Raw genomic sequence first — 57,396 nt, 5'->3', positions numbered from 1 at the left:
ATAAAGACAAGCTATCCCTACGGAAGAGGTTGTTCAAGGCTGCTCTGAATATAGACTATCTCAAAAAGCTGCTAAAGATTTGATGCGGTTGCCCTGAGTGAATTGAACAATTTGACTGCTATTCTATTAATTAGTTGTAACTTTGTAGCTCGGCAGAGATGCAAACTAAGTTAAAAAATTACTCTCTAATAGGTTTTTGTAAATGAGCAATTTCGTAGGGAATCTTATCCCAAACACGTTCTTCGTAACCAAGGGTAGCGGAGAATCTGACCTAGAGCTCCATGCTGGCTCTTACCACATGGCTCTCTTCGATGCTGGAATCTCTGATTTCAACATCATGGTGTATTCATCGGTGCTACCTGCTACGGCTCGTCTAGCAACGATGGACGAAATCGACCTACCACCATTCGGTTCGGAGCTGAAGACAATCCTAGCGGTTTCTCACGGTCAGCAGGACGAATTCGTATCGGCTGGTGTGGTATACGCTTGGATGTATGCCGACGAAAACTTCGATAAGAAGGTAGGCGGACTAGTCTGTGAGGTGAGCGGTCGCTACCGCATTGAGGAGCTAGAGGCACGTCTGATCCGTGTGATCAATGACCTGCATGCTAAGACTTATTCGCAGTACTACCTCGGTGAGTTGAACTTCGTAACCGAAGGGATCACGATCGAGAAGCGCTATGGTACAGCACTAGCAGGGCTGTGCTTCGTAGACTTCAAGCTCCCACAAGTAGAGGCTGCTTTGGAAGGTCACTAAAGACTCCATCGGGGTGTAGCCCCATGTGATCTAGACAATAAATTAGGCGGCAAGTGAGAGTTCTCACTTGCCGCCTAATTTATTGGTCCATCTTGCTTGCTCAGTAGACCTGCACCCCGTCTAAAGCTTAAAAGTTAGTCGATGATGTGGCGAAGGGCCATACTCGGCAATGGCTGCTCGGTGTTCCTTGGTCGGGTAACCCTTATGTTTATCCCAGCCATACTCAGGGAATAGCCTCGCAAGCCTGAGCATCTCTTGGTCACGATGTGTCTTAGCGAGGATAGAAGCTGCCGCAATGCTTGCGATCTTGCCGTCGCCCTTGACAATGCAGTGGTGCTCGATACTCTCGTAAGGCGTGAAGCGGTTGCCATCAATCAGCAGACGATCGGGACGAATAGAGAGAGCCGCTACCGCTCGGTGCATCGCCAGATGCGATGCTCTGAGGATATTGATCTCATCAATTTCCTCTGCCGTACAGACCCCTACTGCCCAAGCCAAGGCCTCTCGCTCGATGATCGGACGGAGCAAATCACGCTTACGCTCGGTGAGTTGCTTGGAGTCGTGCAGGAATGGATGCTGGAAGTCTGAAGGCAAAATTACGGCTGCGGCATACACAGGACCAGCCAAACAGCCTCGGCCTGCTTCGTCACAGCCACATTCTATCAGGTCATCTTGGATATATCTAGCGAGAAGCATCGTCTACTGTAGGGTTGGATCGAAATGCTCGGCGAGCTACGATGTAGATCGGGTGATAGGTCAGCGGCACCCCTCCCTCGGACTGTCCGTACTGCTCGGTATAGATACGCTCAAAGGTACGCAGTCGCTCAGCCGTCCAGACAGACGAGTGGGCAGAGGTCGCCGTAACGCCCGTACGTTTGAGATGCAGAAGCACCTCCCTCGGGGTAGAGAAAGAGAGGGGATAAACTTCGTCCATGAGCTGTAGATCCGTATAGTCCCTAAACCAGTCGGAGATCTCGGTAAGTGAATGATAATGTAGCCCCTGCCCCGTAAGTGTTTTGATCTCGATCAGATTTTCTGGGCCGAAAGTACTTAGCAGCAATATCCCACCGGGGCGGAGTCGATTGTGTAGTGATCTGACGAAGGCTTCACCATCATGAAACCATTGTATCGCTGAGGCAGAGATAATCAGATCGTAGTCCGTACCCAAATCAATCTGCTCGGCATCTCCCATAATCAGCTCAGGCGTCGAGGCATAGCGTGGACGAAAATCGCCATACTCCAGCATACACGAGCCAAGATCGTTGAGTGTCCAGTGTTTTACTTCGCAGAGGTTATCGACATATTTGCTCAGCCCAGCCGTACCACAGCCTACCTCAAGCACACGATCGAAGGATTTCTGCCCGGCAGCCTCTAACAGCTTGCCAAGCCTCTGGTAGATATGTTTCTGCGCTACGGCATAGCGATCGTAAGACGCTGCCGATGCGCTAAAGCGTTTGCCGACGATTGCTTTATCAATCAGTGGTGTCGCCTTGGTGTCTACGCCCATAGCTCCTCCCACGTTGTGGCTCCCCCTAGCAAATAGTGTGCTGCGTTTGTATCCATTCTGCTCTCCACGCCTTGTCCGCGCCAGTAAGCCAGCTGATTGTCAGCAGGGATAATGCGATCTTCCTGCCCAATGAGGGCAAGTGACCATCGCAGTGCATCGGCCTTGGGGAGGGAACGCTCGGCCGAAACTTCGTGCCGATAGACCGCCTCGAGCTCTGCTTTGATTTCATCGGTCGAGCGTTTGGCCAGAGCCTCGAAAAGATGGCGGTAGGTCTTACCTCCGCACATACGGCGATTGAAGCGCACTCGGTTGGCTTCGCTCAGACCATTCATTGTCCCCTCGAAGACGGCCTGCGGAATACCCCAAGCGTCATCGACGGGATAGCCCGTACCGCAAATGGCTACGGCACGCTCTAGTGGCAGAGCCTCTGCAAGACTTAGCGCAAAGCGATCAGCAGCCCACACCCCCATGGACCAAGCTACGAGGCTAATGGCCTTATAGGCCGAGAGGTCGAAATCGAGATCCAGCGAACGGTAGTCCCAGACGATGAGCAAATCGTAGTCCTCGGGACGAATGAGGTGCTCCACAGCCTCGGGCGTCATTGCCCAGCCATTGAAGTAGAGAATAAGCCTATCGGCAGGAGTAGGAGAGGAATATAATTGATATTGCATAGGGGCTTATTGGTGTTGTGTAGCCACAAGTTCGGCCACCAGTGGGGCGAAGTCGCGCTCGAAGTCTGCAAGGTCTATTTCCGCAGTGAGGGATAGCCTTAGACGACAGCTCCTCTCGGGGACAGTAGGCGGACGAACAGCCAAGGCATAGTAGCCCAGAGCCTGCAAACGCTCGGCGAGCTGGACGGTCTGCTGCGCCCCACCAATAACGATCGGAATGATGTGGGTCTGGCTCGGTGTCTGTAGGCCCCACTCGCCCAATCGCTGGCGTAGATGTTCGCTTGAGGCCTTCAGCCTCTGGCGCTCGACCGTATATCTAGGTAAAGCCTCGAAGGCAAGACGATCGTAAGCTATGGTTAGAGGCGGTAGAGCAGTGGAGAAAATCAGAGAGCGACAGCGATTGACGAGGTAACGCTTGACTACGTCCGAGCAAATCAGATAACCACCCATACCGGCAAGAGCCTTACCGAAGGTGCCAAGTAGCAAGTCAATTTGCTGAATTGTCCCTGTCGCCTCGGCCAGCCCTAGACCAGTATCGCCAAAGACACCGATAGCATGCGCCTCGTCTACGTAGAGCATCACACTGGGATAGCGCTCTTTGAGGGCAACTAAGCCTTTTAGGTCGGCACAATCGCCGTCCATACTGTACACACTCTCCACCATCACGATGATGCGCTCGGCCTCGGTGTATTTATTGAGCAGACGCTCTAGATGAGCCAAATCATTGTGTCGAAATCTCTCGAAGCGGCAACTCGAGAGCCTAATGCCGTCGATCATACTGGCATGGACGAGGCGATCGGCTAGGATAATGGTTGAGCTATCGGCTAGGGCTGGGACGATCCCCACATTCATGTGGTAGCCACTGCCGAAAACGAGGGCAGCCTCACGGGCAAATCGCTCTGCAAGCAAATCCTCTAACCTCTGGTACTCCTCGTAGTTGCCCGTCATCAGGCGAGAGGAGGTACTACCAGCTCCGCCGAGGCGATGTAGCTCCGCCTCGACTTCTTGGGCTAAGTCACCCCGTGTAGCGATGCCGAGGTAGTCATTGCTCGAGAGGTTGAGCATCCTCCGTCCGTCCATATATATATAGGTACCCTCTGCTCGGGTTACCTTGAGCGAACGAAGCATATCACTCTGGGCTAACCTCTCCAGCTCTGCTTGATATTTACGATCCATGCTCTTGGTTCTTTTGCCGGCAAAGGTACGAAGAAACCCTCGCTCTAGGGCTTGCCTGCGCTCCGCTCTTGCAGTGCCTCGGCTACTCTACCCCACAGAGCTGGAGCACCGAGGCATTCGCGCACATCTCGATGCTCGGCGATAGCCTGCCTGATAAAGGAGGAAGAGATATCCATCTGAGGAGCATCGGCGCAGTAATGCACCTCAGCTCCCTTGCTCCAGAGTGGGAGCTCCACCACCTCGTGCCCCGGCCTTGGGTAGACATAGAGGGCTGTACTATGCAGCAGGCGCTCGTACTGATGCCACGAAGGTAGAATAAGCAGATTGTCCGCACCGATAAGCATAGAGAAGTCTGTCCTCGGGTACAGCATCCGAAGGGCACGCAGAGAGCGAATCGTATAGCGGGGCTGAGGCAAATCGACCTCTAGAGAGCACAGCCTAAGCCCCTCTTCCGCTCGGATTGAAGCCTCGACCAAATCACGGCGCAGGGCATAGGGAAGTTGATCGGCTTGACTCTTGAGCGGATTGAGTGGACTAAGCACTAGCCACACCTCATCGAAGCCGAGCTCCCCTTGGGCATAGCGAGCCAAAGACAGATGCCCTCGATGAATAGGATTGAACGAACCAAAATACAGGCAGACACGCCTGCTCGCACTGGTCATAGCACGCCTAAGGTTGCTGCCCCTCGTCCAGCCCAAGCGTCCGCTGAGCTAGCTCGATCTCCGAGGGGATACCGGTGTGCTTACCTGCCACATCGCTTAGCTTGACGCAAGGATGCCAGCGGTCACGCTCAGTCATCTTACACTGCCAGAGCTTCATCACGATATTCATCGGCTTGATACCATTGCCCACGTCGTTGGAGAAATTCGTACCGATACCGAAGGTCGCACCGATCTTACCTCGGCAGTAGTCGGCTATCTCGATAGCTCGCTCGGTATTGAGGCCGTCCGAGAAAATGATGTACTTGATCTTGGGATCTACACGTAGCTCACGGTAGCGGGCGATCACCTTATCCGTAAACTCGAAAGCATCGCCGCTGTCGTGTCTAAGGCTCGTGAAGAGCATCGCATGCTTCTTGCTGAAGTTCTTCATAAACACATCGGTGGTATAGGTATCGGTCAGCACAGCTCCGAGATCACCGTCGTAGACATTGATCCAGTCCTCCATAGCCATATAGTTAGCCATCTTGTAGCCAAACATCGCTCCATGGAACTGAATCCACTCGTGTGGGTGAGTCCCCGAAACCTTGAGGCCCAGTTTGTGGGCAATGTGCACATTGCTCGTGCCGTAGAAGTTGTCGCCCGAGTGCTGTTTGAGTAGCTCCGTCATTCGATCCTCGACCTCGAAGCTGAAGCGGCGGCGCATGCCAAACATCGAGTAGGTAATGTTGTGCTCGGTCAGCTTCTTGGCCTTGGCAATGATCGCCTGCTCGGCGTAATCCATATCGGGCTCTGCCCCCATACAGCGGTAGTAGAGCTCACTGACTAGTGCTAGAATAGGTGTTTCCCAGAGGGTAATGCGATAGAGCAAGCCCTCGGCGACGATACTCAGATATCCCTCGGCATCTTGGCTGACCTGAACCTCCTCGGGACGAAAGCGAAAGCCGCTGAGAAAATCGATGTATGTAGGTGGCAGGTAAGGTAGCTCACGGTGCAAGAATAGCTCCTCGTCTGCACTGAGGCGAAGCTCGGCCATAGCATCTAGCTCGGCTCTAAGCCGCTCGGCAAACCCCTCGGGGTAACGTGTGCGTGCTCGGTCTATGAAGCGAAACTGCCCGTATGCACGAGGATAGAGTTTGCTATAAGCATAGCTCGTGGTGAACTTATATAGGTCTGTGTCCAAGACCGAACGAATAATAGCCATAGTCAGATAGTTTTGAAGTGAATGATGAGCCAGCTAGATATGATCGTCCCAGAGTATGGTAGGCTGCTCGGCATGGCCCTGATACCACTCGTGGAGCGCCTCTAGCCCACGAGCGGCAGTGCGTGTATTGCGCACTACGAGCCCGAGCGTATAGCCTTTGCTCTGCTGTAGCTCGACGGCTAGATGCGAGGCATCTAGCGCAGGCGTCTTGACGAGTAGACAAGCCTCTGCCGAGCTCTGCTCTAGCAGTGTAACCAGCTCCGAGGCGTTGTAGACCTTGGCGACAAGTACTCTATCTCCTGCGAGCATATATGTCTGCTCGAGATGCTGAGCGACAGTGTCGGTATAGGCATCGGCTGTGAGGCTAGTAAGCAAGACGACTCTGCGAGCCTTGCCCTCTTGGTGGCGATTGAGGTTGAGGCGCACAAAGTTCCACCTCAGGAATGGAGCTTTGGCACTTGGTAGCGGAATCAAACGATCCGCCCCTTGCCAATCCTCGGGGAGAGAACCACGCCCCAGCACTGGGCGACGCAGTAGCAGCTCCAGTAGCGTAGCCAAGATAGGAATAAGTATGAATAGCACCACGAGCCCAAAAGTGATATAGGCCTGTGGAGATACACTCTGCTTGGGTGAGCGTATGAATGTGTCGTCTAGGATCTCGAGCATCGACTCCTCCTCTAGGATCAGAGCATTGGTCTGAGCCTCTTGGATCAGCCGATCTATCTGGGTCAGTAGCTCTGCACGGCCAGACGCATTCTTGAGCCCGAGGGATGTCGCCACTTCGTCTAGAGGGAGACGCTTCTCCCCTAGCAGTCCTTGTCTAGCCTTAGCAAGACGTGCCATATAAGTATCGAGCTCCTTACGGTAGGTCGCAAGTGCATAGCGCTCATACTCTAGCCCGATCTCACGGAAGAAGTCACGAGCGAACTCGTGCGTACAGTCTGCCATCAAGAAGAGCTCAATGAGGTTGCTACCCATATAGCGTCTGAGCTTGCTATCATATTTTTCCTGTGCATCAATATCGCTCATGCGCTTGAGCGTTAGCTCCGTGTACTCCCCGATGGGGCGCACGAGCTTAACCTCGACAGGGCCTACTGGCGTCTGGACAACCTCGCCGTAAGGCACCGAGATTGGTTTTGCTTGCTTAATGACCTTGGTCTTGTACTTGCCCTTAATGTCTGAGATCACGACTCTATCCTTGTGCACAGCGACCTCCATCTGCCATGAGTCGAAGCCATCGAGCTCCTTGCTCAAGAAGCGCAGATCAATAGGGCAATCTGGATAGATATCCTTACCCTCGTGCCAGTAGACGACGGTATAGTTCAGGCGACTGCCCGCATTGACGACAATCTGTGTAGACTCGAAATACTTGACTGCAATATCACGGTCATAGGGATTGACCATAGCCCACTGCGGGCGATAGCTCTGCTGCGGATCCGTCTCTAGCGCCTTGCTCACACGATAGCCTTGCCCCGGGTCGCTATACTTGATGCGGTAGGTGGTGAAGTACTCTCGTGTAGGCATAGGTGTGGTGGGTCGCCACACAAGTTTGATGGCTACGACGATGAGCAGACTAGCCAAGATATAGATAGGGCGCTTGAGCAGCAAGCGCACGAAACTCGTCAGGAGTGAGCTGGTAAAACCACTAGAGGTCGGAGGATTGGGTGAGTTGATCATCTAATGTAGGTGTTTGATCTTGCTGTTGGTTATCTTGGCTCTGCTTGAGCTCGTCAATCAGTTTGTTGGCATCTTCGGCAGTAAACTTCTGTAGGTTCGTCACCATACAATCCATTTGGATAAACTGCCCATACTCGTTGCATTGTTTCACATAGCCTCTGATTAGGGGCATGATATCGCTGTTGTAGGGGAGTAGGACGACGAATATATAGAAACACTCGCCCCATATCTCCTCCTCTAGGCTACCGCCCTCCTCACTACAGCAGCGGCGTAGCTCCTCTGTCATCAGCTCTTGCTGATAGGGTAGCCAAGGGGCAAAGTCCCGACTAAGGACAATCCCATTGATGCGAATAAGCGTCCCGGAGCCTCCTAGCCCACTGGTCATAGCGACCTGACGCTCGCCTAGCAAATCTCCTACGATGCTGATACGCAGCTGTAACTCGGCCAGCAGTGCCCACTCTCGTTTGGAGCCTGTGAGCTCTGGCAGGACTAGCTCGATCGCACGCAGAGCAGCGATACTCTCGGTGCAGGCGAGGCTGGCAAATACACGGCGCAGAAGCACTTCGCTCGGGGTGTCCATCATCAGTAGCTCGTCCATGCGTCTGATAAGCTCGTCTTCGTCGAGGTGGAGCTTGCCCTGCTCTACCCGATCTCTGAGCCGATGTACATAGCGAAAGAAGCTAGCCTGCTTGGGCATAGCCACAGGCTCTCGCAGCTGATGAATCTGCTCGGGCCGAATGAGCTCCTGTAGTTTATCGAAATCTTCCAAGGTGTAACATATATTTTAAGCCACTACGGCAAAGATAAACATACTAAACTATATCACATACCTCTAGCAAACTTAGTTTATGCGGTAGGACTCGCCTACTTCACCTCCTTCGTCAGAGCTGACTTAATCTATGAACAGAACGCACATTTACAAAATTTATCTACTCCATTGCACTCTCGGTGCTCTATGCATACGCCCCCGACCAACCCACAGGCCCAAATACAAACCTCGTATTTGCCCCCTAGAGAGCCCCACACGGCACTCGACCTCGTTTTGGCTCTCGAACCCAGCCAAACGAAAACAACGGCTTAAAACAAGAAAAACACAAAACATTATTGATCAGACATATAGACCCACGCATAAAGCGGTTTTATAAACTTATCTCACACTTTTGGGATTTTCTTCCCATCAATCTTTGAGGATTGGTGGACACATCGTAGCGAATTGATCCTACAACTACCCCAAATCTTCCCACTGACTCCATCTCTCCACCCGAACAAGCTTTAAGAACCACCGTCCCATTCCAATAAAAACCTCAACAAGACCTTAACATTTCTTAACCAAAAAGTAGAGAAATAGACTAGCAAAGCCTTGGGATCTGCGACACAGCACGCAGCGTTCATACAGAGCTGAGCCAGATTAACACAGGACTAGAGCCTAGGAACTACTGACAGAGGTCGGATTATATGCCCTCAATGAGCGAGCTATGATACCCCGGAGCATTGAGGGCTCTACATTAATAACTATCTTTGTGGCTTACAAAACAAATGACATTAGACGAACTATATGCAAGATAAGATTAAGCAACTGCTCGAGGAAATCGAGGCACTTGCTGCCGAGAGCCTAGAGCAGGTAGAGGAGCTTCGCATCAAGTATATCAGCAAAAAGGGACTTGTATCTCAACTATTTGAGGACTTCCGAAGTGTCCCCAACGAAGAGAAGCGCCTCGTAGGTCAGCTACTCAATCAGCTCAAGGAAACGGCACAAAATCGTATCAATAGCCTACGAGATGCACTCCAAAACAAGGGAGCAGAGGCCAAGGAAATCGACTGGAGCCGCACGGCCTACCCTACACCTCTAGGGACACGTCACCCTCTGACGCTCGTACAAGAGGAGATCTGCTCTATCTTCGCTCGTCTAGGGTTCTCTATCGCCGAGGGGCCAGAGATCGAGGACGACTGGCACGTATTCTCCTCGCTCAACTTCGCCGACGATCACCCTGCCCGAGATATGCAGGACACCTTCTTCGTGCAGAACGTACCCGGCAGCCTACTGCGTACTCATACCTCATCGGTACAGAGCCGAGTGATGAGCACCCAGCAGCCACCACTGCGCATCATTTGTCCCGGACGTGTGTATCGCAACGAGGCCATCAGCTACCGTGCACACTGCTTCTTCCATCAGATGGAGGCACTCTACATCGACCAAGATGTATCTTTCGCCGACCTCAAGCAGGTACTGCTCTACTTCGCCCAAGAGATGTTCGGTCCCGAAACCAAAATCCGCCTACGCCCCTCCTACTTCCCCTTCACCGAGCCTTCGGCAGAGATGGACATCAGCTGCAATATCTGTGGCGGCGAGGGCTGTGCCTTCTGTAAGCATACTGGTTGGGTAGAGATCCTCGGGTGCGGTATGGTAGACCCCAATGTACTGGAGAGCTGTGGCATCGACAGCAAACGCTACTCTGGCTATGCTCTAGGTATGGGCATCGAGCGCATCACGAACCTCAAGTATCGTGTCAAGGACCTGCGTCTCTTCTCGGAGAATGACCAGCGCTTCCTCGACCAGTTTAAGGGAGCGCACTAGACCCAAGGTGGTATGACGAGGAAGGAGCGATTTGCAGGCATCATCGGCTGGTTTGAGCAGAACGTGCCAGTGGCAGAAACCGAGCTCAACTACACGACGCCCTTTGAGCTCCTTGTGGCCGTAGTCCTATCAGCTCAGTGCACAGACAAGCGGGTGAATATGGTGACGCCTCGTCTCTTCATGGAGTACCCGACGGCATCAGCCATGGCACGAGCTAGCGAAGAAGAAATCTTCGACCTAATCCGTAGCATCAGCTACCCCAACAGTAAGTCCAAGCACCTCGTGGGGCTGGCACAGATGCTGATCGCCGACTTTGGCGGAGAGGTCCCTCAGGGGCGTGAGGAGCTGATGAAGCTCCCGGGTGTTGGGCGCAAGACAGCGAACGTGATTAGCTCTGTCATCTTCGACGAACCGACGATGGCGGTAGACACGCACGTCTTCAGAGTATCGGAGCGCATCGGACTGACCACACGCTCCAAGACTCCGCTCCAAACCGAGCAGGTACTCATACAGCACATTCCCGAGGCCATTATCCCCAAGGCGCACCACTGGCTGATCTTGCACGGGCGATACATCTGCCTAGCTCGGCGCCCTAAGTGCGAGGCTTGCGGACTAACGCCTTGGTGCCGCTACTGGAGTACTAAGCAAAAAGCAGAGGCTAAGGCCAAGGAGAAGGCCACGAAGTAATGATTAACAAGAAGCACATCACGACGACAATATGACAGAGAGAACTTTCAACCTCAATAATAGCGTTGCCCCCGTAACCCTACGCCTGATCATCATCAATACGCTCATTTGGCTGGCTCAGATGGTGGCGGAGCATCGCTTCGGGATCGACTTGGCTCAACTGCTAGGGCTACACTATTTCCCCGCCGAGGACTTCAGCATCACCCAAGCGCTGACCTATATGTTCCTACACAGCACGGACGGGATCAATCATCTATTCTTCAATATGTTCTCGCTATGGATGTTTGGTAGTGTAATTGAGCGATTTTGGGGGGCAAAGCGCTATCTATTCTTCTACCTGACCTGCGGACTAACCGCAGGGCTAGCACAAGAGCTGGTCTGGCACTACGAACTCAGGAGCCTAATTCCTCTGGCCAATGAAATGATCAACCTAGGCGATGGCATCGTCCGTTACGGTCGGGAGATACTCAATCTACCCGTGACGGTGGGTGCTTCGGGAGCTGTTTTCGGGCTTCTGCTAGCTTTCGGTATGCTGTTCCCCAATAGTGTCATCTTTTTATTCTTCCTACCTATACCAATTAAGGCTAAGTACTTCGTTATTATCTACGGTCTGATAGAGCTATTCCTCGGCATCAACCCTTCGTGGGGTAGCAATGTCGCCCATTTCGCTCACTTGGGTGGTATGCTCGGCGGTTTTATACTGATCAGACTTTGGAGAAAGAAGGGAGATATTGATGGCCCGTACAACTAATAGACTACTCGATACCAAGACTTGGGGACTGCTTGAGTGGAGCATAGCCTGCAATGTGGGCATCTCTCTGCTCGTTTGGATTAGCGGCTCTATCCTCGCTCTAGTAGGCTTGCCTGCTGGTTGGCTGGGGCGTTTGCTCAAGTTCGTTCCCGACACCTATTGGCTCGTGAGGCGCCCTTGGTCCGTGCTAACCTATTCGCTGGTGCACAGTGGGCTGCTACATCTGGCCATCAATATGGCGATCTTGTGGTTCTTCGGGCGCAGATTTATCGAGGTCTTCGGGGTAAGGCGCTTTGTGCCACTCTACCTCATGGCTGCCCTCTCGGGCTCACTGCTCTATCTAGGTGGCTATTCGCTCCTACAAGCATTGGGCATTTTCGTCCTTCCGCTCGGCCTTGTCGGTTCGTCTGCGGCTATTATAGCACTGATTTTTGCCTTGGCTTTCTATACTCCTTGGCTCAAGCTCCAGACTCCACTCGGGCGCATTGGGTACGCTCAGATGGCAGGTGGTATCCTTCTGCTGCAGCTACTACTCATGTTGGATAACCTAGGCGGACAGCTCGCCCACATAGGCGGAGCGGCTGTTGGCTTTGTTTTCGGCTATTGCCTACGCAAGCAAGGGCGAGATATCACGGAGCCAATCTCCAAACTTATTGATCGTCTAGCTGTTTTGCTAAGACAGAAGAGGCCTAATAGGACAAAAAAAACAAGAGAAAAGACAGACCTCCCTGTCAATCAGATCCTAGACAAGCTCCGCCAGTCGGGCTATGGTAGTCTGAGTGCAGACGAGAAACGGCAACTCTTCTCGGCCTCCGATAGGGACAAGAAGCAACAATCGTAGTGGATCGACCCTACGACACAGCACAATGAGATTAAGGCGATGAAGTTATTCCTCCTCAAAACTTGGCGCATCATACGTGGCAGCCTGCGCTGGACGCTGTACCTCGTGACAGCTCTAGTGGCGTGCCTATACCTGCTCGGTGCCCACTCGCCTTACATTCGCCCCACACTCACGACCATACCAGCCCTACTCGGGCTTACTTTCCCCATACTATTCGTGCTACAGCTGACGGTCAGCCTATACTGGTTTGTGCGTGGACGGTGGCGTATGGTTGGGCTAATGGCGATCATCTTCGCTCTATCTTGGAGCGCCCTCTCGGCTTATCTACCGATTAATCGCAAGTGGGAGCATGAGCCAACCGAGGCAGGCAAACAGATCAAAGTCCTCTCCTACAATACCAGTGCTTTCGGCTTCAAACGACACTCGCCCTCTAGCCCAAACCCAATCCTCCAATACATCAAGAGCACCGACGCCGACATTGTCTGTCTTCAGGAGTCGATGCTCGCAGATAAGGCTGAGTATGGTGTTACTTTCAAGCAGCTCAAAGCATATCTCGGGGAGCAATATCCACACATTGACCAGCGCAATGCTCAGAAGCATGGTAGCACGCTGATTTTACTCTCCAAGTATCCGATCAAAGAAGTACATCGCTTCCCGATCAAGTCGCACGCCAATGGCGCCGTTTGGTACAAGCTACAAGTTGATGATCGTGAGATCATGGTAGTCAATCTGCACTTGGAGTCTTTTCGTCTGCGCAAGAAAGATGGCGAGGGCTATGTACAGCTCGTACGAGAGCGACAGGCTCTTCGGCTCAAAGAAGCCCTTAATGCCAAGTTCGCCCCTACCTTCAGAGCACACAATGTGCAGGCTGATATGATTGCTCGGCAGATAGAAGACTATGGAAGCGAGCGGGTCATCGTCTGCGGCGACTTCAACGATACGCCCATATCCTACGCCCGCCGGCGAATTGCGCACTCACTTCAGGACGCTTATATCGAGCGAGGCAATGGTTTTGGCTTTAGCTACACGACATGGTTCTTCGTCGTTCGCATCGACCATATCCTCTGCGGCGGAGCTTTCGTTCCTGAGAGTTCGTACGTTGATGACGCCGCTACCATGAGCGATCACCACCCAATCCACGCAACGCTTTGGTTGCCTAATCCAAAGCAATAGACCTAATCATAGACAGTTCACTAAGCCTCGACCAAACTCTAGGTCAGAGGCTAGACATCTGAGGCGAGCTGACGCAGAGCTTCTCCGATGTGATTGACCAGATCGCTGGGGAGCACCGACTCGATCGACTGACGAGCCGCACACAAATCGGCGACTTGTCCGTGCAGATAGCAGGCCAGTAGTGTGGCAACGAGGCTACCGTATCCACGAGCCATCAGACCGAGCAAAAGTCCCGTGAGCACATCACCGCTACCCGATCGGGCAAGAGCGGCATTTCCCGTAGTATTGAAGTAAACATTATCCGAGGCACGACAGATCGCCGTATAGGCTCCCTTGAGTACAACCGTGGCATCGAGCCGTGAAGCGAGTTGCTTAGCCAGCTCGACCCGCTCGAGCGAGGTGGTATGGCCGCCGAAAAGACGCTCCTGATCTCTACGTGAACAGAGCAGGACGCTACCACGTGGCACGATATCGAGGAGCGAGCGATTGTGTGCGAAGCGCTGGATCGCCCAGTCGTCGAAGATCATCGGGCGAGAGCTGCTAGTCATCAGTTGGCGCAGAAGGCTCTCACTCATCGCAGGCTCGTCCATGGCAGTACCAATAGCAATGGTCTGATACTGCCCAAGGTGCTTGGGTAGCTGCTCAAACTCCTGCCCACCAGCCAAACTGGCTAGCAGCTCGGGCTGAGCGATCTGTAAGGAAGTCGCAAGAGGTGTCAGGGTATGCACTGTTAGCTCACCGCAACCAGCCCGTAGAGCAGCCCTGAGGGCTAATAGGAGATGCCCAACCTTGCTCGTAGAGCCCCCAATCAACAGAGCCGAGCCACACGCCTGCTTGTCCGCAAATGGCTGACGAGTCAGGAGCGATGCCCCTAGCGTCTGCTCACTCTGGAGGTAATATCGACTATTGACATCTTGATGTAGCCCCTCATCAATCCCGATAGGGAGTACCTGCCACTGCCCTACGTATGGTGCAGACTCTCCAAAAAGCAAAGACAGATAAGGCGACTCGAAAGCAATCGTATGCGTAGCACGAACGACCTGCTCGAGCGGATTGGTCGAGTTATCCTCGGCGTACAAACCCGAGGGTATCTCGATGCTGACAATAGGCAGCCCTGACTGATTGATCTTATCCACGACCAAGGCATAGCCACCGCTTAGAGGCTTGGTTAGCTCCCCCCCGAATAGCCCATCAATAATCAGCTCGCCTGCTTGGAAGTGTGGTGGACGAAACTCCGTCGAAACCTCGGTCAGTGGCACCTCCGTCCCCTCAAGCCTAAGCCTCTGAGCCTCGCAGTTCTCGCTAAGTTTGCCTTGGCGATAGAAGAGGTAAACCTCGGGGCGATAGTTACGCTCACGAAGCAAGCGAGCGATAGCTAGTGCATACGCTCCATTCTCTCCCGCACCAGCGAAGATATGCACCCGTCTTTGGCTAGGACTATGTAGGCGTGTAAAGGCGTAGACGAACCGCTGTGCGATGCGCTCTACGAGGTCGGCTGGTGTTAGCCCGCCCCTGCGACAGGCAGTTTGATATAGCTCTTGGAGCTGAAGGGGGGAATAGATCTTATTCATCGTTTGGACTTATTTGGGAGCATGACCTAGCCAACCTCTTGGAGTCGTGGGCTAGACCAATTACCTCGGTGGGATTGCCTCAATCTGATTTCCTTACAAATTTATAGTAACGTTTGGTCTTTTTCCAATTTATCGACCAAAAAGGCCCTATATCATTGCTTCTAATCCAAATCTACAACCGTAATCCCAGCCCCACCGAGCTGCACATGCTCGTCGGCATAACGGCGCACACCGGGCACACCGCTCAGGTAACCTCTCACTGCTTCACGCAGAGCTCCCGTACCCGTACCATGCAGAATGCGCACACGGCTCATACCTAGCTGTAGAGCATCATCGATAAAGTAGGCTGTTGCATCGATCGCCTCGCTTGCTCTGAGGCCTCTGAGGTCAAGATCTTGTTTGAAGTGCAACCGCTTCTCATGGATCTGATCGATGACGGACTTGCCAGCAGAGGTACTGCGAACAGGGGTCTTGAGGCTCTGCCCTACCTGCTTAATCTCTTCTTCACTAGCCAGATGTAGCCGATCGAGTGGAACAGTCATCTTGAGCATACCGAGAGCCACGACTGCCTCACGCTTATCTACAGAGAGGACTGTCCCGAGGCTGCGCTGCCCCTCTAGGCGCACTAAGTCGCCCTCCTGCAGGCTACGTGCCTTGTCTTGTAGGCGATGCTCTCGTGCCTGCTCACTGGCGGCTCTGAGACCTAGGCCAACGCTCTGCCCCTTCTTGCTCTCGCCCTTGGCCTTACGCTCTCGTCGGCGCAGGAGCTTCTCGACCTCTCGCTTGGCCCGCTCACTGGCCTGCAGGTCTTCCTGCTCGACCTCTTGTAGACTATCTTGATAGCTCTTGAGCTCCGCCCTTAGACTAAGTGTACGCTCACGCTCCGCCTCGGCTTCCTTGATCTCTCTGATGGTTCGCTCGATACGACTGTTGGCCTCTTGGACGATGCGCTCTGCTTCTTTTTTCGCCTCGGCAAGGACAGCACGTCTAGCTCTCTGCGTTTCGTCTGCCTCTAGGCTATATCGCTCTGCGGCATCTTGTAGTTTCTTCTCTTCCTTGCGGATATTCAGGCGCTTCTGCTCCCAGTAGCGCTTATCTCGGATAATATCCTGCAAGTACTTGTCCATATCAATATAGTCCGAGCCTACGTACTCACTAGCACGGGCGATTACTGCCTCCGACAGTCCGATCTTGCGGGCGATCTCTATGGCGAAGGAGCTGCCCGGGCGACCAATCGAGAGGCGAAAAAGGGGTTGCAGGTGGTGGCGATCGTAGAGCATCGCTCCATTGACGAGCCCGGGGGTATCCTCGGCGAAGGTCTTGAGGTTCTGGTAGTGCGTGGTGATGACGCCATACGCCCCCTCGGCATTGAAGCGCTCTAGCAGAGCTTGAGCGATTGCCCCGCCTATCGTAGGCTCGGTACCACCACCAAACTCATCAATCAAGAGGAGCGTAGTGGCATCGCTATGTCGTTCAAAGTGTTTCATATTAGACAGATGAGAGCTATACGTACTCAGATCGTCCTCGATGCTCTGCTCATCGCCTATGTCAATGAAGAAGTGCTTGAAAATCCCGACCCGAGAGTGGTCGCCCATAGGTACCGGGATACCACACTGAAGCATATATTGTAGGAGCCCCACGGTCTTGAGGCAAACAGATTTACCCCCTGCATTAGGGCCAGAGATGATGAGAATACGCCCCTCGTCTGGACTGAGTTTGATATCGAGGGGGACGATCTCTCGCCCCGAGGAGCGCAGGCTACGCTGCAGCAGCGGGTGACGTGCGACATACCACTCTAGGCAGGGCTGGGCATCAACTCTAGGGCATAGCCCCTCAACCTCCACAGCCCAGCGAGCCTTAGCGAGGACTAAATCGAGATGAGCCACTAGCTCGTAGGCACTGAGCAGGTGGTTGATATTGGGACGTATCTTGGAGGCAACCTCGGTGAGGATACGCACAACCTCTCGGCGCTCCTCGCCCTCGAGTTCACGAATACGGTTGTTGGCCTCTACAAGCTCCACGGGCTCTACATAGACTGTCTTACCCGTGCCAGACTCATCGTGGACAATCCCCTTGATCTTACGCTTGTGCTGTGGCGATACGGGGATCACCAATCGCCCATCACGCAGAGCTGGCTGCACATCGGCCTCTACCCAGCCCTCTGTACGTGCTGCACGCAAGATGCGTTGTAGTGTACCCGATAGGCTTCGCTCCGTTTCCATCAGCTCGCGACGGATACGCAGTAGCTCACGGCTTGCATTGTCCTTAATACGCCCTTCTCGGTCAAACAGCAAACGAATGTTTTGCTCAATCTTGGGGAATACTGGCGCACGCTTGAGCCTAGCACCCAGTCGAGGGTACTCATAGGCCAGACTATCGTCCTCTATCGTCCCTGTCGTATGCTCTTGGGTAAAGAAGCGATGCAGGGCATGCAAAGCATCTAGCATCTGTGCGAGATCTAGCAGCTCGGCCTCCTCGAGATAGGTGCGATCTGGGCGAATGCGGTGTAGTGCCTCTCGGCAATCTGCCAGATTGAGCGAGGGGATACTCTGCCCTGCCCGTAGCACAGCGAGCATCTCGCCAGCCTCATCTAGGGCTAGCTGTATGGCGCTCTGCTCTGTGTCGGCCTGTAGCCCCTCGACCAAACCACGGCCAAGTTGACCAGAACAGAGAGCGGAGAGAAGCTGACAGACTTCGTCGAAGCCTATTTTTTGTCTAAAATTATTGGGGTAAACCTCTGGGGCTATCATCTAAATTGCTAAAGTCTTAATGATTGGCACTCTTGGTGCTGTCCAAGATGCTGAGGGACAAAATTACACCATTGCCCTCAGATTAGGGCTATCCCACTAACCGAATACATAAATTTACATTTAGGTATTACGTTTGCAGCCTCTGCAAGACAGAGGTCTGTGAGCAGGGACAAAAGGGGCAGACCTCGCTCCTGCCCTCTAGCAGGCTCTAGGTTGCGTTGGTCTGCGTTTGGGGTACTCGACCTAGCTAGGCGAAAAGACCCTGCTTAAACAAGTCCAAAATAAATATTTGATAATCAAATTTATAAGAATATCAAGCAAGCATTTCTATGAGCAACTAACCAACTTCTCCGGATTTCTTCCCATCAATCTTTTTGGATTAGTGGATACACCTTGGGGGATTAGTCCTCCAAACCGAATAAATCTTCCCATCAATCCTCCTGCCAAGCCTCAGAAGCCTTCACAAAACACCTTGGTATTATCTAAAAACCTTGAATAATTCCTTTACACTTCTTAACCAAAAAGATGACAAACGAAGCATCAACACAAAAAAAGACTGTGCCGAAGCAATTGCCTCGACACAGCCCTGTTTATTGAATGGAGTTGGAGTAGCAGACTACTAGAGATCGCCCTTCATGGCTGTTAGCCAGATCTGAATGCGCTCCTCTGTCATATCAGACTGATTAACATCGTCGATACATAGACCGATGAGCTTGCCGTCTTCTTCGCAGCGAGTAGCATCGTAGCTATATCCCTCTGGCGTATAAGCCCCGATGAAGCGACAGCCTGAGCCGGATAGCTCCTGCTTGATTTCGGCGAGAGCTTCGCAGAATGAGTCTGGATAGCTATCTGCATCACCGCAGCCAAATAGACCTACAGCCTTGCCGCTGAGATCCTGAGCAGCTAGATCGGGCAAGAAACCAGCGAAGTCGTCTTGTAGCTCGCCGATACCCCATGTAGAGCTCCCGAGCAATAGTACCTCGAACTCTGCTGCATCAGATGCGCTAGCGTTGGCAACGTCATAGCAATGAGCTTCTGCACCTACAGCCTTGGCGATACGCTGTGCAAGCTCGGAAGTAGAGCCAGTAGATGACCCATAAAAAACACCGATTTTTTTCATTTTGAGAGATGTTGTTGGTTAGGATAATTAACTAATTTGATTTCTACTAGGCAAAGGTATAGCATCATCAGAGCATCAAGTATCCCCAATTGTAGGTATTTTATGCTTTTTGTTCGGACGATTTAATCCTTAGTCTTAGGGAGTTTGCCAAATCTCCCAAGCCGCCAAGGCCTGCTTGTGGAGCATCTCCAATCCGTTTTTAGTTTGTGCCCCTTGCCTCTTGGCCTCGGCAAGGAAACCCGTTTCGCTCGGATTGTAGATCAGATCATAGCAGAGGTGCCGATCCGTGAGCTTCTCGTAGGGGAATAGAACCACCTCTCCGCAGCGCAACCCCACTGGCGTGGCCTGCACGATCAACCTAGCCTCTGGCAGATACGCCTCTATACTGTCGTAGCCTATGGTCCCCTCTCGAGGCGAGCGACTGACAAGGCAGGCATCAATCCCGAGCTGCTCAAGGGCATAGGAGGCAGCTTTGGCTGCTCCACCCGTGCCGAGTATCAGAGCCTTTGCACCACTTAGATCGGGCAAATAGGGCAATAGAGAGTCCCTAAAGCCAATGATATCTGTATTGTGTGCAGCAATATGCTTGACCTGCCCACGAGCATCTCGGCGTATGTGCAGCACATTGGCTGCCCCAGTGGCGACAACCTCTGCCGATAGCTCCGTGGCATACTCGACTACAGCCTCTTTGTAGGGCGAAGTAACATTGAGCCCGTAGAGATTGGTCTGCTTCTGAAGCAGAGGGCCGAGCAAGTCGATCGAACTAAGCTCATAAGGCGTATAATAGGCAGCTATATGCTCACGCTCAAAGAGCTGAGAAAAAAAATCCGCTGAGAAGGAATGTCCCAGCGGATAGCCAATCAGGCCAAATTGTTTTGGATTATTTGATGCCAACATAGATAGCGCAAGTACCGGGGGTTAGAGACTGGTAGTAGGCAGTGCCGAAGCCAGCCTCCTCAAGGATCCTCGTCATTGCCTTCCTCTGTGGGACGGCAGCGATAGACTCAGGGAGGTATTTGTAGGCTCTGTCGTCGTCCGAGATGAGGCGCCCCACTAGCGGTATGAAGTGGCCAGCATAGAGCTTGTATCCCATACGCATGATGAGGTTCTCAGGCTCGGTTAGCTCAAGGATCACTACGGGCTTGCCGGGGCGAAGCACTCGGTAAATCTCCTTGGCGGCACGAGGGATATCGTCAAAATTGCGGATACCGAAGGCGATCGTCACCGCATCGAACGAATTATCCTCCAGAGAAAGCGCCGTACAGTCCTCACGAGCAAAACTAATTCGCTCGTCCAAGCCGAGCGAGTGCACCTTGTCTTTGCCCACACGCATCATCTCCTCCGATATATCTACCCCTAGCACCTCCTCGATGCTAGGGATAGCAGTGACCAGCTCGATGGCCAAATCGCCTGTTCCAGTAGCCACATCAAGTACCTTGCTAGGCTTGTATGGCTCGAGTAGTGCGAGCACTTGCTTACGCCAGCTCTTGTCTAAGCCAAGCGATATGATGCGGTTGAGGCGATCGTAGGTAGGTGCGATACGATTGAACATACGCTGCACCTGCTCCACCTTGGGCGCTTCGTCCTTGTAGGGTGTAATCATCTAAGTGCCTCCCTTAGATTTCGCTCAATGCGCTGTGCGATATCTTCGCTGTCTGCCTTAACGAAGGGGCGACCTGTCACCTGTTCGTACAGCTCGATGTATCGCTCCGATACACTCTGGCAGTACTCTGGCGTCATCTCTGGCACCTGATCGCCCTCACGTCCTTGGAAGCCTTGCTCGATGAGCCATTGGCGCACAAACTCTTTGGACAGTTGTTTCTGCGGCTGACCACTCTCGAAGCGCTCTGCATAGCCATCGGCATAGAAATAGCGGGACGAGTCGGGCGTGTGGATCTCGTCGATCAGATAGATCTTGCCGTCCTTCTTGCCAAATTCGTACTTCGTGTCTACGAGGATTAGCCCACGCTCACGAGCCATCTCTTGGCCACGTGCGAAGAGGGCGTAGGTGTATTGCTCGAGTTGTTTGTAGTCTTCCTCCGTGACGATACCTTGAGCGATGATTTCCTCTCGTGAGATATTTTCGTCGTGCCCCTCATCGGCCTTAGTCGTTGGGGTAATGATTGGTGTAGGGAAGGCTTCGTCCTCACGCATACCGTCGGGCAGAGTAATCCCACAGATGCTGCGCTCGCCAGCCTTGTAGGCACGCCAAGCACTACCAGTGAGGTAGCCGCGGATCACCATCTCCACCTTAAATGGTTCGCAGCGATGACCAAGCGAAACCATTGGGTCTGGCGTAGAGATAAGCCAGTTGGGCACGATGTCTTTGGTTGCCTCTAGGAAGTAGGTAGCGATCTGGTTCAGCACTTGCCCCTTGTAGGGTATCCCCTCGGGGAGTACCACGTCGAAAGCAGAGATGCGGTCACTAGCTACCATAGCCACTAGCCCCTGCTCAAGGAAATATACGTCACGCACCTTGCCGTGGTAGACGCCCGTCTGACCGGGAAGGTGGAAGTTGGTTGTTGTTAAAGTCTTATTCATCGCAAATCTTAGTTATTAGTATCGTTATACGTCTGTATTTCTCGTCTATCGGCGTTGTCGTAGACCTCAACGATACGCTCGACGAGTGGGTGGCGGACAATGTCCGTTTTGGAAAAGCGAATGAAGCTGATACCTGCGACCTCCGCTAACTTCTCAGTGGCGTCTTTGAGTCCAGACTTCACTCCACGGGGCAGGTCTATCTGAGTGGTGTCGCCCGTGACGATCATCTTGCCATTGTTGCCAAGGCGTGTGAGGAACATCTTCATCTGCTGTGGGGTGGTATTCTGTGCCTCGTCTAGTACCACAACGGCATCGCTGAGCGTACGCCCACGCATAAAGGCAAGCGGAGCAATCTGGATAATGCCTGTGTCTAGGAGATCTTTGAGCTTAGGGGCAGGGATTAGTTCGCCTAGAGCATCGTAGAGTGGTTGCAGATAGGGGTCCAACTTATCCTTCATCTCTCCGGGGAGGAACCCAAGCTTCTCGCCAGCCTCTACGGCAGGACGAGAGAGAATGATGCGACGCACCTGCTTATTCTTGAGGGCTTTCACCGCCAAACAGATGGCGATAAACGTTTTGCCCGAGCCCGCAGGTCCAATAGCAAAAGTCAAGTCACAGCTATCGAACTGCCGCACCATACGCTTTTGGTTTTCGCCACGAGCGCAGATAGGTTTGCCGTGTAAGCCATAGATAATGGTGTTACTCGGTGCTTGTTCTTCGCTCTCGCTGGTAGTGTCGCCCCCTTTGACCACCTCTATAATCTGCGCCTCGGTAAGCTGATTGTAGCGCACACAAATCCCCTCGAGCCGCTCAAGAGCAGAGAGAATGCGCTCGGCCTCGGGCTGAGCTGCGAGCACTTTGATCACATTGCCGTGCAGCACTAGCCGACAGCGAGGGAAGAGGTTGGAGAGCGTGATGAGATTTACTTTGTTCGCTCCGACGAACTGCTGTACGTCAGCCTCCTCTAGTACGTAGATACGTTCTATCATTGGTCTAATCTCTATGTGTATCGCAGAGCATCTGAGCGATGCGGCTGCTCCAGTCTGCGTGCCGATCCATCATATCTTCTAGGCAGACCGGCAGACGATAGGCCCACTTCTGATGTGGATCCTCGGGGTGATTGATTTGTTCGTCCTCGGGGGCGAGCAGATGAAGTCGGCTGTCTATGGCCATCCAGTCCGCTATGGGCAAAACGACAAACATAGCAGGCGAAGAGAGGTGAGCACGAACGATACGCTCCATGACCTCGGCTACGGGCGCCTCGGCCCATAGCCCCGAGTGAGGTAGTTGATTCGCCAGATAATGCTCCCTCTGCTCTCGACTCAGCTGTGTCCAGCACAGACGCAGGGGCGCCATATCGTGCGTAGAGGTTGTGCAAATCGACAGATAGGGAATGGAGTGCATGGGTACTAAACCCGTAGCTGTTGGCGTCTTGGGCATACGCTCCAAATCGAGGGTAAGGATCTGCAATTCGTCCAAGACCTCGGGGACGGAAGCGGGGATCATACCTAGATCCTCGGCACAGACGAGCATATCCGTACTCTCGAGTAGGGGGATTAGGCGCTGGGTTGCGGTACGCTTCCACAGCTCGTTGTGCACCTCGTAATAGTAGTGATGATTGATTTTGTCCCACAACCTACGAGCCTCAAGGCTCCAACGCTTGTAGAGCTTCGTTTTGTCGAAAGCGATGCGTGGATGATAGGAGCCGGGCTGATTCATATCCTCGACCAATGCAATCTCTTTGCACAGCTCGATGAGCAAGGCTCTTGTAGTTTCTCCTCCCGGAATGCGCTCCACAGGAAGACTTGCATAGGCGCTCTGCTGAGTGTAGCTCAGTCTATAAAATTTACTTCGCTCTATGGGGATAACAAGCCCCGATGCCACAAGTTCTTTGACTCTACGAGGGAAGAGCTCTTGCAGATCTTCTGCATGAACGCAAGGATATATCAGGGCTTCTAGGCTACCAAGCAGGGCAAATTGCTTAACCCAGAAATTGCCACAGAGCGGATAGGCTGGTGTAAAGTGTCCAAGTAGCCCCGAGTACTGAGTCCGTGGAATCTCCCAAATACGGAAGAAACCTAGAATATGGTCGATACGGAAAGACTTGAAGTATGCCGACATACGCTCGAAGCGTCTACGCCACCAGAGCATATTGTCCCGATACATTACCTCCCAATTGTAAGTAGGGAAGCCCCAGTTCTGTCCGTCCTCGGCGAAGTCATCGGGCGGAGCACCTGCCGATCGGCCAAGGTGGAATAGCTCTGGGTGCACCCACGTCTCGACGCTCTGTGGCGCCACCCCGATCGGGATATCACCCTTGAGCAGAACGCCTCGATCCTCGGCATAGGCCCGGGCCTGCAACAGCTGCTCGCTAAGCAGATATTGTAGATACTTATAGTACCCTGCTCGCCGACGATGCTCATCACTATCTAGTAGCTGAGCAATGGCGATGCGATTGTAGCAAGCATATTGCCCCCACTGCTCATGCGCCTGCCCCTCGTTGAGGTCACGCAACAGACAAAACGCCGTATAGGGGACGAGCCATTCGGCATGCTGAAGCACAAAGTCCCGGAAAGGTTTCTTACGCATCAGCATAGCGCCATGATCCTCGTAGTGCAGACGCAGATACTCTTCTTTGAGTGCCATGACCTCGGGGTAGAGTAGCGTAGGGCTCATACGCAGCTGAGCCGCACGCTCCTCGAAGTGGCGCTGTAGCTCCCTGTCCTTGAGAGGGGCTAGAGCTGATATATCGAGATAGATAGGGTGTAGTGCATCGACCGAGATCGCATTGTAGGGATACGAATCTCGCCAATCTCGGTAGTAGGTCGTGTCATTGATAGGTAGCAGCTGTAGTACATGCTGCTTGGCTCCTGCCGCCCAGTCTATGGCCAAACGCAAGGTCCCGAAGTCGCCTACTCCCCAGTCACTCCTCCCTCTGAGCGAGAAGAGAGGTGCCACACTGCCTGAGAAGTGAGGCCTATAGTCGCCCTCCTCGAAGCTCATACCCGAGAGATAGATCGCATCATAGCAACCATGAGAGGGCAGGGTAAACTGCCGATTGTCCCGAGCTTCCCAGCGGATATGCCCACGAGCGTCCTCTGCCATGAAAAACTTGAACCACACATCACGGCTCGGCAATGCTGCTCTGTCTAGCACGATGCTAGCATACCACTCACCCTTGCCCAAGTAGGACATCTGCACGGCCTTGTGTATATCCCAGCCTCCTAGCTGAGCCGTCGAGCCCGAGAGATAGAGCTGATGCCCACGTGGAACCGTGGGGGCGTAGATCTGAAAGATAAGTTTCTCGCTGACCTCTAGACTTCGCTTGACGATCGTACTACTCTCCTCCTCGTGCCTAAAAAGCACGTCATAGAAAGCAGAGCTGTAGAAGGGGGAATTGGGCGGACGATTGATCCAGTGGTCGTCCATGTGTATCGTGCGGAATGGTTCTTTGATCTGGAGGCGGTGCATGCGCTTCCACTCACGGCGGAGCACTTGACCAGACTGATCCTTGACTAGATAGTAGTACGATAGATCTTTTCTACGTCCATCGACGAGGACACGGCCTGTCCACAGCTCCTCACCCTCTGCTTGTAGCTCAATCGCTTTGTCTTCGTCCCAGCTACCAAGCTCCGTAGTCGAACCGCTGATACACAGCTTATGCCCCCAATTAGCCTTATATTTTATCGAGAAGGTAACTTCCATTCACACAATAAATCAAGTGATGAGCAAAGTTACTCCATTTCTCCGTCATACGAAAGCTGTATCGGACGTCTGAAGACTTAGGACCTCGGCGTATCGGCCAAACCCTTCATTACGGATAATTTATATGATTTCATATATTTTATTGTTTTGTTGGCTAATTTGCTACCTTTGAGGCAATCGCAGGACACAGACTTGGTCTTTTTGTCTTATAGACAGAGCCGTGTTGGGCTGTGATTGAGGGAGCATAATGGCACCATATGGTCCATGTCTAGCCGAGGGAGTGTAGCCTGCCCTCCGCCAGTGCTGGAGCAGTGCTTTGGGTTACCATTATTAAATAGGATTTGACACACCTATATTATATGAGTAGGGCTGAAAACAAAGAGATATAGCAGAGGCTGGTGTCTAGGGGAATGTCGAGCGAAGCCTTGCCACTGACACACAAGCCCAAACAAGAGTAAGATAGAGAGGCAAAACTTAGATTTTGGCACTACTTAGAGACCTCTAGTACGATGCAGAGCAAGCGCATAGCTAGAGCCCAAGCCAAAAGGAACAGCACTGAGGTACCGTGCCACGCCTACGAGAGAGCTAGTGGCAAGGACTACCCCAAATAGCCAAACAATAATCAACTACATTATGAACAAAGAACTGCACCAAGGGATGAGCCGCTACGCCTCGCTGGCACAAGCCCTGCTGATAACCTCCCTACTCCTATGCTCTGGAGGTTTAGATCTAAACGCACAAATATCCATGTCACGCCTACAGCCGACCTCTTCGCTACGAGCAATGGAGGACCCTATCGCAGAGGGGCCGATTGTCCTAGATCACGACGAAGCCTATAAATGCCCCGTACAGGGTGCCTCCGACCAAGGCCGCTACATCTTTGGATATAGCTTCGACAGCTCTTTTATCTACGACAGAGAGAGCAAGCAGTACACCATACCGAGCACTGGCACACGTGTCATCTATGTCTGGGATAGTGGTGATGCTGTAGTTTTCGTCAATCAGAATAGCGGTGGTATTCTACCCAAGGGTAGTACGCAGGTCAAGTCCTTCACCTCGCCAAAAGCAGACTATCCCTACGTTGGTCCCATCTATGCGACCTCCAACACCCAATATATTATTGCCAACCTCTCTAATGGGGGCTATCATGTCTTGCCGGCCATCATCAGCCGCAGCGATGCGGGCACCTATGTAGTCGAGGAGCTACCTGCCCCCAAGGAGGATCTACTCGGGGGAGAAGCACAGTACACCCAAGCACGCTTCTGCGCAGAGGACGGCTCCATCGTCTATGGAGTACAAGTGGACTGGCATGGCATGTTTCACCGACTAGTACGCTGGGTACGAGACAGCGAAGGCAACTACCACTTCGAGGGTATGCTCGATGACCTTTTCTTCAACCTGCAAGCCCCCAAACCCGGACCAAAACCTCAGGAAAAAGACTACATCACAGTACCCGATACCGACCCCAAGTATCAAGAGCAACTGCAAGCCTACCACAAAGCAGCCCAAGAGTGGGCGAAGAAAGTACTCGCACGAACCAAAACGGTTTCATTCTTCTCCAAGAAGCTACAATTCTCTAGCGATGGCAACTTCATCTGTGGGGCAGTTCGTCAAGCAGAAGACGACGAAACGTACACGAAAGAGTATCCCTTACTCTACGACCTACGCAAGTCCGAAGCACAAATCATACGGGATATGGAAGGCTACTGTGCTGTAGATGTTTGGGGAGGCCAACACCTATTTTGCTTTACTGGGGCTCCTCCCATCGGTGGCTCGTCTGTATGGTCGCTCGCCACTAAGAAGCCTCAAGCCTTCCTCAAATGGCTATCGGCACGGTGTGGTAGAGACCTCAAGAAAGATTTTACCTACGAGAGCATCGACGATCTTACAGGAGAGAAAAAGGAAGTCACACTACCGGGCTATCCCACACGCTCTCGAGGAGGGCTAGTGATAACTTTCTTTGGTCTTGGGCAAAGTGAGGAACATAATGCACGCAATAGCTATTTGGTCTTCAAGAAGCCTTTCGGCACATTTATAGAGGAGGTGCAACCTAGAGAAGCAAACCTCTTCGGAGGCTATCAGGCTAGCACCAGAGCACTATACACCTCAGCCTCGGGCTGTCAGATCTCCGTCTACGATACCCAAGGGATATTATGCTTCCAAGGCGAGAGCAACACCGAGGGCGTCTGCCTACTGCCTCAATCACTAACGCAAGGGGCATACATCATCACACTAGTACACCCCAATAAGGGGAATACCTCCGTCAAACTCCATATAGACAAGTAAGGCGCCACACCTAGCATCGGGGCGCCTCTAGACTGCTTCGGGGCTGTGTCAAATTCATTTTTGGCACAGCCCCTTTTAATTTTAAGGTGTCTTAGAAGGCGTAAGATGCAAGGATTGCGGAAATCGAGAGCAGAGCGGAGCACAGCAGCTTGTACATTATAAAATAGCGCACATCTATCTGTGGGCTTGGGCACTCTGGGTGCAGTACCAGATGACTGGGCTAAAAATCCTCGAGCCTAGAAATTGACCTTTCGCATTTTTAGTTAAAGTATGTAAATAACCTAACCTTAAATTCGGACGAATGGAGCGGCATTTTGTGGGGGAATTGCTTCACTCTTGCGGAGAAACTCAGAGAGTTTTTTGGGGATTGATGGACCAATACCCAGCGATATGTCCACTAATCTGAAGAAATTGGTGGGAAGAAATGCCCCAAAATCCGCGTCACTTGGCTAGAAGGGCCCACTCGGAGATACTATCAATCTAATTAATAAAGAATTACAAAGAGGCGTTTCTAGAGGGGTATTTTCATCCGTCTAGTACCAAGTGCCAGAATGAGGGCGAGCGGCTTCTAGAGCCCCTTAGGAGGCAAATACGCCCTCTTCTCTTTTTCGGCCCGTCGGCAGGAGATCTTCCCAACAACATTCTGAAAACTGCTCGAAAATATAAATCTGCGGAGGGGAGAGCATACCCCCACTCCGAATGTTGTTTGACGAGGCTCTGGAGGGAGCCTGTGGGAATTTCGCTGTGTTTTTTGTTATTAAGACAATAGTAGCCGAATAGGCTGCGTTTATCAGAAGTAATATCAAGATAGAAATAACAACCATTTAGTAAGCAGATATGAAGAAACTATGGAAAAATTTGGCATATGGTAGTGCCTTGGTAGCTGTGAGTGTGGTGGCCTCTGCCACTACGGTATTGGTTATGGATGCCGAGAGAGATGATCTCGACGAGATCGCCTACATACACCCCCACCAGTCTACCGCTCTAGACTATGGCTTCCAGAATACGGCATACAGCCATGGGAGCAAACCCGTAGGGGCAGCCCCAGACCTTACCCCAGCGGCCGAGAGCTCCGTGCTAGCAGTGGTGCACATCAAGGTAGAGAAGGAGCAGCAGAGCAGTATGTCGCAGGCAATTGACCCGTTTGAGTTCTTCTTCGGACGTGGCAGCGGTATGCAACGCCGCAATACCCCCGTGGTGGGCTATGGCTCTGGAGTCATCATCAGCAACGATGGCTACATCATCACCAACAATCATGTGATCGACAATAGCGACAAGGTGAGCGTAACGCTCAACGACAATCGTACCTTCAACGCCAAGCTCATCGGCACTGACCCCTCTACGGACATCGCTCTACTGAAAATCGATGCCAAGGAACTCCCAACCATACCTTTCGGCGACTCAGACAAGCTCCGCCTAGGCGAGTGGGTGCTGGCTGTGGGCAATCCGTTTAACCTAACGGGCACTGTAACGGCAGGAATTATCAGTGCCAAGAGCCGCAATACGGGCGCAAGTGCGTCGGGACAGCTCAAGGCCGAGGCTTTCATACAAACAGATGCGGCAGTCAATTCGGGCAATAGTGGCGGTGCGCTGGTCAATGCTGCGGGCGAACTCATCGGGATCAATACGATGATCTACTCCCAGACAGGCAACTATGCAGGCTATTCCTTTGCCGTACCCATCAACATGGCAGCCAAGGTGGTCGAAGACATCAAGAAGTTTGGCACCGTACAGAGAGCTCTGCTCGGAGTAGCTGGACGTGATGTAGATGCCGACCTCGTCAAGCAGGAGAATCTAAAGGTCAATAAAGGATTCTACATAGGCGACTTCTCCGAGATCAGTGCGGCTCTAGCGGCTGGCATCGAGAAGGGGGACGTACTTGTGGCCATCAACAACGCTCCCGTGGACAACTTCGGCCAGCTCCAAGAGCAGATTAGCCGCTATCGCCCCGGCGACGTCGTGCAGGTCAAGGTCAATCGTAAGGGTACGGAGAAGGTCTATAAGGTAACGCTCAAAAATGTAGACGGAGGTCAGGGCGTCATCAAGCAAAATAGCAATGCAGAGCGACTGGGAGCCCAGCTACGTGCCCTAGACAGCCAGCAGCTACGCAGCTACGGCCTATCGTATGGGGTAGAGGTGGAGCGCATCTCATCGGGTGCACTCAAGTCGGCAGGCGTCAAGGAGGGCTTCATTATCCTCACCGCCAACGACCGCCCCATCAGATCGGTGAGCGACCTAAACAAGGTAGTCAGCCAGACACTTGAAGCCCGTGGACGCTCACAGCGTCTGTACATCAGAGGCTTCTATCCTAGATCGGGAGATGTGGTGGCGTACGATGTAGAGCTAAAGTAAGATATCGCACGAGGGATATATGGCCCTCACGAGTTAGTAGTTTAGTCAATTAGGTTTGTATTTTTATTCCAAAGAAGCAGGCGGGTGTGGAGTTTATTTGGCCACGCCCGCCTTCATTATATGTGGTCTTCTTCGGCAGTAGCGACTCCCCTTGATGCCAACCGCTAGACCTATCCTCCCTTGATTTTTAGCAGATATTCGACCTAATTTTGTTTATATAATAAAATATCGCTAAATTTGCGGGCTTATTTTACATAAATAGAAAATAGAAAACAAGCATATAGAGAAAAATAAAAACTCATATCCTCGGCTGATAAGATATAAGGGATCGTAGCAAAATGGAAATATTGTAAGCGTATAACTAATAACGTAAGAAAGATGATGAAGAAAGTAACACTAATGGCACTGGGGCTATGCCTGATGAGTGCCTCGGTCTACGAGGCGCTAGCTCAGAAGCTCAGCTCGCCCGGGAAGAAGCTGGAGATGAACTTCCAGCTCAATGGTCAAGGGGAACCCACCTATGACCTCAAGCTAGCCGATGGCACTGTCGTGACCAAAGCTAGCCGTATGGGCTTCGAGATGAAGGACGGCAAGCAGTCGATGGACAAGAACTTCGAGGTAACAGACTACAAGACCTCCACCTTCGACGAAACTTGGACGCCAGTCTGGGGCGAAGTCAAGGAGATTCGCAACCACTACAACGAGCTACTCGTACACCTGCAGCAGCGTGCTACGGGCAATCGTATCGCTATTCGCTTCCGCCTCTACGACGACGGGCTAGGCTTCCGCTACGAGTTCCCTGCGGGCAAGCAGCAGAATTTCCTTGTCGTGCAGCGCGAGCTCACTGAGTTTGCCCTCCCGGGGGATATGAAGGCCTTCTGGGTACCCGGTGACTACGACACGCAGGAGTACGACTACACCACAAGTCGCCTCTCCGAGGTGCGTGGCCTATTCGACAAGGCTTATACGGAGAACTGCTCTCAGAAGGCATTCTCCAAGACAGGTCTACAGACTCCACTGCAGCTCAAGAGCGACAATGGTCTGTACATCAACATTCACGAGGCAGCCTTGATCGACTTCCCTGCGATCAACCTAGAACTAGACGACAAGACTTTCGTCCTCAAGACAGAACTCACTCCCGATGCACAGGGCGACCGTGGTCATATCGCAGCCCCTTTCAACACACCTTGGCGCACAATCATTGTCAGCCGAGATGCACGTGATATCCTTGCCTCCAAACTCACTTACAACCTCAACGAGCCTTGTGCCTACGAAACGACCGACTGGATCAAACCCACGAAGTATATGGGCGTCTGGTGGGAGATGATCACAGGCAAGAGCTCTTGGGCATATACCGACGACCTACCCTATGTGAAGATCGGCGAGACGGACTACACCAAGGCCAAGCCCAACGGCAAGCACGCCGCCAACAACGAGCGTGTCAAGTACTACATCGACTATGCTGCCAAGCACGGCTTCGATGCAATCCTCGTAGAGGGCTGGAATGTAGGTTGGGAAGACTGGTTCGATCTATCTAAGGACTATGTATTCGACTTCGTGACGCCCTACCCAGACTTCGATGTGGCTATGCTACGTGACTACGCCAAGAGCAAAGGCGTCAAGATCATCATGCACCACGAGACCTCTGGCTCTATCCGCAACTACGAGCGCCATATGCATCAGGCCTACCAGTTCATGAAGGACAATAACTACAGCGCCGTCAAGAGTGGCTATGTAGGCGATATGATCCCTCGTGGAGAGCACCACTACGGCCAGACTCTAGTCAATCACTATCTCTACGCTGTCAAGGAAGCTGCCAAGTATGGCATCTCGGTCAATGCCCACGAGGCAGTGCACATGACAGGCCTTAGCCGTACTTATCCCAACCTCATCGCCCAAGAGTCGGCACGAGGTCAGGAGTATCAAGCCTTCGGGGGCAACAATGGCAACCACCTGACGATCCTGCCCTTCTCCCGCCTCATCGGTGGCCCAATGGACTATACGCCCGGTATCTTCGAGACGGATATGACGAAGCTCAATCCCGGCAATACCAATCAGATCAAGGCTACAATCGGCAATCAGCTCGGTAGCTATCTGACCATGTACAGCCCTCTACAGATGGCTGCCGACCTACCCGAGCACTACGATCAGCACCTTGATGCCTTCCAGTTCATCAAGGACGTAGCCGTGGACTGGGACGACAGCAAATATCTAGAGGCAGAGCCGGGCGAATACATCACCGTAGCTCGCAAGGCCAAGGGAACAGACAAGTGGTTTGTAGGTAACGTGGCTGGCTACGACGGACACAAGTCTACGCTCGTGCTAGACTTCCTCGATGCGGGCAAGAAATACACGGCGACAATCTATGCCGATGCCAAGGGTGCGCACTACGCTACCAATCCCAAGGCCTACACAATCAAGAAAATGACCGTCAAGAAGGGTAGCAAGATCAAGCTCGAGTCTGCTCCGGGCGGAGGCTATGCAATCTCTCTAATCCCTGTGAAGAAGTAGTTCTCTATACGTTATAGGTATGCTGCCGAGCTCGGCAGCATACCTATAGCATTGGAGTACCTAGACCAGCGTACAGAATAACACTCAAATCCAATTTATATGAAACAAGGTAACATCAAAGCCAGAGCTTTTTGGTTCGTATTGGCTACGTTGCTATTTGTCCATACGTCTTGGGCTCAGGATATCCTGCTCAAAGGCGTAGTGGTGGATAGCAAGGGCGAGAGCATCATCGGTGCGTCTATTCGCCTCAAAGGCAATCCCAGCGTAGGGACAGTAACCGACTTCGATGGCAACTTCCAACTCAAGGCACCCAAATCGGAGACACTGTTGATCTCATACATCGGCTACGTCAATCAAGAGATCGCAGTAGTTACAGCGGTTAGCCCTCTGCGCATCGTCTTGCAAGAAGACAATCAGACCCTCAAGGAGGTCGTAGTCATCGGCTATGGGTCGATGCAAAAAAAGGATCTAACGGGATCTATCACAAGCATCAACGAGAAGAACTTCCAGAAGGGAGCAATCTCTACTCCCGGCGAGCTCCTCGTCGGCAAGGTAGCTGGTGTGCAGATCACGCCCGACGGCTCTCCCGGTGGTGCGAGCAAGATTCGCATTCGTGGTGGCGCTTCGCTCAACGCTAGCAACGATCCGCTCATCGTCATCGACGGTGTACCCATTGACAATAGTGCAGCTGCTGGCGCTCCTAGTGTACTAAGCTCAATCAACCCGCAGGACATCGCCTCGATGAACGTGCTCAAGGACGCCTCGGCTACGGCGATCTATGGTTCACGTGCCTCCAATGGGGTCATCATCATTACCACCAAGCGCGGTAAGATGGGGCAGGATCTGCAAATCAACTTCTCCACGACGAACTCCATTGCACATGCTTCTAAGCTCGTCGATGTACTCGGTGCCGATGCCTTCCGCAAGCTCGTTACCGAGATCGACCCAAGCCGCAAGACTATGCTAGGCTCTGCCAATACCAACTGGCAGCGTGAGATCTACCAAGCAGCCTTCGGTACGGACAATAACTTGAGCGTTAGCGGTGCAGTGGGCATGATTCCTTTCCGTGCCTCGATCGGCTACTACGACCAGAATGGTGTGCTCAAGACCGACAACATGAAACGTGTGAGCACAGGTATCAGCCTCAATCCTCGCTTTCTAGACAACCATCTGACCATCGACGCCAACCTCAAGGTGTCTGGCACGAAGAATCGCTTCGCTGACAGAAGTGCGATCGGTGATGCCGTGACTTTCGACCCTACACAGCCAATCTTCGCAGACGGCTTCGAGCAGTTCGGGGGCTACTTCACTTGGATGAACGGCGACAAGATCAATGCCCTCTCTCCTGTAAACCCCGTGGCTAAGCTCAACCTAAGGGACAACAACAGTAATGTACTCCGCTCTCTCGGTAGTATGAAGATCGACTATCAGACGTTCTTCCTCCCCGAGCTACGCTTTAGCCTCAACCTTGGCTACGACTATACACATGGCAAGGGTAAGATCTTCGTCCCTGAGCAGGCCTCTTGGGAATGGAACCGAGGCACGACTCCGGGTAAGGGTGGAACAAACAATGAGTACGAACAGAAGAAAGTCAATCTACTGCTAGACTTCTACGCCAACTACGCCAAAGAAATCGAGTCGCTCAAGAGCCGCATCGATGTGATGGCAGGTTACTCCTATCAAGACTGGAAGACGACGGACTACAAGTTCGCCGACCGCACAGCCTCTGGCGAGGTCGTGAGCAAACCAATCTTCCCCGTAGACTATCCACAGAATACGCTAGTTTCTGGTTATGCACGTCTGAACTACAGTTTGATGAACCGCTACCTCTTCACCGCAACAGTCCGTGCCGACGGATCTTCACGCTTCAGCAAGGAGAACCGCTGGGGTATCTTCCCCTCGTTGGCTCTGGCTTGGCGTATGAAGGAGGAAGGCTTCCTCAAGGACGTTGATGCGATCAACGACCTCAAACTACGCCTTGGCTACGGTGTGACGGGTCAGCAGGACGGCATCGCCAACTACAGCTATCTCATGGGCTACTACCTGAGCCAGAATACAGCGATGTATCAGTTCGGCGACAAGTTCTACAATATGTATCGCCCAGCAGCCTACGACAAGGACATCAAGTGGGAACAAACAGAGACCTACAACGTCGGTCTTGACTATGCGTTCCTCAACAACCGCATCTCTGGTACGGTAGATGTGTACTACAAAAACACCAAGGACCTACTCAACGAAGTGCCTATCCCTGCAGGGTCAAATTTCTCAAACAAACTGCTGACCAACGTAGGTAACATTACGAATAAGGGGATTGAGTTCACGATCAACGCTACGCCAGTACAGACTAAGGACTTCAACTGGGACGTGAGCATGAACTTCACGATCAACGACACCAAGATCACTAAGCTCAACCTCACCGAGGATCCCAACTATCTAGGGGTGCTACACGGTGGTGTGACTGGCGGCACTGGCAACAACATTCAGATCCACTCTGTAGGCCACACACCCGGTTCGTTCTTCGTCTTCAAGCAGCTCTACGACCCATCGGGCAAGCCTATTGAGGGTGCATACGCAGACCTCAATGGCGATGGCCTCTACAACGAGAAGGATCGCTACCACTTCAATTCGCCCAACCCCGATCTATTCATGGGCTTCTCCACAAGCTTGACCTATGGCAAATGGTCGCTCTCGACAGCTCTACGTGCTAGCTTCGGCAACTACATCTACGACAATATATCCTCCTTCATGGCCGTGAAGAACGAAGTCGTGAATCCCAATAGCTTCCTGCGCAACACGACGAGCGAGATCTACAAGAGTGGCTTCGCTACTGGGCAGTATATGTCGGACTACTATATCCACAATGCCTCATTCTTGCGCATGGACAACCTCTCCCTCGGCTACGACTTCGGCAAGATCTTCGGTAAGACAAACCTAAGAGCAACGGCTACGGTGCAGAATGTCTTCACGCTAAGTGGCTACAAGGGCATGAACCCAGAGCACGCAATCGATATGCAGCTCTACCCAGTGCCTCGCACTTACTCGCTCAACCTATCGCTAACGCTCTAGAGAGGGCATCAACTACGTAATTTGTATGAATAAGCATATCAACAAAAAAGGCATCCTAGTAGCAGCATTAGGTGCACTCATAGGGCTATCGGCCTGCGTCAAAGACCTTGATCGTAGACCAACCAACATCACGACATCCGAGAATATCCTCAGCTCTGGCGAGTCTACTAAGCAAGCACTTGCCAAGGTATACGGTGCATTTGCCCTCACGGGCAACGAAGGCCCCGCAGGGCAAGGCGACGTAGCAGGCATAGACGAAGGCTTCAGTGACTTCTTCCGCAATTTCTTCAACCTGCAGGAGCTCTGCACGGACGAGGCAATCTGCACATGGAGCGATGATGGTCTACCCGACCTACACAACCTAAACTGGTCTTCGTCCAACCCCTTCGTCAAAGGACTCTACTACCGCAGCCTGTATCAGATCAAACTCGCAGTAAACTTCCTTGAGCTTACCGAGAGCAAGGCTAGCGACCCTACGATCAAGCAGTACAGAGCCGAAGCGCGCTTCCTTCGTGCCTTCCAGTACTGGATAATGATGGATCTACTCGGCAACCCGCCCATGATCGACCAGCAGCTCGGTACAGGGAAAGTATTCCCCAAGCAGATCCAGCGTGCCGATCTATTCAAGCACATCGAGAGCGAACTCAAAGAGATCGAGAATGATCTGGCAGCACCTCGCACCAACGAATATGGTCGTGCTGATAAGGCCGCCGCTTGGGCACTACTCTCTCGTATGTATCTCAATGCCGAGGTGTACACGGGGACAGAGCGCTATGCCGATGCAGCCGAATATGCCGAGCGTGTAATCCTCTCTGGCTACAAGCTAGCAGAACAGTACGCTTCCCTATTCCGTGCGGACAACGATGTCAATAACCCAGAGACAATCTTAGCCATTGGCTACGACGGCATCAACAGCAAGAACTGGGGTGGTGCAACATTCCTAGTCAACGGCTCGACGAATGCCGATATTCAGAAGACGCTCGGCGTCAATATGGGTGTCGATGGCGGTTGGGGTGGCAATCGTGCCACATCTGCCCTAGTAGCTCAGTTCGAGGGAGCTGACAAGGAAGACAGCCGCTACCTCATGGATCACAGAGAGCTCAACATTCAGAAGGTATCGGACATTATGCAGGGGGTATGGATCACTAAGTTCCGCAATGTGAAGTCCGACGGCTCTGCTGCCAAGCACAATACCTTCGTCGATACGGACTTCCCTCTTTTCCGTCTGGCCGAGATGTACCTCAACTACGCTGAGGCTTCTGTAAGGGGCAAGGCTGATGCGAGCAAGGGGCTTGAGTATTTCAATAGACTACGCCAGAGAGCCTATGGCAATAGCAATGGTGCTATGCGCAGTATCTCGCTCGATATTCTCCTCAAGGAGCGTGCCCGCGAGCTATACTGGGAGTGCCTCCGTCGTACTGACCTCATCCGCTTCGGCAAATTCACCTCTGGCGAATATCTCTGGCCATGGAAGGGCGGTATCGCGGAGGGTCGCGGTGTAGAAGATCACTACAAGCTCTACCCTCTGCCTGCCGACGATGTACAGTCCAATAGAAACCTCAAGCAGAATCCCAAATACTAATCTAGCATCTGTATGAAACGATATAATGTAGCAATCAAAAGCCTCATGAGCCTTGCCCTAGTGGCGGCTCTAGGCTCTTGCGACAAGAACGAAGAGCGCATCCTAGTCTCTGCTCAGCAGGCTAGCGTGCTCAAGCTAAGCACTGCCGAAGTTGCGATCGACAAGAGCACGCTCGACGAGACAGCCCTCACACTCGAGTGGACGGCCACTCGCTTCAGCTACGACAAGGTTGTAGCCAACTACGAGCTACTCATCACGAGACCAACACAAAAAGCAGAGACTAAAGATACCCTAGCTATCGAGCTTGGGCCAAATATGCTGATGCGCAAGTACACCTACCTAGAGCTGAACCAAATCCTCACGGGCAAGCTCAAGCTAGCCACTGGAGTAGCCGAAGAGTTGAACCTGCAGATCAGAGCTATTCCCTACACGACTGCACCAACGAGAGTGCCTCAGTCTGTAGCAGCTATCTCGTCTGCCGTGAAACTCAAGGTAACGCCTGCTGACATCCGTACTAAGTCGCTCGACTACTTCTTCGTCGGCAGTATGTTTGGCGACGAACATAAGTGGCAAAAAGATTATGCAGGCTTCCCATTCTTCCTAGACGCTCCCGATGGCAAGGCCTACACCTATACAGGTAAGTTCGCCGCAGGCGCTGAGTTCAAGATTGACCACGAGCTTAACCTCGGTGTTTGGGACAAGGCTCTCGGCACACCTGCTGCGGGCAAGCTAGAGCTCGGCAAGGGGGACAACATCAAGGACGCTACCGCAGGTGGCTACTTCACGGTGAGCTTCGACCCAGAGGCACTTACCTATTCGGTAGAGCCTTTTGCAGGTGCAGAAGGAGCTACGGTCTACAAGAGCATGGGGCTGATTGGCTCCTCTGTAGGAGGCTGGGATAATGATGTTGATCTGACTCAAGCCAGCTACGATCCTCATATCTGGAAGGCCGAACGCATCGAGATCGCAACTGGAGAGCTGAAAATCCGTGCCAATGACGCTTGGGATAAGAGTTGGGGCGGTACAAGTTTCCCTGTAGCTAAGTCCGACAGTGGCGACAACATCAAAATCTCGGCCGAAATGGCTGGTGCATACTTCGTAGTCTTCAACGACCTAACGGGGCACTACCACTTCCGCAAGTTGGCTAAGTAAGCCATATAATCTCCTAAGATAAGTAGGGTGTGCCGAAAAAATCGGCACACCCTACTTATCTTAGGACTACGCTTACCCTATATTAGGGCGAAGTGCTGGAGAATTTCTAGCGATGCACTGGTCGCGAGTTTTTGTACAGATCAGGCCTACCTAGAGGCGTCCTCTTCTTTGTGAAATTGCTACCGCGATCTAGCTTGAGCCTCTTGCCTCCAGTAAGCATCGCTCCATCGAGTGAAGCTAGCCATCTATACCCTAACGTCTGCTTATTGATCGGCAAACTATTATCTGTAGCTGTGTGACTAGCCGGATTTATGGTAACCACCCAGTCGTCTGACCAGTCGGAGGTTACCTTGACAGTCCGATAAGGAGGCATGAAGGGGAAAATGACTCCATCTTTACGATTCTGAGTATAGTAGTCAACGCTATTCGTCTTCACAAGCTCGGACCTATAATCATTGAACGTACCTGAGAACCCTAAGTTACTTATACCAATAGGTGCGGTTGTGTCTATAACCTTCCTTCGACCATCGATAATTTTAACTAGGGCTAAGCCATCTCTGACACCTCCATTATTCTGACTATTGATATTCAAAACCTCAGTATTACAGCCGATGAAGTATCTGAAACGCTTCTCCGCTTCGTACCAAACATTTTTGCGAGGGACATCGGGGAAGAATTGAGCCCACCAAGACTGTGTCGTCGCATCAACCTGCGTATAGCCGGGAGCCCCAAGCAACACAATCTGACCCGCCTCAAGACGCTTCTTATTATCTACTAGGAACTGATTAAAAGGTCGTCTAAAATCCCCAGTAAAAGACCACGTGTAGTCTGCTTCTTGCTCAGATGTACCCTCTCCTTCTACATGGACTAGCCCATCTTTATCTGTATACCCTCTAACCATCTTACTCTTATCCAAGCTGCTGAGATAGTAGAGCTGTGCGGTATTAAGATCGTCTGTGCCAGTACCACCCGATGTCCTATACTGCATCTTTGTTCCATCAGACACTAGACGTACCAGAGCATAGTCATCAAGATTGATAGGTAGCCTAGAGGGATTCTGCAACTCGACAACAGAGAAGTTGCGACTTCCCTCTTTTCTATACACAAGCTCCGTGATCATGAGATCAGCACTGATGGTGGCATATAGACGAGGCGTTTTACCGACTTGATTCTTGAAGTCAGCATTGGTTTGATGCACCACAACCATTGGCTGAGTACGGAAAGAACTCTGTTTGAGGAATTGTAAGTACATATCTGGCCTCTCAGATGGCTTAAGGGTCCAGACAGTCGCCGGGAAATACTCTTGCTCTGAATGAGCAGAGTGAGCATCGATCCAAAAGTAAGTGAAGGGCTTCTGTGGGGTCTGTTTCTTAGGCATAGCCCACTGCACATGATAAACTACATCGGAATAATTGCCGGGAGGATCATCCCCTAGAGTTGGCCTAGGAGTAGTAAGACCGATCTTCATCCCCGACAACTTCGTGCCATACAATATGGTTGGCTGTGAAGCCTCGAAGAGAGCCATGGCGACATCAGCCTCTGCCATTGTTTCGGGCATTTCTATACCGCCAGACTGTGTGATAGCAAATCGGTCCGAAACCATAGGCATATCCCAAGGGTAACCGAAGTTGTAGTCAGCCACTGATGCCTTATACATCTTTAGCCTCTGAGCCTCTTTCAGCTTCGACTTAATGGGCTCCCAAGCAGGGATACCATAGCCATTACCACCATTACTCTTTTCAAATGCCGCCTTCAAGCTCTCTGTATCTAGCTTATATTGGCCTTGAAAGTCGAGAGTATTGGATACGACCTCTGCTCTACGCATATCAATACCCTCATAGACATTGGCAGTAATCTGATAGTTGAGCAGTAGCCCCTGAGGTTTGATCCTGAAAGTGGTATTCTGTGCCAAGCGTACCAATACATTTGGCCTATCTGTGATAACCTCGCTATCGGCCGAGGTGGCTCCCGTCTTGATCTCTAGACGCTTCCAATCCGAGATTAGAGGGATTTCTTGAGGTCCTGACGAATATGAATAGCCATTGAACCCAGCCCATTTAGCATCTGGCGCAACACGGCGAGCTTCTGCTGCACCCGTCCCAGCTGTTTGATTATTACCGACAAACAAAACGACATCTCGGTCAAGACTATTGTCATTTAGGCTATTCCTATCGCTAGGTCTCTCTCCAAAGAGTGCAATTTCTTGCCCTGATTGAGTAGCAGTAATATCAGCCTCTGCATCTAGGATAAACATCGCATGCCACGTCTCGTCACTCTCGAAGGTAAATAGGCTTTTATTTTTCTTAGGATCTTCCTTTTTCAGCCAGAAGCGTACCTTCCCTGAAAGTCCTTTCGGACCAACAGAAATGAACTGAGCCTTACCTCTATTACGAATAAAGTTAACCTTGCCGCCTTTCTCTCGCCTTAGAATTACGTCCACCTCTATTTCTTGCCCCTCGACGAATTTAAGACGAGGGTAGCTTAACTTGGCCTTATCATCTGAAGCTGATCGATCAAACTCTATCTCGAAGCTTCTAAGCTCATCCTCTTCGGAGATCAACACATCGCTCTCAAAAAAAGGGACATAATTTTTCTCGAGAGATGTGCCCTCTCCGGGCTTGGGTTTGGAGAGGGCATCGTCCACCTGCTGGAACTTGTCTTGGCAAGCCACAAGGCTTACCCCCAGCAGGCATGCGCTCACAAGCCATATAAATCTCATTTTCACCATACTTTCTTTACCTTTTCATTTAACCTAGTAGAATTCATCTCCATCGTCATAGTTGCCGACCTCTCCCTCTAGATTGAGTAGAGATTCCGACGTCGTTGTAAGCAAGCTAAGAGGTGTGTGGAGGCTATGGAGCTCCACCTCTGGGCTACAATACCGCAATTTGCCTTCTAACAAAGGGATACTGATTGTTTTAAGTTTTGACATATTGTTTCGTTGATTAAGAGGGGAATTAAAAGTGCTAGCACAGCATCTGTTTCGATGCTACCACTAAGGATGCTCAAGCCAGTAGCTGCAACACCCAAGAAAGCCATTAAGGGCATGACAGCCTTGCCCACATAGCTTAGCATTTGATGAATTCAAAAATCTTCATCCGTCAAACCAAGAAAGAGGGAGGGAACCCAACTCTCTCACTAAAGTAATCGCCAATCTGTTCTCTTCTTAGATTGAGGCAGGTCTTTTCCTGCACATATCATTCTGACACAAATATATGAATTATTCCCGAGAAAATCTAAGACTCTGTATAACCTAGGGCTCTTCCTCCCTTTCTTAGCTGAGGCTACAAAATACAGAGAGCTCTGGGCACAAGGCTTTGGCTTTGGGATACGCAAAAATTAGCCTTACGTTCTAGCAAAATATATGCTAAGAGGGTGTGGGCAAAACTCTGTTTTGCCCACACCCTCTTAGAGGCACTGCGTCTAAATGTATAAGATGCAAGATGTAAGCCGCAAACAGAGCGGAACCTACTCCTGCTACGCTAACGAAGCAGTCTAGGGATATAATCTATAACTCACTACCTATTTATATCTACGCCCTAGCGATGCACCGGGCGAGACTGCTTATATAAGTCAGGTTTGCCTAGAAGTGTTCTTCCCTTTACGAAGTACCTACCACGAGATAGGCGCAAATTTTTTCTCTCCCCAGCTATTTGGTACTTCGCTCCGTCAAGAGAGGCTAGCCACCTATGGCCTAGAGTCTGCTGCTCCCCTGTCAATTCGCCATCAATACCCGTATAGCTCGCAGGGCCCATAACAAGGTCCCAGTCATCCGACCACTTAGACGTAGTCTTAACTGTACGATAAGGCGCCATGAAAGGGAAGACTACACCATCTTTACGCTTCTGGGTATAGTAATTTGAGTTTGTACTACCACCTTCCTTACTTTTGGGATTACTAGAGTGTAGATATTGGTTCTTATAGCTCTCGAATGTGCCAGAGAACCCAAAGTTGCTGGAGCCAATAGGTGCGGTCGTGTCAACAACTTTCTTCTTAGTAGTCTTCACATCGAAATGTTTACTACTCCCCTTATCGAAGAACTTAACCAAGGCCAAGCCATCTCCCACACCTCCCTTATTTTCACTATTGATGTTCAGGACTTGAGTATTACAACCGATGAAGTACCTGAAACGTTTCTGAAGATCATACCAAATACTTTTTCTTGGATTTACAGGGAAAAACTGTGACCACCAAGGCTGCGTTGTTGGATTGTATTGAGTATAACAAGGAGAGCCGAGCAATACAATCTGCCCTGCCTCAAGACGCTTCTGGCCATCAGTCTCAAATTGGTGGTAAGGACGCTTATAGTCTCCCATATACTCACCTGTGTACCAATCTCCATACTGATCTTCGGTGAAACTACCTGGCCCATCAGCTGTATATTTCTCATCCGTGTCTCGATAATCTCCAACCATCTGTTTTTTGTCTAGATTTTGCAGGCAGAAGAATTCAGCATGATCAAGATTATCTGTTCCTTGGCCATTGGACATTCTGTACTGCATCTTACTGCCGTTGGATATGAGGCGTACTAGAGCATAGTCGTTGAGGTCAATAGGCAGTCTAGAGGGGTTCTGCAGCTCAACGACAGAGAAATTCTTGCCCCCCTCGACCCTATACACAAGCTCAGTGATCATCAAATCCGCACTGAGCGTTGCGTAGAGGCGAGGGGTTTTACCTGTTTGGCTAGTAAAGTCAGCATTGGTTTGGTGTACAACGACCATTGGCTGAGTTCGGGGGCCTCTCTGCTGGATGAAATCTATGTACTTGCCAGATGTTTCGGGTGACGATGGGTTAATAGAACTAACTCTCGCATTGAAGTACTCCTCCTCTGAGTGGGCAGAATGCGCATCCATCCAGAAGTAGGTGAAGCGTTCGCTTGCGGCTGGAACCTGTTCCTTCGGCATCGCCCATTGTACATGGTAGACTACATCCCAATAATTACCAGGAGCATCTTTTGTTAAATTCTTTCTTGGTGTAGTCAGCCCAATTTTAATGCCAGATAGCTGATTTTGATACTCTTGACTTGCCTCAGAACCACCGAAAAGCACCATAGCAACATCGGAATCTGGCATAGTGGTAGCACTCATCCTCATAGCAGGCGTAGCACCTACTTGTGTTTCGGTAAATCGGTCTGAGATCATTGGCATATCCCAAGGAAACCCGAACTGTAGGTTCTCTGCTGGCGCCTTATACATCATAAGCGCCTGAAATTCTTTCAGCTTGGACTTAATAGGTTCCCAGGCTGGAATACCAAAGCCATTGCCACCACCGCTCTTCTCAAATGCAGCTTTTAAGCTCTCTTCATCAAGTTTATATTTGCCTTGGAAGTCTAGGACGTTGGATACAATCCCTGCACGGCGCATATCTACCCCCTCGTAGACATTTGCTGTAATCTGATAATTGAGCAAAAGTCCTTGAGGCTTGATGGTAAAGGCCCTACTCTCCGCCAAGCGTACCAGCACATCTGGTCGTCCTTCATTAAGTTTAGGATTACCATTAGAGTCGCTCAGTACAAGTTTCTGCCAATTAGAAACTAGCGGGATCTCTTGTCTTCCTGGAGAGTTTGTACGGTCTATGGCAGCAGGAGCACCACGCCTCGCACCCTTGGCACTAGTACCAGCACCCTGATTGTTGCCAACAAATGTGATAATACTCTCATTGGTGTTAATCAAGGAACTTCTTGCCGCTGGGCTCTCTCCAAAGATTGCAACCTCCTTACCGCTTTCATCCGTGAGAGCACCTGCCTCTGCATCAAGGATCAACATAGCATACCACGTTTCATCACTCTCGAAGGTGAATAGGCTTTTGCTCTTCTTGGGATTCGGCTGTTTGATCCAAATACGCACTCTGGCTTTACGTCGACTCTCCTCCGGCTTTCCTATGAACTGAGCGATACCTCTTTCGCGAATGAAGTTAATTTGCTCACCCTTTTGGCGTCTTAGGAGTATATCCACGTTCATATTGGGATTGACAACTTCCTCACTACTCCATTTTTTTGTCGCAGGATTCTGCGTATACTTTAGGTATGTAAACCTCAAGCGTGGAGAGCGTATCTTAGGCAGACCTTTTTGGTCTTCAGGCCCCACAAAGTCCATTCCCACACTTCTGAGTTGATCCTGCTCGTCTTCTGAGAGCTGCATCTCTGTTTCCATGAAGGGAATAAAATCCTCTCCGATAACCACACCTCCCTCCGACTCTGCTTTAGGCTCAGCCTTAGGCAGCGAGTCGTCTACTTGTGCAAACTTATCTTGACAAGCCACGAGGGTTACCCCTAGCAGGCATGCGCCCACAAATCGTATAAATCTCATTTTCTTCATATTTTACCTTTCATTGAACCTAGTAGAACTCATCTCCATCGTCATAGTTGCCGACCTCTCCCTCCAGATTGAGCTGAGACTCCGACATCGTCGTGAGCAAGCTAAGAGGAGTATGGAGGCTATGGAGCTCCATCTCTGGGCTCTGATACTGTAATTTGTTCCCCAACGAGGGGGAACTGGTTACTTTGGTTTTTGACATATTGTTTCGTTTTTAAGTAGTTAATCAAAATTGTACGACAAGCTCGGTGCAGACGTAGTACACTCTCGCAGCCCTACCGAGTTGCTAGCACAGATGTGCTCGATCCTAAGCAAGGGTAGCACCTTTATTCATAGCCCCATACAATGGGTTCACTGCTATAGGCTATCATGTACACAAAGGGAAATCGTTTAGAGAAAAGACTCTCCGTATCACAGAAAGACATAAATGCTTCATACAGATTGTTCCGCACCTCTGTCCCAGACGCACAGTCCCTTGCCGAATCACAAAGCGTGAGGGGACACGTGATCTTGGGATAGAACCATCTATCATATTATTAGGTATTAAGCTCTGCTTCTAGGCACAACTCGGTTTTAGTAATCAAAATCTATAGGCCTCTTGGGGCAAACGCACCCAAATATTCAAAGTTTCTTCTGTACATAGCAACCCCTAGATCTTGGAGAGATAGAGCTTCATCCTAAGCCCCCGAAGTATATATGTGCTGCATATCAAAATCGACAAAGACCTGAGTGTTTTGCTATCGAATACGGGTCTTGGACAAATTTTTCATTGCCTCAAGCCACTATGTATCTAACCGTTTTGCAGCTCTGTGCTACTTGGCTCTAGACTCCCAATAGACCACTGAGGGCCCCAAGGACTCTGCCTCCTAGACACAGGGAAACACTCTATCGGGCGACAAAGGTAGTGTTTTTTTGATGAACGACAACACCTTACACCCTATGTATTTATTCAAATCTACTAGTTAGAGTATCGCCTAAAACCGTTCCAGAATACTTAGCACAAAGGATTGATATCCTCTAGAGATTCATCTTTTTAGTTAATTATTGCAAAAGGATTTCTAAGATTTTTCAGGGGGACGAGGGGAGTTTCATCGAGATGAATGGGGATATGGTCGAAAATTGATGGGCAGTTTTTTTCGGATTGTAGGACTAATCTGATGCGATGTGTCCACCAAGCTCGGGAGATTGGTGGGAAGAAAATCTCAAAAGTGTGCCACAGACGCATGGAGCTTCCGCTAATTACAATTCAAACATATTGTGTGTTAGCATTTTAACGAAAACCCACTTGAGCTGGTTATTTTCATTCGACTGGAGCTAAGTGCCGAAACAAGGTCGGACGCCATCTAGGACCTCCCAGAGGCCAAATACGAGGTCTACCCTTTTTACGCCTCGTCCATAAGGCTTTTCCCTACAACATTCTGAAAACTGGTCTAAAATCTAAATTGAACAGCAGTTTGGCTAGGCAAAGATTTCATGAGGCCAATAGGCCAATAGTTATCATAAATCGTATAACTTTGAAGAGTTCTATTTACACAACTCACAATAGCAAATGAATCCCCCAATCCACCTCTATTGGCGATGCTCTAGGCCTATCGATGTGGTGGCGACTATACTTCTACCGATTATTATGTCCTCCCTATCCCTTACACAAGCGACGGCACAGCCACTGAGCTACACGTTGATGAGCTACAATGTGGAGAACCTTTTCGACATCGTAGACGACCCGACTACCGAGGACGAAGATTTCTTGCCAGAGGGTGCCAACCTATGGAGCCACAAGCGCTATCGGCGCAAGCTGGAGCGGATCGCCCAAGTGGTGAGCCGTGCTGGTGGCTTATCTTGGCCTGCTTTCGTCGGTCTAGTTGAGGTAGAGAATGGCGATACGCTCAGCGATCTACTCAGGCTAACCCCTCTGCGCAAAGCGGGCTATGCCTATAGCATCACACAGAGCGCAGACCCTAGAGGGATAGACGTAGCTCTACTCTATCGCAAGGAGCTATTTGAACCAACCGACTTTAGGGAATATCCAATCTACTTCGACGGATATCCTAACAAGACCACCCGAAATCTGCTGCAAGTATCTGGCCTCTTTCGAGGCAAATACCTACTCAATCTCCTAGTCTGCCATTTCCCCTCTCGCCGAGAAGGCGTACGCCAGAGCGAAGGCTTTAGGCGTGGTGTGGCACGCAAGCTCAGGGAGATCTGCGATAGCCTGCACCACGCCCAGCAAGGGCAAGGGCACTTCGTGATCATGGGGGACTTCAACGGCTCTCCCGAAGAGCCTGCCACACGAAGCGACCTAGGCGCACAGCTCTCTATGCCGAGGGATGGGCTAGAGCAGAGTAGCGATACCCTGCGCCTGTACAATGCTTTCGCCCGCTTGCCAAGCCTAGAGGCCCCTGCAGGGAGCTACTGCTTTAGGGGTGTCTGGGAGCAACTGGACCAAATCATCATCTCCGAGAGCCTGCTCCAGAGCAAGGCACAGCTGCGCTACCACCACGGCTCTGCTCGCAACTATTGCCCCTCTTACCTCGGGCACGAACCTCGCCAAGGAGGGCACTTAGTGCCTTGGCGTACCTACGCTGGGCCACACTACCAAGGCGGATATAGCGACCACTTCCCCGTACTCATCGAGCTACTTGTGGAGGAATAAGCGGTCTTATCTTTACCTTTGTCGTACAATCAGTTGAGATATTCATCAATTATAGTACGACAAATATGACTCGTAAATCTCTTTTGCTCCTAGGCTACACTCTAGTACTGGGGCTAGTACTGTCGGCCTGCTCGGGCGGCAAAACTACCACGACGCTACGCCTGATACACACCACAGACGTACATGGCAATCTATTCCCCGAGGACCACATCAACCAGCGTGCAGGCACGGGTAGCATGGCACGCCTAGCCGAGATGATGCGGCAGGTACGCGAGCAAGAGCCCAACGTACTCCTACTTGACGGGGGCGACTTCTTGCAGGGCGAGCCAATCACCTATTTCTCCAACTACATCGACACACTCAGCCCCAATGCTGTCAGCTCGGCGATGAACTACCTCAAGTACGACGCTGCCGTCATCGGCAATCACGACATCGAGCCGGGGCATAGCGTGTACGACAAGTTCGTCCGTGAGGCCAAATTCCCCGTGCTAGGAGCTAATGCCCTCGTAGAGGGAAGCGACAAAAGCTACTTCGAGCCCTACAAGGTCTTCGATCTATCGGGAGTGCGTGTGGCAGTACTGGGGCTAGTAACCCCTGCGATCCCACAGTGGCTACCCAAGCAGCTCTATGAGGGCATGGAGTTCCAAGACATCATCGAGAGCGCCCAGATCTGGGTGCCACGGATCCTCGAGAAGGAGCAACCCGATCTGCTGGTCGCCCTCATACACTCTGGCCTGACCAACGACAATGAGAGCTATATGGAGAATGCTGGCGAAGCGCTATCGACAGCTGTAGCAGGGATAGACATCATCTTGATGGGTCACGACCACCGCCAGACAAATAAGTGGATCAAACGTAGCGAGAGGGACTCGGTACTGCTGATTAACCCCGCCAATCATCTAGACTTCGTGAGCGACCTAAGCATCACTATCACCAAAGACGGCGACAAGACCGCCAAGCACATTACTGCAACCCTGCACGACCTCAATCAGTATCAGCCCGATGCCGACTTCCTCAAGACATTTGCTCGAGAAGCAGAGGGCGTACAGGGCTTTCTAGACAAGAGGATCGGATTGATTGATGCTCCCGTAGTAGCCGCTGATGCCCTTTTCGGTCCCTCGGCCTATATGAATGTGGTGCATCAGATGCAGATGTACACAGTAGGAGCCGAGCTATCCTTCGCCGCACCTCTGAGCCTATCTGCCGAGCTGGCAGCAGGAGATGTATATGTACGTGATCTATTTAAGTTCTGCCCTTTCTCCAATCATCTCTATATCATGGAGCTGACTGGTGCCGAGATCAAGGGCTATCTGGAGCACTCGTATGCTGGGTGGACAGAGCAGATGACCAGCCGCGAGGGGCATCTAATCAAGTTCCGCCCCGATGCGCAGCCTACCGATCGCTACAAGACGCTCGTACCTACCTTCAACTATAGCGCAGCTCACGGCATAGACTATACGGTAGACGTAACGAAGCCCGCAGGCGAGCGCATCAACATACAGCAGATGTCTAGTGGCGAACCCTTCTCTCTGGACAGACGATATAGAGTGGCCATCAATAGCTACCGTGCCGGAGGTGCTGGCGGTATGCTTACTCTAGGCTCGGGCATCGACAAAGCCGACCTCTCGGGGCGTATCGTTGGCTCATCGGAGCTAGATCAGTTCTTCAGCCTCATGAAGTTCTTCGAGGTCAAGGGCGTTGTTAGCCCTGTCAAGGCTGGCAACTGGAGCTTCCTCCCTGAAGCTTGGGTACAGGAGGCTGCCGAGCGAGATAGAGCGTTCCTATTCGCCAAGTAAGACGGTCTATATATGCCACTACTGCTATTGGCATTGCTCATCACACTAGGTCTGGCACTCGTGCTAGGCCTAGTGCTGTGGTACCTCAAGCGCAAGCGGCGTCAGAGGCTCGCAGCAGAGAGCTTCCGCCCTCGGCTACGCCTAAGCATTGAGGAGTCTGAGCTCTTTGGCCTAGGTGCAGGCAGCCCTAATGCGCCCTATTACCTAGTACTAGATACCGAGACTTTCGATGCGATAGACCCCGAAATGCCTCAAGAGGCATGGAGCCCATCGAGGATTGTAGCCCTATCGTGGCAACTGACCGATCGTGCAGGGCAAGCCATCAAGGAGGAGAGCCATACGCTCCGGCAGGCTGGGACGATGCAGCACGAGGCAGTCCGTATCCATGGCATCAGCAACGAGCAGATGCAACAGGGAGAGGCACCTCTCCCTGTGCTACACAAACTGATGCAGGATCTCGAGGAGGCCGAAATCGTCGTAGCCCACAATGCATGGTTCCACCTCTCCACACTCACCGCAGAGTTACAAGCCCACGGCTTAGACACATCAACCTTAGAGGGCAAATCATATATCTGTACTATGGAGTGGGGGCGTGACCTAGGGTGCAAAATCGGTGGCGATGGGCGCAAGCTATACCCTCGGCTAGATGAGCTATTCGGGTTTCTCTACTTCGGTCGGCTCGCCGTACCGATCAGATATCGGAGCAAAACGCTCAGAGATGTGCGCCTCGTGGCGGCATGCCTCAGGAGAATGAGCCTCCCTGTGGCCGAGTAACACGTCAGACAGTGAGATATAAGGATACAAAAAAGAAGCCTGCAAGATATCTTGCAGGCTTCTTTCGTGCGGTTGAAGGGACTCGAACCCCCACGCCTCTCGGCATCAGATCCTAAGTCTGACGTGGCTACCAATTACACCACAACCGCATGAGGCAGAACTTCAATAGTTCATTTGCACTGCAAAGGTAAACACATTCTTTGTAACTTGCAAACAAATCGGCACTTTTTTGTCCAGAACTCTCAGACAACCCATGATAGCTAACTATAAAAACATAGGACTTGAATAGAGGCTAGAGCTCTTAAAGCAAGAAAATTAAGAAAGTGTTTCGTACCTTTGCGGCGCAAATAAAGTGCCCCAGCAAGGGCTATCATACTCAAAGCATTGAAAGATTTACTACATCTACTTAGGCTCTACGTGCCCCCCTATAGGGGATATCTTGTGCTAAGCATTCTGGCCAACATCTTGAGCGCACTGCTCAACCTGCTGGCCTTCTCGTTAGTTATGCCTATTCTGCGTATCCTATTCCAGATCGAGGAGCGAGCCAAGGAGCTGATTCCCCTCTCAGGCTTCGATCTATGGAGCAAGTCTGGCTGGAGCGACCTCGGGCACGCCCTCAACAACAACTTCGCCTACTATGTGGGGCAAGCCGTAGACCAGTATGGGGTATCGCATACGCTCGTTCTGCTTAGCCTCTACCTAGTCTTGATGACAGGGCTCAAAGTCGGGGCTACCTACCTAGGCTTCTACTGTATGATCCCCATACGTACCGGGATCGTGCGTGACATACGCATCGCTATCTACAACAAGATCCTCTCCTTACCACTGGGTTTCTTCAGCGAGGAGCGCAAGGGCGATGTGCTAGCACGTATCTCTGGCGACGTGGGCGAAGTGGAGAATTCCATTATGAGTTCGCTCGACCTAATCCTCAAAAACCCAATCCTCATCACCGTTTATTTGGGCATGATGATCCTAGTGAGCTGGAAGCTCACACTCTTCGTCTTCATTCTCCTACCAGTAGCTGGCTTCATTATGGGACGTGTGGGTAAGGCGCTTAAACGAGATAGCCTAGAGGTACAGACCCAGTGGGGGCAAGTGATGAGCATGATAGAAGAAACTCTTGGAGGGCTGCGTGTCATCAAGGCTTTCGCTAGTGAGGGCTATATGGGTCAGCGCTTCGCAGAGGCACACAATAAATTTCGCCGTGCGGTGATGGGGCTATTCCGCCGTCAGCAGCTCGCTCACCCAATGAGCGAGTTTCTCGGTACGGCTACGATCGCCGTGGTACTATGGTACGGCGGTGTGCTGATCCTCGACGGACGTAGTGGCATCGACGCCTCGACCTTTATCTACTACCTAGTTATCTTCTATAGTTTGATCAACCCACTCAAGGATTTAAGTAAGGGGATCTATGCCATACGCAAGGGTATGGGATCTATGGATCGTGTCGATATGATCCTCAAAGCGAATAACCCTATCGCAGATCCCTCAGATCCCAAACCAGTGAAGTTTGAGCAACAGATTGAGCTACGCAACGTATCCTTCCGCTATGCCCAAGAGTGGGTGCTGCAAGACGTCAATCTAACCATCAAGAAGGGGCAAACTGTAGCCCTCGTAGGACAGAGCGGTGGAGGTAAGAGTACGCTGGTAGATCTTATCCCCCGATTCTATGACGTAGAGTCTGGGCAGATCTTGATCGACGATGTAGATATTAGAGATTTTGCCCTCGCTGACCTTAGGGGTATGATGGGGAACGTTAATCAGGACCCAATCCTTTTCAACGACACCGTCTTTAACAATATCGCCTTCGGTATGGATAACGCCGACGAGGCAGCCGTACACCGAGCTGCAGACATCGCTCATGCTAGTGAGTTTATCGACCAGATGCCCGAGGGCTACCAGAGCAATATCGGTGACAGAGGCACAAAGCTCTCCGGGGGACAGAGGCAGCGTCTGAGCATTGCACGTGCTGTGTACAAGAATCCGCCTATCCTTATCCTTGACGAAGCCACATCTGCACTCGACACCACGAGCGAACGACTAGTACAGAGTGCCCTAGAGCGCTTGATGCACGACCGCACAACCATCGTCATCGCCCATAGACTCTCGACTATTGTGCACGCCGACCTGATTTGCGTCATACACGAGGGACGTATCGTCGAGCAAGGCAGACACGAGGAATTGCTCGCCCGAGGCGGATATTATACACAACTCTACAACCTACAACTAAATACATCTGTTAGTCATACAGAGGGAAGACCTCGATAAAGCATAACAAAATAAAGTATGACTACAGATAAATCAGCTCCACAGCCCGCAGATCTCGGGCAAGTCGCCTCCTACATGCCTTGGGTGGAGGTATTTCAAGATATGGGCTACCCTATGCCTTACCCAGAGGTTGTGATGGCAGGCGAACTAGCATATGCCCAATTTACCCAAATGAACAGCCTACTGATGATGCTCTCATGGGAGGGCAACAACCAAGCACACTATCGCCTAGAGGCAGTAGAGGCATCATACGAAGCCTATCGCCTAAGCGTAAATCTACAGCTAGAGAGCATAAGTGAAGCATGGGGGATGATCGGCATCAGCGATGCCAAGCTACGAGATTATTTGCTACAAGGAGTGGCACTCTGGGCCAGGCATAAGAAACTACCCAACAGCCAATTGAAGATGATTCGTATCGCTCCCACAGAGTGGATGATGACAGCAAGCAAGTAGAGGATAGTGCCGCAACGGACGAAAATCTGTATCTTGCGCTGTGCGTGTACCTTTGACAGGCTACAACACCTAGGTATTGGAAGGACTAAACTGACTAATAGTTTTTGCATTGGGAGCAGAGGAATGTATTGATCACCCAGCGGCACAACTGACGGCTCTGTGGACTGCCTTAAAAACAAATAAGGAGCGTGACAAGCTCAAGGATAATCTACATGAGGCAGCCTATCTATACGGAGATCGTATATTCACAGAGGGTGATCCCGTCGAGTATCTCTTTTATCTACACTCGGGCAAAGTCAAGATGTATCGCGAGGGTGTGGGCGGTCGTAGCCATATCACTCGACTAATCCGTCCGGGGCAGTTCTTCGGCATACGCCCTTTCTTTGCCAACAAGCATACCCAAACCACGGCCGTGGCTTACGAACAGAATGTAGAAATATTCAAAATCAATGTCGATGCAATCAAGATGCTGCTCGACAACAATACACAGGTCTGCCACTACTTCTTGGAGGCTCTATCTCTAGAGTTGGAGCTTGCAGAGGAGCGCACGATCAGCCTGACGCAAAAGCACATCAGAGGTCGTCTGGCAGAAACTCTGCTGATGCTGATCAAACACTACGGCTTCGAGGCCGATGGCGCTACCCTAGCTATCAACCTAAGTCGAGGAGATCTGGCAGCCATGAGCAATATGACTACCAGCAATGCGATCCGCACCCTATCTCTATTCTCCAACGAGCGCATCATTGCCCTAAACGGGCGCAAGATCCGCATCATCAATCTCGACGGCCTAGACCGCATCAGTCAGCTAGGCTAAACGAATAGAATACAACAACTACAATAACGGAAATATGACTAGACTAAATCAACTGCTTCTACCATTAAGGCGGATCTCGCTGCCACGCCCCAATGCTTCGGTGCTGCTATTCGTCGCTGCCCTAGTGGCTGTAGCGATAGCCAATTCGTCTTGGAGCGATGTGTATCAGGATATTCTCAACTATCCGATCGAGGTTAAACTACTAGGCTTCGAGCTTTTCTCCCACCATGGCCATACGATGACGCTGGCGCAGTTCGTCAATGATGGGCTCATGGCTATCTTCTTCTTCGTCGTGGGACTCGAAATCAAACAAGAAATGATGGTTGGGGAGCTATCTTCGTTCAAGAAGTCCATCCTACCGATTATTGCGGCTTTTGGCGGTATGATTATCCCAGTACTATGCTTCTTTGCAATCTGCCACGAGGGGCCAGCCACACGAGGCGCTGCTATCCCTATGGCTACGGACATTGCTTTTGCCCTAGCGCTCATCAGTGCTCTAGGCAGCCGAGTCCCCAACTCATTGCGCATCTTCTTGATGGCTCTGGCCGTGGTAGACGACATCGGCGGCATCATTGTCATCGCTCTATTCTATAGCTCCCATGTGGCTTGGGTCCCTCTGCTTATTGCTTTGGGGGTTCTACTCATCGTAGCATTCATCGGCAAAATGGGTATGCGCAACCCTATGTTCTATCTCACGGCGTTCTTCGGTGTTTGGTTACTCTTCCTAGAGTCTGGTATCCATACTACCATCGCTGGTGTACTCGTAGCGCTATGCGTACCCCTGACAACCAAGGTGCATATTAAGGAGCTACAGCTCAAGCTCAGAGAGCAGTTTACCTCCCTAAACAAGTCCGGACATCGTGAGTGCTCAAGCGGTCTTGTACTCTCGCACGACCAAATAGATGTTACCGAGAAATTAAAGAAAACACTCGGACGTAGCATCAGTCCGGTACAGACGATCGAGCATATGATCGCACCTTTTGTAAGCTACTTTGTCCTACCGATCTTTGCATTCGTCAATGCAGGGGTGTCTTTCGAGGGTATCACCTCAGACGGCCTACTTCAGTTGCCTCTAGCCATCTTCCTTGGGCTCTTTGTCGGCAAAACGATTGGCATTAGCCTATTCACTTGGGTAGCTATTAAGCTCAAAGTTTCGTCTTGGCCCAGCGGCATGAACTTGCGTAACCTCATTCCTCTATCGGTCTTCGGTGGGATTGGCTTCACGGTATCGCTATTCATCGCTAGTTTATCCTATGGTGTTGGTCACGAGGATCTACTCAACCAAGCCAAGCTCGGGATCTTTGTCGGCACGATTGTTTCGGGAGTAGTAGGCTACATCGCACTCGGCTCAGTACTCAAAAAGACTCAACCCACAGAAGAGGTTGCTACTCCAAACTAGACAAAGCTCTAGCAACCCCATTTCGGCAGAATCATCGAGGTGCTATCGAGTAGCCTCAGAGCTCATTGTAACAAATCGCTCCGTGTCAAAATTTTGACTTATGTAAATTTATGACTACCTTTGCGCCTCGAATGTAGCTCCCGTAGAGTATAATTATAATTAAAATATATCAGAGATGAAGAGAACGTTCCAACCATCGAACCGCAAGAGAAAAAATAAGCATGGCTTCCGTAGCCGTATGGCTACTGCCAATGGTCGTCGTGTGCTAGCTGCCCGTCGCGCGAAAGGGCGTGCTAAGCTAACTGTATCTGACGAATACTGCGGTTAAGAGCTAACGCTAGTGAGGGCCCTCGCTGGCGGTCAAAGCAAACTAGAGAGCATCTGTCCCCAGTGGATAGATGCTCTCTAGTTATTATAGTAGCAAAACAATTCTCCGACTAGGAGCGTTCAGATAAATATGGAATCTATTGTATTCAAACCAGTTTCACTCGAGGATAAGGAAATCATACAGAGCTTTACGCTCAAAGGTAGCTCTCAGATTTGCGACCTCGCTTTTGCCAATCTATATGGCTGGAGCGAGCGGTACGGCACTTCGTGGGCAATCCTACACGATACACTCGTCATCAGCTTCCAGCCTCTAGGGCGTTCGCACCCTGCGTTCCTAATGCCTATCTGCGATAGCCCACAAAGCTTCACTCAATGTCTAGAGGCACTCAAGATATTGGCAAATGAAGGCGGCTACCCACTTGTATTGATGGGAGTGGGACCAATGTGTCGCCAAAAACTTGATGCTCTTGCCCCTAATGCCTTCCACTACATCAGTGACGAAGGAAGTCGTGACTACATTTATCTAAGAGAGAAGATGAGCACTCTCTCGGGTAAAAGCCTACAGAGCAAACGCAACCACATCAACAAGTTTGAGAGGCTCTATCCCGATTACTCGTATGAGCCAATCACTCGGAACAATCTAGAAGAATGCCTCGCCATCGCAGAAGCATGGCTTGAGCAGAGCGACGACCATGGCGGTGAGCAGGAGGAGAAGCGAATGATTCGGCGCATCACACAGGCTTTCGAACCTCTAGGTCTATTGGGCGGAGCGATTCGTGTAAACGGGCGTATCATTGCTTTCTCTCTCGGTTCGCCAATCAATGAGAACACCTTCGGGGTACACGTAGAGAAAGCACTTGTTGAGTACGAGGGAGCCTTCGCCATGATCAACCGTGAGTTTGCTCGCCATATCCCAGAGCAATACACCTACATTAACCGAGAAGAAGATCTCGGACTAGAAGGTTTGCGCAAGAGCAAGCTATCCTACAAGCCTGAGATTATCTTCCCCAAAGACGTTGCGCTGCTCAGATATGATTCTTAGCCAAGGCCAGATTAATCAGCTCAATCCCGATCGCATTCGAGAGGAGGCACAAGAGCTCTGGGAGCTGTGCTTTGAAGATAGCCCCGAATTTATCGCATTCTATTTCGGTAAGGTCTTCAAGCCCGAGGAGGCGTACATCGCTCACTCAGCAGATGGACAAGCGATTGCTCACATTCATGCCAAGCGTTACCCATTCTCTTTGGGGACTCCTAGACAAGCAAACCTAGAACCCTCTGCTCTACCCCAAGGCTTTTACGTTTCGGGGGCTTGTACTCGTCCCGAACACAGAGGGCAAGGAATCATGCGTGATCTGATGATACACACCATGCAAGCTGAGGCCATGCAAGGCAGGATACTGGCATTCCTCATTCCTGCAGACAATGAGTTGCGGAGCTATTACAAGAAGCATTTCGGTTTCATGACTAACAATTACCTCCACTCAACCAACTCTCCCGAGAGTGCTAGCCTTGATTACGAAGCCGACAGCTCTCAAGGGTCTGCATATAGCTCGGTGGTGGACTTTCTATACCACACAGAGCAGGGGAAAGCACAAGCAGGGATTAGGAGAGAGCGGGCAGACTGGGCTAATATCTGTACTGAATACGAGATAAGCCCTCAAGCAAGTATTGAAGTATATCGAGAAGAGGCAAGCGAAAATATCTTAGCTTGCGCATTGATACGCCTAACAGAGCGTACAATCTTCGTTGATGGCATTTTTGGCACACCAACTTATCGCCGTAGATTACTGCAGCGAGTCCAATCAGCTTACCCTCAATACGAGCTGAGGATAGTTCTATCTCAAGCCTCTTCTGAGCAAAACCAAACGACACCAAGGGCCATGATCCGTCCGCTGAGATTTGATATTTTCCTTCTCGAGTATCAGCTCCTTTATCCCAACGAAGAGATAAAATTTTCACTACTAGACGAGATACTTCCTCAAAACACTGGCGACTATTGCATCACTCAAGGGGAAGTTTCATTTACTGCAGGTAAAACAGAATATCCACAGATGAGTATCCCTGAGTTTGTCACACGGTTTATCCCCGAATATGAAATGAGATTTCTACACGAGTAGAAAAGACATAACGCAGCAAGGGCGTAGCACTGTTTGAAGTTGTTACGCCCTTGTTGTTTTTTGCAAGAAGAGACTATTGCGCAATGCGCCGCTCAAAGTTTCTTGTATCTTTCTCGGTGTTTTTTGCGTGTTTGAGCGGCTTGGGGAGCCTTGAATACTATCCCCCT

The 57,396-nt window shown here is 51.3% G+C and carries 42 protein-coding genes and 1 tRNA gene; 22 read left to right on the top strand and 21 right to left on the bottom strand.

The genetic code is table 11. The features are described 5' to 3' along the window. Positions 1–202 precede the first annotated feature (202 nt). Positions 203–757: a pyruvoyl-dependent arginine decarboxylase gene (locus HQ41_RS04440; protein ID WP_044188465.1), complete on the top strand. Its 555-nt coding sequence runs from the start codon at positions 203–205 to the stop codon at positions 755–757. Positions 758–877: 120 nt separating this feature from the next. Here the strand turns inward: HQ41_RS04440 and HQ41_RS04435 are convergent, their stop codons facing one another. From HQ41_RS04435 to HQ41_RS04400, 8 genes are read right to left on the bottom strand one after another with little or no spacing between them, the layout of a single operon-like run. Further along, positions 878–1,453, bottom strand: a complete 576-nt coding sequence (locus tag HQ41_RS04435; RefSeq protein WP_044188462.1) for a ribonuclease HII — start codon at positions 1,451–1,453, stop codon at positions 878–880. Next, positions 1,440–2,264 (bottom strand): malonyl-ACP O-methyltransferase BioC, encoded by an 825-nt coding sequence (bioC, locus tag HQ41_RS04430; protein WP_044188460.1) that lies wholly within the window; start codon positions 2,262–2,264, stop codon positions 1,440–1,442. Before bioC ends, HQ41_RS04435 begins: the two co-directional genes overlap by 14 nt. After that, positions 2,255–2,935 (bottom strand): DUF452 family protein, encoded by a 681-nt coding sequence (locus tag HQ41_RS04425; protein WP_044188457.1) that lies wholly within the window; start codon positions 2,933–2,935, stop codon positions 2,255–2,257. The genes bioC and HQ41_RS04425 overlap by 10 nt, the downstream gene beginning before the upstream one ends. Positions 2,936–2,941: 6 nt before the next feature. Further along, positions 2,942–4,111, bottom strand: a complete 1,170-nt coding sequence (locus HQ41_RS04420) for an 8-amino-7-oxononanoate synthase (protein ID WP_044188455.1) — start codon at positions 4,109–4,111, stop codon at positions 2,942–2,944. A 44-nt stretch (positions 4,112–4,155) separates the two neighbouring features. Beyond that, positions 4,156–4,773 carry a nicotinate (nicotinamide) nucleotide adenylyltransferase gene (nadD, locus tag HQ41_RS04415; RefSeq protein WP_044188452.1) on the bottom strand — a complete coding sequence of 206 codons (618 nt, stop codon included), beginning with the start codon at positions 4,771–4,773 and terminating at the stop codon, positions 4,156–4,158. Between the two features lie 7 nt (positions 4,774–4,780). Next, positions 4,781–5,974, bottom strand: coding sequence for a nicotinate phosphoribosyltransferase (gene pncB / locus HQ41_RS04410; RefSeq protein WP_044188451.1), 1,194 nt, complete (start codon positions 5,972–5,974; stop codon positions 4,781–4,783). A gap of 33 nt (positions 5,975–6,007) precedes the next feature. Continuing rightward, complete coding sequence (locus HQ41_RS04405) at positions 6,008–7,651, bottom strand: hypothetical protein (protein ID WP_044188449.1); 1,644 nt, start codon at positions 7,649–7,651, stop codon at positions 6,008–6,010. Further along, entirely contained in the window at positions 7,620–8,420 is an 801-nt protein-coding gene (locus HQ41_RS04400; RefSeq protein ID WP_044188447.1) for a hypothetical protein, read from the bottom strand. The genes HQ41_RS04405 and HQ41_RS04400 overlap by 32 nt, the downstream gene beginning before the upstream one ends. A 786-nt stretch (positions 8,421–9,206) precedes the next feature. On the opposite strand from HQ41_RS04400, the gene pheS reads away from it, so the two are divergent. From pheS to HQ41_RS04375, 5 genes are read left to right on the top strand one after another with little or no spacing between them, the layout of a single operon-like run. Then, the gene (gene pheS, locus HQ41_RS04395; protein ID WP_044188444.1) at positions 9,207–10,226 is read left to right on the top strand and encodes a phenylalanine--tRNA ligase subunit alpha; all 1,020 of its coding nucleotides are present in this window, start codon (positions 9,207–9,209) and stop codon (positions 10,224–10,226) included. A 12-nt stretch (positions 10,227–10,238) separates the two neighbouring features. After that, the gene (gene nth, locus HQ41_RS04390) at positions 10,239–10,913 is read left to right on the top strand and encodes an endonuclease III (RefSeq protein ID WP_044188442.1); all 675 of its coding nucleotides are present in this window, start codon (positions 10,239–10,241) and stop codon (positions 10,911–10,913) included. A 31-nt stretch (positions 10,914–10,944) separates the two neighbouring features. Continuing rightward, positions 10,945–11,664 (top strand): rhomboid family intramembrane serine protease, encoded by a 720-nt coding sequence (locus tag HQ41_RS04385; protein WP_044188439.1) that lies wholly within the window; start codon positions 10,945–10,947, stop codon positions 11,662–11,664. Then, complete coding sequence (locus HQ41_RS04380; protein WP_044188436.1) at positions 11,648–12,505, top strand: rhomboid family intramembrane serine protease; 858 nt, start codon at positions 11,648–11,650, stop codon at positions 12,503–12,505. The genes HQ41_RS04385 and HQ41_RS04380 overlap by 17 nt, the downstream gene beginning before the upstream one ends. Before the next feature lie 39 nt (positions 12,506–12,544). Beyond that, positions 12,545–13,678: an endonuclease/exonuclease/phosphatase family protein gene (locus HQ41_RS04375; RefSeq protein ID WP_044188433.1), complete on the top strand. Its 1,134-nt coding sequence runs from the start codon at positions 12,545–12,547 to the stop codon at positions 13,676–13,678. A 50-nt stretch (positions 13,679–13,728) separates the two neighbouring features. Here the strand turns inward: HQ41_RS04375 and HQ41_RS04370 are convergent, their stop codons facing one another. From HQ41_RS04370 to HQ41_RS04335, 8 genes are all read right to left on the bottom strand, one after another. Further along, a complete protein-coding gene (locus HQ41_RS04370) occupies positions 13,729–15,249 on the bottom strand; it encodes an NAD(P)H-hydrate dehydratase (RefSeq protein ID WP_044188430.1) in 1,521 nt (506 codons plus the stop codon). A 161-nt stretch (positions 15,250–15,410) separates the two neighbouring features. Continuing rightward, positions 15,411–17,999 carry an endonuclease MutS2 gene (locus tag HQ41_RS04365; RefSeq protein WP_044188426.1) on the bottom strand — a complete coding sequence of 863 codons (2,589 nt, stop codon included), beginning with the start codon at positions 17,997–17,999 and terminating at the stop codon, positions 15,411–15,413. A gap of 619 nt (positions 18,000–18,618) precedes the next feature. Beyond that, on the bottom strand, positions 18,619–19,119 hold the full coding sequence (locus HQ41_RS04360; RefSeq protein ID WP_044188424.1) for a flavodoxin: 501 nt from the start codon (positions 19,117–19,119) through the stop codon (positions 18,619–18,621). A 135-nt stretch (positions 19,120–19,254) separates the two neighbouring features. After that, a complete protein-coding gene (locus tag HQ41_RS04355; protein WP_044188422.1) occupies positions 19,255–20,016 on the bottom strand; it encodes a shikimate dehydrogenase in 762 nt (253 codons plus the stop codon). Then, positions 20,000–20,722 carry a bifunctional demethylmenaquinone methyltransferase/2-methoxy-6-polyprenyl-1,4-benzoquinol methylase UbiE gene (gene ubiE / locus HQ41_RS04350; RefSeq protein WP_044188419.1) on the bottom strand — a complete coding sequence of 241 codons (723 nt, stop codon included), beginning with the start codon at positions 20,720–20,722 and terminating at the stop codon, positions 20,000–20,002. Before ubiE ends, HQ41_RS04355 begins: the two co-directional genes overlap by 17 nt. Beyond that, positions 20,719–21,660: a phosphoribosylaminoimidazolesuccinocarboxamide synthase gene (locus tag HQ41_RS04345; RefSeq protein ID WP_044188416.1), complete on the bottom strand. Its 942-nt coding sequence runs from the start codon at positions 21,658–21,660 to the stop codon at positions 20,719–20,721. Before HQ41_RS04345 ends, ubiE begins: the two co-directional genes overlap by 4 nt. A gap of 8 nt (positions 21,661–21,668) precedes the next feature. Continuing rightward, positions 21,669–22,649, bottom strand: coding sequence for a PhoH family protein (locus HQ41_RS04340; RefSeq protein ID WP_044188413.1), 981 nt, complete (start codon positions 22,647–22,649; stop codon positions 21,669–21,671). A 4-nt stretch (positions 22,650–22,653) separates the two neighbouring features. Beyond that, the gene (locus HQ41_RS04335; protein ID WP_044188410.1) at positions 22,654–25,365 is read right to left on the bottom strand and encodes a 4-alpha-glucanotransferase; all 2,712 of its coding nucleotides are present in this window, start codon (positions 25,363–25,365) and stop codon (positions 22,654–22,656) included. 633 nt (positions 25,366–25,998) lie between these two features. On the opposite strand from HQ41_RS04335, the gene HQ41_RS04330 reads away from it, so the two are divergent. From HQ41_RS04330 to HQ41_RS09295, 6 genes are all read left to right on the top strand, one after another. Next, complete coding sequence (locus HQ41_RS04330) at positions 25,999–27,651, top strand: hypothetical protein (protein WP_044188408.1); 1,653 nt, start codon at positions 25,999–26,001, stop codon at positions 27,649–27,651. Positions 27,652–28,488: 837 nt separating this feature from the next. Then, positions 28,489–30,003: a Do family serine endopeptidase gene (locus HQ41_RS04325; protein ID WP_044188406.1), complete on the top strand. Its 1,515-nt coding sequence runs from the start codon at positions 28,489–28,491 to the stop codon at positions 30,001–30,003. Positions 30,004–30,384: 381 nt separating this feature from the next. Further along, positions 30,385–32,514, top strand: a complete 2,130-nt coding sequence (locus HQ41_RS04320; protein WP_044188471.1) for a glycoside hydrolase family 97 protein — start codon at positions 30,385–30,387, stop codon at positions 32,512–32,514. 99 nt (positions 32,515–32,613) lie between these two features. Next, the gene (locus tag HQ41_RS04315; protein WP_044188404.1) at positions 32,614–35,580 is read left to right on the top strand and encodes a TonB-dependent receptor; all 2,967 of its coding nucleotides are present in this window, start codon (positions 32,614–32,616) and stop codon (positions 35,578–35,580) included. Between the two features lie 25 nt (positions 35,581–35,605). Next, on the top strand, positions 35,606–37,162 hold the full coding sequence (locus HQ41_RS04310) for a RagB/SusD family nutrient uptake outer membrane protein (RefSeq protein ID WP_044188403.1): 1,557 nt from the start codon (positions 35,606–35,608) through the stop codon (positions 37,160–37,162). Positions 37,163–37,174: 12 nt separating this feature from the next. Then, complete coding sequence (locus tag HQ41_RS09295) at positions 37,175–38,314, top strand: SusE domain-containing protein (RefSeq protein ID WP_081964755.1); 1,140 nt, start codon at positions 37,175–37,177, stop codon at positions 38,312–38,314. Positions 38,315–38,420: 106 nt separating this feature from the next. On the opposite strand, the gene HQ41_RS04300 is transcribed toward HQ41_RS09295, so the two are convergent. The 4 genes from HQ41_RS04300 to HQ41_RS09625 form a co-directional block, all read right to left on the bottom strand. Beyond that, positions 38,421–41,042: a hypothetical protein gene (locus HQ41_RS04300; RefSeq protein ID WP_161780579.1), complete on the bottom strand. Its 2,622-nt coding sequence runs from the start codon at positions 41,040–41,042 to the stop codon at positions 38,421–38,423. 24 nt (positions 41,043–41,066) lie between these two features. After that, entirely contained in the window at positions 41,067–41,246 is a 180-nt protein-coding gene (locus HQ41_RS09630) for a hypothetical protein (protein ID WP_152567340.1), read from the bottom strand. Positions 41,247–41,853: 607 nt separating this feature from the next. After that, on the bottom strand, positions 41,854–44,631 hold the full coding sequence (locus HQ41_RS04295) for a hypothetical protein (protein WP_152567339.1): 2,778 nt from the start codon (positions 44,629–44,631) through the stop codon (positions 41,854–41,856). Positions 44,632–44,650: 19 nt separating this feature from the next. Then, positions 44,651–44,830, bottom strand: a complete 180-nt coding sequence (locus tag HQ41_RS09625) for a hypothetical protein (protein ID WP_152567338.1) — start codon at positions 44,828–44,830, stop codon at positions 44,651–44,653. A 1,347-nt stretch (positions 44,831–46,177) separates the two neighbouring features. On the opposite strand from HQ41_RS09625, the gene HQ41_RS04290 reads away from it, so the two are divergent. The 3 genes from HQ41_RS04290 to HQ41_RS04280 all read left to right on the top strand — a co-directional run bounded on the left by HQ41_RS04290 (position 46,178) and on the right by HQ41_RS04280 (position 49,851). Then, entirely contained in the window at positions 46,178–47,281 is a 1,104-nt protein-coding gene (locus HQ41_RS04290) for an endonuclease/exonuclease/phosphatase family protein (RefSeq protein ID WP_152567337.1), read from the top strand. Between the two features lie 65 nt (positions 47,282–47,346). Then, the gene (locus HQ41_RS04285; RefSeq protein ID WP_044188395.1) at positions 47,347–49,077 is read left to right on the top strand and encodes a bifunctional UDP-sugar hydrolase/5'-nucleotidase; all 1,731 of its coding nucleotides are present in this window, start codon (positions 47,347–47,349) and stop codon (positions 49,075–49,077) included. Between the two features lie 12 nt (positions 49,078–49,089). Beyond that, entirely contained in the window at positions 49,090–49,851 is a 762-nt protein-coding gene (locus HQ41_RS04280) for a 3'-5' exonuclease (RefSeq protein ID WP_044188392.1), read from the top strand. 67 nt (positions 49,852–49,918) lie between these two features. On the opposite strand, the gene HQ41_RS04275 is transcribed toward HQ41_RS04280, so the two are convergent. Further along, positions 49,919–50,000 (bottom strand) — tRNA-Leu (locus tag HQ41_RS04275). A gap of 235 nt (positions 50,001–50,235) precedes the next feature. Here HQ41_RS04275 and HQ41_RS04270 point away from each other — a divergent pair. The 7 genes from HQ41_RS04270 (at position 50,236) to HQ41_RS04245 (ending at position 57,229) form a co-directional block, all read left to right on the top strand. Next, on the top strand, positions 50,236–52,119 hold the full coding sequence (locus HQ41_RS04270) for an ABC transporter ATP-binding protein (protein WP_044188389.1): 1,884 nt from the start codon (positions 50,236–50,238) through the stop codon (positions 52,117–52,119). A gap of 18 nt (positions 52,120–52,137) precedes the next feature. Further along, positions 52,138–52,572: a hypothetical protein gene (locus HQ41_RS04265; protein ID WP_044188385.1), complete on the top strand. Its 435-nt coding sequence runs from the start codon at positions 52,138–52,140 to the stop codon at positions 52,570–52,572. Between the two features lie 109 nt (positions 52,573–52,681). Further along, the gene (locus tag HQ41_RS04260) at positions 52,682–53,386 is read left to right on the top strand and encodes a Crp/Fnr family transcriptional regulator (protein ID WP_044188382.1); all 705 of its coding nucleotides are present in this window, start codon (positions 52,682–52,684) and stop codon (positions 53,384–53,386) included. Between the two features lie 34 nt (positions 53,387–53,420). After that, entirely contained in the window at positions 53,421–54,785 is a 1,365-nt protein-coding gene (gene nhaA / locus HQ41_RS04255) for a Na+/H+ antiporter NhaA (RefSeq protein WP_044188379.1), read from the top strand. A 175-nt stretch (positions 54,786–54,960) separates the two neighbouring features. Beyond that, entirely contained in the window at positions 54,961–55,113 is a 153-nt protein-coding gene (gene rpmH / locus HQ41_RS09480) for a 50S ribosomal protein L34 (protein WP_081964754.1), read from the top strand. Positions 55,114–55,242: 129 nt separating this feature from the next. Beyond that, positions 55,243–56,154 (top strand): DUF2156 domain-containing protein, encoded by a 912-nt coding sequence (locus HQ41_RS04250; protein ID WP_044188376.1) that lies wholly within the window; start codon positions 55,243–55,245, stop codon positions 56,152–56,154. Further along, a complete protein-coding gene (locus tag HQ41_RS04245; protein WP_044188374.1) occupies positions 56,144–57,229 on the top strand; it encodes a GNAT family N-acetyltransferase in 1,086 nt (361 codons plus the stop codon). Before HQ41_RS04250 ends, HQ41_RS04245 begins: the two co-directional genes overlap by 11 nt. The last annotated feature ends 167 nt before the right edge of the window (positions 57,230–57,396 follow it).

Source organism: Porphyromonas sp. COT-290 OH860 (assembly GCF_000768935.1).
Lineage (GTDB): Bacteria > Bacteroidota > Bacteroidia > Bacteroidales > Porphyromonadaceae > Porphyromonas.
This window is presented reverse-complemented; position numbering and strand designations above follow the sequence as displayed.

Bases quoted from the DNA above. Each gene is read 5' to 3' on its own strand.
- HQ41_RS04405 (WP_044188449.1), bottom strand. From the start codon at position 7,651: ATGATCAACTCACCCAATCCTCCGACCTCTAGTGGTTTTACCAGCTCA.
- nth (WP_044188442.1), top strand. From the start codon at position 10,239: ATGACGAGGAAGGAGCGATTTGCAGGCATCATCGGCTGGTTTGAGCAG.
- HQ41_RS04385 (WP_044188439.1), top strand. From the start codon at position 10,945: ATGACAGAGAGAACTTTCAACCTCAATAATAGCGTTGCCCCCGTAACC.
- HQ41_RS04290 (WP_152567337.1), top strand. From the start codon at position 46,178: ATGAATCCCCCAATCCACCTCTATTGGCGATGCTCTAGGCCTATCGAT.
- HQ41_RS04360 (WP_044188424.1), bottom strand. From the start codon at position 19,119: ATGAAAAAAATCGGTGTTTTTTATGGGTCATCTACTGGCTCTACTTCC.
- HQ41_RS04440 (WP_044188465.1), top strand. From the start codon at position 203: ATGAGCAATTTCGTAGGGAATCTTATCCCAAACACGTTCTTCGTAACC.
- HQ41_RS04265 (WP_044188385.1), top strand. From the start codon at position 52,138: ATGACTACAGATAAATCAGCTCCACAGCCCGCAGATCTCGGGCAAGTC.
- bioC (WP_044188460.1), bottom strand. From the start codon at position 2,264: ATGGGCGTAGACACCAAGGCGACACCACTGATTGATAAAGCAATCGTC.
- ubiE (WP_044188419.1), bottom strand. From the start codon at position 20,722: ATGATTACACCCTACAAGGACGAAGCGCCCAAGGTGGAGCAGGTGCAG.
- pheS (WP_044188444.1), top strand. From the start codon at position 9,207: ATGCAAGATAAGATTAAGCAACTGCTCGAGGAAATCGAGGCACTTGCT.
- HQ41_RS04435 (WP_044188462.1), bottom strand. From the start codon at position 1,453: ATGCTTCTCGCTAGATATATCCAAGATGACCTGATAGAATGTGGCTGT.
- HQ41_RS04250 (WP_044188376.1), top strand. From the start codon at position 55,243: ATGGAATCTATTGTATTCAAACCAGTTTCACTCGAGGATAAGGAAATC.
- HQ41_RS04315 (WP_044188404.1), top strand. From the start codon at position 32,614: ATGAAACAAGGTAACATCAAAGCCAGAGCTTTTTGGTTCGTATTGGCT.
- HQ41_RS04365 (WP_044188426.1), bottom strand. From the start codon at position 17,999: ATGATAGCCCCAGAGGTTTACCCCAATAATTTTAGACAAAAAATAGGC.
- HQ41_RS04330 (WP_044188408.1), top strand. From the start codon at position 25,999: ATGAACAAAGAACTGCACCAAGGGATGAGCCGCTACGCCTCGCTGGCA.
- HQ41_RS04295 (WP_152567339.1), bottom strand. From the start codon at position 44,631: ATGAAGAAAATGAGATTTATACGATTTGTGGGCGCATGCCTGCTAGGG.
- HQ41_RS04345 (WP_044188416.1), bottom strand. From the start codon at position 21,660: ATGAATAAGACTTTAACAACAACCAACTTCCACCTTCCCGGTCAGACG.
- HQ41_RS04380 (WP_044188436.1), top strand. From the start codon at position 11,648: ATGGCCCGTACAACTAATAGACTACTCGATACCAAGACTTGGGGACTG.
- HQ41_RS09625 (WP_152567338.1), bottom strand. From the start codon at position 44,830: ATGTCAAAAACCAAAGTAACCAGTTCCCCCTCGTTGGGGAACAAATTA.
- HQ41_RS09630 (WP_152567340.1), bottom strand. From the start codon at position 41,246: ATGTCAAAACTTAAAACAATCAGTATCCCTTTGTTAGAAGGCAAATTG.
- nadD (WP_044188452.1), bottom strand. From the start codon at position 4,773: ATGACCAGTGCGAGCAGGCGTGTCTGCCTGTATTTTGGTTCGTTCAAT.
- HQ41_RS04420 (WP_044188455.1), bottom strand. From the start codon at position 4,111: ATGGATCGTAAATATCAAGCAGAGCTGGAGAGGTTAGCCCAGAGTGAT.
- rpmH (WP_081964754.1), top strand. From the start codon at position 54,961: ATGAAGAGAACGTTCCAACCATCGAACCGCAAGAGAAAAAATAAGCAT.
- HQ41_RS04370 (WP_044188430.1), bottom strand. From the start codon at position 15,249: ATGAATAAGATCTATTCCCCCCTTCAGCTCCAAGAGCTATATCAAACT.
- HQ41_RS09295 (WP_081964755.1), top strand. From the start codon at position 37,175: ATGAAACGATATAATGTAGCAATCAAAAGCCTCATGAGCCTTGCCCTA.
- HQ41_RS04325 (WP_044188406.1), top strand. From the start codon at position 28,489: ATGAAGAAACTATGGAAAAATTTGGCATATGGTAGTGCCTTGGTAGCT.
- HQ41_RS04300 (WP_161780579.1), bottom strand. From the start codon at position 41,042: ATGGTGAAAATGAGATTTATATGGCTTGTGAGCGCATGCCTGCTGGGG.
- HQ41_RS04285 (WP_044188395.1), top strand. From the start codon at position 47,347: ATGACTCGTAAATCTCTTTTGCTCCTAGGCTACACTCTAGTACTGGGG.
- HQ41_RS04375 (WP_044188433.1), top strand. From the start codon at position 12,545: ATGAAGTTATTCCTCCTCAAAACTTGGCGCATCATACGTGGCAGCCTG.
- pncB (WP_044188451.1), bottom strand. From the start codon at position 5,974: ATGGCTATTATTCGTTCGGTCTTGGACACAGACCTATATAAGTTCACC.
- HQ41_RS04280 (WP_044188392.1), top strand. From the start codon at position 49,090: ATGCCACTACTGCTATTGGCATTGCTCATCACACTAGGTCTGGCACTC.
- HQ41_RS04340 (WP_044188413.1), bottom strand. From the start codon at position 22,649: ATGATAGAACGTATCTACGTACTAGAGGAGGCTGACGTACAGCAGTTC.
- HQ41_RS04245 (WP_044188374.1), top strand. From the start codon at position 56,144: ATGATTCTTAGCCAAGGCCAGATTAATCAGCTCAATCCCGATCGCATT.
- HQ41_RS04335 (WP_044188410.1), bottom strand. From the start codon at position 25,365: ATGGAAGTTACCTTCTCGATAAAATATAAGGCTAATTGGGGGCATAAG.
- HQ41_RS04310 (WP_044188403.1), top strand. From the start codon at position 35,606: ATGAATAAGCATATCAACAAAAAAGGCATCCTAGTAGCAGCATTAGGT.
- HQ41_RS04355 (WP_044188422.1), bottom strand. From the start codon at position 20,016: ATGTTGGCATCAAATAATCCAAAACAATTTGGCCTGATTGGCTATCCG.
- HQ41_RS04425 (WP_044188457.1), bottom strand. From the start codon at position 2,935: ATGCAATATCAATTATATTCCTCTCCTACTCCTGCCGATAGGCTTATT.
- nhaA (WP_044188379.1), top strand. From the start codon at position 53,421: ATGACTAGACTAAATCAACTGCTTCTACCATTAAGGCGGATCTCGCTG.
- HQ41_RS04320 (WP_044188471.1), top strand. From the start codon at position 30,385: ATGAAGAAAGTAACACTAATGGCACTGGGGCTATGCCTGATGAGTGCC.